The organism is Prodigiosinella aquatilis (genome assembly GCA_030388725.1).
Lineage (GTDB): Bacteria > Pseudomonadota > Gammaproteobacteria > Enterobacterales > Enterobacteriaceae > Prodigiosinella > Prodigiosinella aquatilis.
The window spans coordinates 4781650-4839320 of the sequence record CP128857.1 but is presented as its reverse complement, the minus strand read 5'-3'; the positions used below and the strand labels follow the sequence as shown (position 1 = coordinate 4839320).

The following is a 57671-nucleotide window of genomic DNA, read 5'->3' as shown; positions in this document are numbered from 1 at the left end:
AACTGTTCAATCACAGGACTAATATGAGCGAGAAACGTTGATGTCGAATTCTTATGACTCCTCAAGTATCAAGGTATTAAAAGGGCTGGATGCGGTACGTAAACGCCCGGGTATGTATATCGGTGATACAGATGATGGTACCGGTCTACATCACATGGTATTCGAGGTGGTGGACAACGCTATCGACGAAGCACTCGCTGGCTACTGTAAAGATATTGTTGTGACGATTCATACCGACAATTCGGTGTCGGTGCAGGATGATGGCCGCGGTATTCCTACCGGTATTCATAAAGAAGAAGGCGTGTCTGCTGTTGAAGTCATCATGACGGTGTTACATGCTGGCGGAAAATTTGATGATAACTCTTACAAAGTATCCGGCGGTCTGCACGGTGTAGGGGTTTCTGTCGTCAATGCCTTGTCGGAAAAGCTGGAACTGGTAATTTGCCGCGAAGGTAAAGTTCATGAGCAAACGTATCGTCATGGCGTGGCGCAAGCGCCGCTAAAAGTGGTGGGCGATACGGAGAAAACCGGTACGGCTCTGCGTTTCTGGCCAAGCTATGAAACGTTTACCAATCAGATTGAATTCCAGTTCGATATTCTTGCCAAGCGTCTGCGTGAGTTGTCATTCCTGAACTCCGGTGTTTCCATCCGTTTGTTTGATGAGCGTGAAGAAGGCAAGTCCGAGCATTTCCATTACGAAGGCGGTATCAAAGCGTTTGTGGATTACCTCAACCGTAACAAGACACCGATTCATCCAACCGTGTTCTACTTCTCTACGATGAAAGATGGAATCGGTGTTGAAGTCGCGTTGCAGTGGAACGATGGCTTCCAGGAGAATATTTACTGTTTTACCAATAATATTCCACAGCGTGACGGTGGTACGCATCTGGCCGGTTTCCGTGCCGCAATGACGCGTACTCTCAACACTTATATGGATAAAGAAGGTTATAGCAAAAAGGCCAAAATCAGCGCCACTGGCGATGATGCCCGCGAAGGTCTGATTGCTGTTGTCTCGGTCAAGGTTCCCGATCCTAAATTTTCTTCCCAGACCAAAGACAAGCTGGTTTCATCAGAAGTCAAAACCGCCGTTGAATCGTTGGTGAATGAGAAGCTGGTGGACTATCTGATGGAAAATCCGTCGGATGCCAAAATCGTGGTAGGCAAAATTATTGATGCCGCCCGTGCTCGTGAAGCCGCACGTAAAGCGCGTGATATGACCCGTCGTAAAGGGGCGCTGGATTTGGCTGGTTTGCCGGGTAAGTTGGCAGACTGTCAGGAACGCGACCCGGCGTTGTCTGAACTTTACCTGGTGGAAGGGGACTCGGCGGGAGGCTCAGCCAAGCAGGGCCGTAACCGTAAGAATCAGGCCATTTTGCCACTGAAAGGGAAAATCCTGAACGTCGAAAAGGCCCGCTTTGACAAGATGCTGTCTTCGCAAGAAGTTGCAACGCTGATTACCGCACTGGGCTGTGGTATCGGCCGTGATGAGTACAACCCGGACAAACTGCGTTATCACAGCATCATCATCATGACCGATGCGGATGTGGATGGTTCTCACATTCGTACACTGCTGTTGACGTTCTTCTATCGTCAGATGCCGGAAATTGTTGAACGTGGGCATGTGTTTATCGCACAGCCGCCGTTGTATAAAGTAAAAAAAGGCAAGCAGGAACAATACATCAAAGATGATGAGGCGATGGACCAGTACCAGATCGCTTTGGCGCTGGATGGTGCCACCCTGCACGCTAACGCCCATGCGCCAGCGTTGGCGGGTGAGCCGCTGGAAAAACTGGTGACCGAACATTATAGCGTACAGAAACTGATTGGTCGCATGGAGCGTCGTTATCCACGGGCACTACTGAATGCTTTGATTTATCAGCCGCAACTGAAAGAAGAGATGCTGGATGATCGTGAACAGGTGCAGCAGTGGATGGCCGCGCTGGTTAGCCATCTGAATGAAAACGAGCAGCACGGCAGTGCGTACAGTGTGGTGATTCGTGATTCTCAGGAACGGCATGAGCCGGTGCTGCGGGTGCGAACGCATGGCATGGATACTGATTATGCGCTGGATTTTGCGTTTATTCATGGTAATGAGTACCGTAAAATCAATCAGTTAGGTGAAAAATTACGCGGCCTGATTGAAGAAGATGCTTATATAGAACGCGGTGAACGCCGTCAGCCTGCCATCAGTTTTGAGCTGGCGCTGGAGTGGCTGGTGAAAGAGTCTCGCCGTGGTTTGGCTATTCAGCGTTATAAAGGGCTGGGCGAGATGAACCCGGATCAGTTGTGGGAAACCACCATGGACCCGACCAGTCGCCGCATGCTACGCGTTACGGTGAAAGACGCTATTGCCGCTGATGAACTGTTTACTACGCTGATGGGTGATGCTGTAGAACCGCGTCGGGCCTTTATCGAAGAGAATGCCCTGAAAGCGGCAAATATTGATATCTGATATTGCTTTCCATATTAATTCCCCGTCAGAGGGAATTAATATGCATACCATTACCCTATTTTACTCTGGGCACCGGCTTACGCAGGTGTCCTTTATTTTTGCTCATAACGCGGCCAGCGACCGCTGTTTAGCACTGTGCAGCTCCTGCATCAGCGTCATGATGGCGGTGATGATCATAAAAATTACCGCTGACCAGAAAATCGCATGCGGATGTCCCTGATCCAGCAACCAGCCAAAGACTACCGGGCCACCCGCCCCCCCGATATTAAATCCCGTAGTGACAATCCCGAAGACTCTGCCTTCCGCGCCAGCTGGTGCAGCCGCGCGTACCAGCATATCTCGCGAAGGGGCAATTATCCCGGACAAAAATCCGGCGACACCCAGTAGTGGAATCAATACGGTAGCTGGCAGCGAATAGGTTGCCACAATCGCCACCAGACAGGCGGTAATTGCCAGAGCGCCGGTTGCCACCAGACCGTGGTGTTGCGTTTTATCCGCTAGTGAGCCACCGGCCAGTACGCCAAAAGCGCTGGCAAACAGGAACGCGGTCAATGCTATATTCGCCTTGGATAATGGCAAACCATAGCCAGTGACAAGCGCCGTTACTGAGAAGTTCTGAATGGAGTTGGTGCTCAAATTAAGCAGCATGAACAGCAGCAGCAGTGTCATGATGGGTAAAGTAAACACCCTGATGCGGGATGACTTGGTTTCAACTCGTTTAGCGACAGTACGCACCGGTGTCTCATGCTCGGTTAGCAACAAGGGAATAGTCGCCAGACTCAGTAAACCGGCAGTAATAAATGCACTTTCGATACCGGTGAATGATGCCATCGCCAGGAGTACGCCGGGCGCTACCGCTGTCCCTAAAAATCCAGAGAAGGTATGAATGGAAAATGCTCTTCCCATCCGGGTTTCATCAATACCGCGGGACAATAAGGCATAGTCCGATGGGTGATAGACTGCATTGGCTACGCCAGCCAGCGCCATAGCCGTCAGCATCCAGGTATAACTGGTGAAAAAACCGAGAGATAAAAAACACAGGCTGCCCAGAGTCAATCCGGCAATCAATGTGCGGCGGGCACCGATACGATCTACCACAAATCCGGTGGGGGTTTGTACACAAGCCGAAACCACATTGAACACACCCAATGCAAAACCAATTTCCACAAAGCTGATACCGCGTTGTGTCGAAATCAATGGCATCAATGCCGGGAGCACCATCATATGAAAATGACTAACCCAATGCGCAGATGATATCTGTGCCAGTAACGGTATTTTCGGTAATTTCATCGTATTTTATGTATCCGCTGATAATCGGGTGAACCGGTGAGAGACAGCCGCTATCCCAAGGTCGATGAGCGATATAGCCTAGCATATCGTTCGAATAATGAGATCCCTGTCTTTCGATGAAATGATGCTTATAGATAGGGTGATTAGAGGATCTTCACGGTGATCCGAATCCCTTGCACCAGCAAGGGATTCGGAACGATCTGTCAGATTCAGGTGAGTTTGAATACCAGTACGGTTTGCGCCAGATGTTTGGCCTGATCCTCCAGCGAAGCTGCTGCTGCCGTCGCTTCCTGCACCAAAGCGGCGTTTTGCTGAGTGACACCATCCATTTCATGTACCGCCTGTGTGACCTGGCTGATACCGCGTGATTGTTCGTCGGAAGCGGAGACAATTTCTTCCATAATATCTTTTACCGACGTCACGGCGTGCAGCATTTCCTGCATGGTAGCGCCTGCATTTTGAACCAGTGAGACGCCACTCTCTACGCGAGTGGCCGATTCAGCGATCAGCGCCGTGATATCTTTCACCGCATCACCACTCCGCTGAGCCAGATTGCGTACTTCGTTGGCGACAACCGCAAACCCTCTGCCTTGTTCACCCGCCCTGGCAGCTTCTACCGCAGCGTTCAGCGCCAGAATGTTGGTCTGAAAGGCAATTCCGCTGATAATGCTGGTAATTTCGGCTATTTTCTTAGAGCTGTTGTCAATTTCACCCATAATATTAATGACCTGGCCGACGATAGTGTCGCCTTTTTGCGCGATTTGCGTGGCATTCTGGGTCAACTGTGTAGCGTTGTGTGCATTATCGGCATTCTGTTTCACGGTCGCCGAGATTTGTTCCATGCTGGCAGCTGTTTCTTCCAACGCGGCGGCTTGCTGTTCGGTGCGAGAAGCCAGATCGGTATTGCCAGCGGTGATTTCTGATGCTCCATGACTGACCGATTCACTGGTGGACATCAGTTGTTCCACAACCGACTTCAATTGTTGCTGCATGACCGATAATGCGTAGAAAATGCTGCTCTTATCTTTGGGTTTTAGCGGAATGTGGCGGGTAAGGTCGCCTTGCGCCACAGCCAGTGCGATGTCAGCGGCTTCTGTTGGTTCACCGCCTACTGGGCGCAGAACTTTGCGGGTGAAAATAAAGCCTACCACGGCGGAGACGATGACAATACTTATTAATGTTAGCAGGATGGCGATATTACGCTGTCGCTCCGACTTTGCCATTACGACATCAACCGGAACCGAGAGACCGAGCATCCATGGTGTGCCGGTATTACCGATAGTAATGGGAACATAAAAATTCATTACGTTGGTGTTCAGGAAGGGGCTGATTTTCTCCTCTTGATACTCTTTACCGCTCTGGATGCTGGCTAGTAAATTTGGGTCATCCTCTACTTTTTTCGTAATAAGTTTCTTATCTGGATGCGAGATATAAGCACCCGAAGAGGAGAGTAACTGAGCATAACCAGCCCCTTGATAGGGTTTGATGCTGTTAGTCAGTTTCTGCAATGTGTCGAGAGAAAAATCGGCGGTGACAGAGCCGTAGAACTTATTGTTGACGATAATCGGGACTGCAATTGATGTCAGCAGTACATCAACGCCGTTGTAAGGATAACTATAGGGTTCCAGAATGACTTCTTTTTGCAGCTTGCGCGGTAACAGATAGTAGTCGCCGCTCCCGGGGGTTTCGTAGTCAGTCAGGTTGTGCAGCGCAATATTGCCTGCGGTGTCACGGTCAACATAGCGGACAAAGCGACCTTTGGGATCCTGTTCAGGCTGCCCGGCATACTGACTATCTTTACCGTCGAAGGCATCCGGTTCCCAGGCCAGTGACATGGACAGGAAATCGGGGTGACTTTTTAGCGCGTTTTTCAGCAGGGTTTCTGCTGTTTTACGGTCTGGATTCCCCGCTTCCTGCAAGCTAATCATGCTTTGTACCAAATCGCGGGCAGCGAAGAGGGCGACATTTAATTTGTTCTGAATCAAATAGGTGTTGGCGTATGTTGTTTGTTCCAGATATTGCCGAGCGAGCTTCTTTTCCTGTTGACTGGATTGCCAGATCAGTAATCCGATGGTGATGATAAAACCTAGTGCAATGGTAGAGATAGCGGCGATGAGAACCAATGCCCGAGTACTGAGTTTTTTGTTATGGGAAGGCGTCTGAGGTAAAGAACGAGATGATGCAGAATAGGAAACCAATTCATTGGACATTTGATAATTCCCCCTGATAGACAGGTATTAAATATTTAATAAAATCAGTAAATTGGGTTTTCCTTGTGGTTTTTGATTTTTCCGTAAAGTGATATTAATCACAATAAAGACATCGGCGTTACGCGATGTTTCTTTAATGTATTTCTCATTTTATCTGACGGTTATTTCTCTGGCCTCACCGTATAAAGGCGCGTTAGCATACCAATAGTTAACTTGGTATCGGGAAGGCTATGGCTATTAAACTGATTGCGATTGATATGGATGGAACATTACTGACGCCACAAAATCTGATATCGCCGGTAGTGAAAGACGCGATAACAGCGGCGAGAAATAAAGGCGTCTATGTCGTTCTGGCGACGGGCAGACCTTTTATCGGTGTGAAACGTTATCTGATGGAGCTGGATTTGCAGCAGGAGGATCATTATTGCGTGACCAATAACGGGGCGTTGGTACAGCGCACGCTTAATGGTGACTGTATCGCGCAAACGACGCTCAGCTTCGCCGATTATCTCTATTTTGAGTCGATGTCCCGCGAACTGAAGGTACATTTCCATGCGTTGGATTTTAACTACGTATATACCACCAATAAAGATATCAGCGCTTACACCGTTTATGAATCTCATCTTACCGGTATGCCGCTGAAGTACCGGGCGGTAGAGGAGATGGATCGCAGTCTGCGATTCCCGAAAGTGATGATGATCGATGAACCGACGCTGTTGGACCGGGCAATCAAGCAGATTCCACCGCAAGCTCTGGAGCGTTACACCATCATGAAAAGTGCGGAATACTATCTGGAAATTCTGGATAAACGCGTCAATAAAGGTGAAGGGGTGAAAATGCTGGCTGAACACCTGAACCTGGACCGTACGGAGGTGATGGCGTTGGGTGATCAGGAAAACGATCTGGCGATGATTGAATATGCCGGGCTGGGCGTGGCGATGGGGAATGCTATCGGCAAAGTGAAAGAGGTCAGCCAGTTTGTGACCAGAAGCAACGCGGAAGATGGCGTCGCTCACGCCATTGAGAAATTCGTACTGAATAGGTAACCCGCCAGTAGCGGTGGATTACCTTGGGTAATCAGTCGTTGAAGAATACCTGTTTGATGGCGAGTTCGATGCCACGAACTTCCGCCAACCCTTTTAAACGCCCGATGGCGGAATAACCAGGATTCGTCTTTTTCTTCAGGTCATCCAGCATCTGGTGGCCGTGATCGGGACGAATCGGAATCGATCGGGTGTTGCCTGCCTGGCGGCGGCGGTGTTCTTCAGCCAGAATGGCTTTCACCACATTGACCATATCCACATCGCCGTTAAGGTGCGCGGCTTCGTGGAAACTTTTTGGGTTCTCTTCCCGGCAGGTGGATCGCAGATGGGTAAAATGGATGCGATCGGCAAAGGTTTCGATCATGGCGACCAGATCGTTATCGGCACGGACACCATAAGAACCGGTGCACATGGTAAAACCATTGTTGATGCTGTCCACGGTCTTTTTCAACCACTGCATGTCTTCAAGAGTGGAAACGATACGCGGCAGGCCGAGAATCGGACGCGGTGGATCGTCTGGGTGTACTGCCAGTACGACGCCGGCTTCTTCCGCTACCGGAACGATGGCCCGCAGGAATTCTGCCATGTGCTCACGCAATTTGATTTTATCGATGTGGTCATATCGTGCTAACTGAGCACGGAACTGATCCAGGGTATAGCCTTCTTCGGCTCCAGGCAGACCTGCAATGATATTGCGGGTTAACTTATCAATGTCGGCCTGGGTCATGGCAGCGAAGTAATCCGCGGCCTGCTGTTGTTCCTGTTCGGTATAAGTCTGTTGCGCGCCGTGCCGCTTGAGGATATGTAACTCAAATGCGGCAAACGCAGTGTAATCAAAACGCAATGCCCTGGAGCCATCTGGCATCGGATATTCCAGATCGGTACGCGTCCAATCCAGCACGGGCATGAAGTTGTAGCATACGGTATCAATGCCACAGATGCCGAGATTACGCAGTGACTGCTGGTAGTTGGCAATATACTGGCGGTAGTGACCGGTCTGGGTTTTGATGTCTTCGTGAACCGGCACGCTTTCCACGACTGACCAGGTCAATCCTTTCTCTGCCAGAATCGCCTGACGTTTTTTTATCTCTTCCACGCTCCAGACTTCCCCGTTGGGAATATGGTGAAGTGCGGTTACGATACCTGTGGCTCCAGCCTGACGGGCATCATCCAGCGATACGGGATCGCTGGGGCCGTACCAGCGCCATGTATGTTCCATACTGTTACTCCTTACTGAATTGAGGGATGTCATCACTGCGGTTACATCCCTCAGATGCGTTTTAAACCGGCAATGACGGTTGTCGCCATTCCGGTGATGATAAGAGGCATGTAAGGTCTGGTGGTCAGGCCACCAGACCTAATAACTATTTCACGACAGAGGGGTTGTTTTCTGTGATGCAGATCACGTTAATAAGGGGTTTACTCGCCGAGATCATCGATGTTGACAACAAAGGTAAGATGGGCTGGGCGCTAATGTGTTCTTAACATGATGATTTTATTTTCTTTCCGTTTTTCTGGCTGTGGTAAGCTGCGGCATATTGATCACGATAGTTGACTGTAGAAGGAATATCAGGGGGAGAGATGGCGTTACCGTTACCAACACTGAAAGTTGAACGACTTTACCGGCAAATATCTAATCTCCTGATTACCTGCATCAAAAACGGGCAGTTTGGCGCGGGCGAATTGTTGCCGTCGGAGCGTGAGTTAGCGCGCCAACTCGGCGTGAGCCGTTCTTCCATCCGTGAAGCGCTAATTGCGCTGGAGATTACCGGCTGGGTGGAAATCCGCACTGGAAACGGGGTGTATGTCAGTGATCCGCTGCCAGCGATAGCCACTTCACCAGTGGATGACGAATTCAGCTTGAAGTCGTTTATTCATGCGCGGCAAGTTTATGAAGCCATGATGGCTGAATTGGCTGCACACAATGCTACTGATGATCAACGTGCCGAATTGCTGGAGATCACCCATGACCTTACGCGCCGGCATGTGAATGATGAAAAATTCCTGCATGAAGATAAGCGCTTCCATTTGCTAATCAGTGAAATGTCTGGCAACGAAGTGTTGCGCGATATGATGGAATACCTATGGAATAAACGTAAGACTCTCCGTTTCGTGCGGTTGGAAAGCCATTACGCGGATACCAACTTTCCGTTGGCAATGAATCAGGACCATACGGATATCACTAATGCGATTGTCGCGCGTGATGCGCCGCAGGCACGGGCGTGTATGGAGCGCCATTTGCAGCATGTTTATGACCATCTTTTCGGCAGCGAAGAACAATAAGTCAAGTTCAGATATTCCACTGAAACTACCTGGTTTCGGTTAATTGGTTCGCCGAACGTGGCGGTCGCCTCACGTATCCCGGTTTTCTGGCTGGTAAATATTACGTTACGCACCAGGTTTTTTCCCATCAATTTGCACCGCCATTAGTCTATTTTTGATTTTTGTGTGTGGCTGATATGTCCTTTCCGTGACGCGTTTCACAATGTCTCCTGATACATTTTGCATTTCGTGAACCCATTATCACCTTTGATTTATTTCTATGGGAAACGGTTTCCGTATTGTTTCCAATCTGCAAGTAAACCACGGTATCACGAGGGATTCGGAATGAAAAAGATCATGCTTTGTTGCTCTGCCGGTATGTCGACCAGCCTGTTGGTCCGCAAGATGCTTGATGTTGCCAAAGAACGTAATGTGGAGGTGGAGATTGCCGCATATCCCACCAACGAGTTCGATGAGCAGGTCGGTGGTTACCAGGTGGTATTGTTGGGGCCACAGGTCAAATATATGTTGCCGTCGCTACAGAAAAAAGCGTCTGCGAAAGGTATTCCTATCGCGGCTATCGATATGATGGATTACGGCATGCAGCGTGGTGACAAGGTGCTGGATTTTGCATTTTCGTTGATCGAACAAGGACATGACGCATGAGTAGCCTCTATCAGTCGATGGTGGATATCATCGAACAGAAAATTACGCCACTGGCCGGTACGGTGGGGCAGCAACGGCATGTCATCGCTATTCGTGATGGATTTATCGCTGCCTTGCCTTTCATGATTATCGGTTCGTTTATGCTGGTGTTTATTTTCCCGCCATTCTCGCCAGAGACCACTATGGGATTTGCCCGCGGCTGGTTGAACTTTTCACTGGAATACCGTGATCAGTTGATGTTGCCGTATTACCTTAGCATGGGGGTGATGACCTTCTTTATTTCCGTTGGGATTGGTGCGAGCCTCGGCAGACACTACAAGCTAGATCCGGTCATGACGGGCTTGCTATCGCTGATGGCGTTTCTGTTGGTTGCCGCGCCTTATCACGATAAGCAAATTTCTACACAATATTTCTCTGGTGAAGGGATTTTTACCGCGATTATCACTTCGATCTATGCCAGTGAAGTATACGCCTGGCTTAAGCATCACAGGATAACCATCCGTTTGCCGAAAGAAGTGCCGACCGGCGTCGCGCGTTCTTTTGAGATCCTGATCCCGGTACTGGTGATCGTGGCGACGCTGCATCCATTTAATCTGTTTATTCAGTCCGTTACTGGCATGAACATTCCTGCCGCCATCATGCATCTGCTGGCACCATTGATTTCGGCATCCGACTCTCTGCCTGCTATTTTGATTTCCGTGTTTATCTGCCAGATTCTGTGGTTTGCCGGGATTCATGGCGCACTGATTGTGACTGGTATCATGAACCCGTTCTGGATGACAAATCTGGCGTTGAATCAGGCCGCGCTGTCTGCGGGTGAGCCATTGCCGCATATCTATCTACAAGGCTTCTGGGATCACTATCTGCTGATTGGTGGGGTGGGTTCAACATTACCACTGGCCTTTCTATTATTGCGCAGCCGCTCCGTCCATCTGCGAACCATTGGTCGGATGGGTGTGGTGCCGAGCTTTTTTAACATCAATGAACCTATCTTGTTCGGTGCTCCAATCATCATGAACCCGTTGATGTTCCTGCCGTTTATTTTTGTTCCGATGGTGAATGCCATCTTTGCCTATATCGCCACCAAACTTGGCTGGGTAGCGCAGGTGGTTTCACTGACGCCGTGGACAACCCCGGCGCCGATTGGTGCCTCGTGGGCGGCCAACTGGGCATTCAGCCCGGTGATTATGTGTCTGTTCTGTATGGTGACATCGGCGATGATGTATTACCCGTTTCTGAAAGTCTATGAACACACCTTGTTGAAACAAGAGCAGGAAAGAGACCAACAGATGACTGCCGAATCGACCGCTAACGTGTAGTTACCGGTTATTTATCGTGGCCAAATCGGTCATCGACACAGTGAGATAAACCATGATTTATCACTTTCCAACGGATTTTTGGTGGGGCAGTGCCAGTTCGGCACCGCAGACTGAAGGCGATAGCCTCCATGGTGGGAAAAGCGCCACTATCTGGGATGAATGGTTTGCCCTTCAGCCCGGTCGCTTTCACCAGCAAGTCGGGCCAGCGGAGACGTCAACATTTTATCAGCACTGGCGTGAAGATATCGCACTGCTGAAAACGTTGCATCACAATACCTTCCGAACGTCGATTTCGTGGGCGAGATTACTGCCTGACGGTGTAGGCGAGGTGAATCCACGGGCGGTGGCGTTTTACAACCAGGTAATAGATGAAATGCTGGCGCAGGGCATCACGCCGTTTATCAACCTGTTCCATTTTGATATGCCATTGGTGATGCAACGTCAGGGCGGCTGGGAAAACCGGGCGGTGGTGAAGGCTTATGGTGACTATGCCGCCACCTGTTTTCGCTTGTTTGGCGACCGGGTGAAGCATTGGTTTACGTTCAATGAACCGATCGTACCGGTGGAAGGCGGTTATCTGTATGATTTCCACTATCCGAATGTCGTGGATTTCAAGCGTGCGGCCAGCGTGGCCTACCACACTATGCTGGCACATGCGTTGGCGGTGAAGACTTATCGCGCTCAGGGTCAAGATGGTGAGATCGGTATTATTCTCAACCTGACACCGTCTTACCCACGCTCACAAAATCCAGCGGATGTTAACGCAGCGAACATCGCTGATTTGATGTTTAACCGTAGCTTTCTCGATCCCGCCTTGAAAGGGGTTTATCCGCAGGAATTGGTAGCGTTGCTGCAACAGTACGGGCAACTGCCCGCCTGCCAGCCAGAAGATAAGGCACTGCTGACGGAGGGTGTGGTTGATCTACTGGGGATTAATTATTATCAGCCGCGCCGCATCCAATGTCGCGACAGCCTGGTGAATCCGGACAGCCCATTTATGCCTGAATGGTTCTTTGCCAGTTATGACATGCCGGGTCGCAAGATGAACCCGTATCGTGGCTGGGAAATCTATGAACCCGGTATCTACGACATTTTGACCAATCTGCGTCTTAACTATGGCAATCCTCGCTGCTTTATTTCTGAAAATGGTATGGGCGTCGAGAATGAGCAGCGTTTCAGTGAACATGGTCAGATTCAGGATGACTACCGGATAACGTTTATCCGCGAACATCTGAAATGGGTACATAAAGGTATAACGGAAGGCGGCAACTGCCTCGGTTATCACATGTGGACATTCATTGATAACTGGTCGTGGTTGAACGCCTATAAAAATCGTTATGGTTTCGTACAACTGGATTTGACGACCCAAAAACGTACGCTGAAAAAGAGCGGTGAATGGTTCGCGGCGATGGCGGCGAGAAATGGTTTTGAAGCGGACTGAGGGGAAGATGCCATGAGAGATTTGGAAAGTACGGTTATGGAAATTATCGTCAATGCCGGACAAGCCCGCAGTTTGTGTTTTGAGGCATTACACGCTGCGCGAGAAGGTGATTTTGAACAAGCGCAGGCGTTGCTGAAGGAGTCTGACACCTTTTCCCGCATGGCACACCGGGTACAGACGGAATTGATTGAGGAAGATGCCGGGGAAGGTAAAATGCCCATGACGCTGATTATGGTTCATGCACAGGATCATCTGATGACGGCGATACTGGCTCGTGAATTGATTGAGGAAATGATCGCTCTCTATCAACGTCAGTCGTAAGAAAAGTGTTCGAGGAATGGCGATAGATTAACGCCTTATCTTGTTTGTTGGCTTTTCTCCATTTTATTGCGTTTATGACGGCGGCCGGTAAAGAACGCACTCTGTCGACGGTAAAGATGTTCCTACTGTAAAGAGGTTCTTGCTATAAAAAATACAACAAGTATCAATGATGTAGCACGATTGGCTCAGGTGTCTAAGGCCACGGTATCTCGGGTGATAAGTGGTAGCCGGGGTGTAAAAGAAGAAAGTCGACAAGCGGTGCTGCGTGCGGTTGAAATTCTTAACTATCAGCCTAATTTTATTGGTCAGTCGCTGGCGAGTCAGAGCACGGGTTGTATTGGTGTGATTTGTGCTACCGAACATATCCAGCAGGCGACCGGTTATTTGCAGGCGCTGGAAAAACAGCTCAGCCAGCATCAGAAGTATCTGCTGCTGCGTTTTGCCGATAATGCGCAGGCGGTTGATCAGGCAATTGCGGAGCTGAGTCGTGGGTTGTGTGATGCGGTGATGGTGGTGGGGGCGCGCTTTGATTTGCCGTCATTACCCGATGAGGTGGTGTTGATCGACTGTCTTGGTGCTGCATCAAAAAGCAAAATTGATTTTGATTATTTGTTTGCGACGGAAACCGCAGGTCACTATCTGATTAGTCATAATCGTAAAAAAATAGCGCTATTGAATTTTCACACCGGTGAGGCTGCCGATCAGGTGATGCAAGGCTATCGTAACGCGTTGGAAAGCTACCCGCTGCCTTATAACCGTCAGTTGGTTATCGACTACGACGTATCAGTCAATATTGCTTTGCAGGGTTTGATCACCGCTAATGTGCAGTTTGATGCACTGCTGGTGACGGATTATTACATTGGGTTGGAAGCGGTAAAGATTCTGCGTCAATTTCAGCGTTCAGTTCCTGAACAGGTGATCGTCTTCAGTCTTGATGGCTGTGCAGTACAAATGTCTGGTGAACCTCATCTCCCGGCGATTAACTATCCGTTGGATGTGCTGGCGCAACGTGCTCTGCAAATGGTTAGCTTGCCATTTTCCGAGGATCTGCAATTCCCGCCATTGCGCGGTAGTCTCATCACCCCTTACTAAAGTGTATTCACGCAGCTCTTTTCGACCCTCCAGACAATAAAAAACCCCGGTTTGAAGTGGACACAGGCAAACCGGGGATGAGGGTAATAATAATGAATGAATTAACTATAAATTATCGCCGTACCGCGGAGCGTGTCATTACCGACAGCGGAGGTGATGTAATACGCTTTGGCGCCTTGCTGATCGGCTTTGGCCGCCAGTTTGGCTTGCAGTGAGCTCAGATCCCTGGCGCTGGCAGTGACTACACCGACTTTATGGAACTGCTGCGCCTGTTGGGCATTCACATATTCAGCAGCAAAAGAACCGAAAGAAACGGTGGACAGTACTGCAGCGATAGCGATGGTTTTCAGGTTTTTCATGATGCCTTTCCTTACTTTGTTTATGACAATGAAAGGTGTTTCCCTTTCGATGCAAGAAAGGTTACGCCTCTGTTTCTTGGTTGGAAACCTAATGTTCTTGAGTTTATTGTTCTATTTATTTGAAAGAAAAAACAGTCAAGCATTGTAAATAATTCAATGATTTTTAAGGTTTTTATATAATTCCGCTTTTTTTATTATGATGTTCCAATTTATTACGATATATGTGGGCATATTCTATAGATTAAGAAAACTAATTAACATTTAGTGCTGTTTTTAAGCATGTAACCAACATTAATATCTAATAGTGAGATGAAGACTGGTTGGTTTACGATGCAATATCGTATAAATCTTTGTTCACAGGTTTGACAGTCATTAATACCCGGAGAACCGAGGTTATTACCAGTGCTGGACTGGGTGTGCATGTGGGGTGGCGACCGGTAGCTTGGCCCCGTCATTACGTTATGTTTTTATTCACGGTCCGGAAAACCCGGATGCAAACTGGCCCTATGATTTCCATCACTGTCACGGAGTGATAGTTCGAGATGACGCCCGTTATCAGGCCGTTACGCTGTGTGGTGGAAGTTTAGTTATCGCTTGCCGTTTTCTCCCTCCTGATGTCCTTTCCGGAAGACAAAATTGCCGGCATCAATATGTTAAAAAATGGTTTCTTTTTGCCTGATAAAACCGTTTGACTTTCAGATGGTTATTTTTTGTTCACCGATCGACTTCACACTTCAAGTTAAAAAGCATTGTCTCTTTCTCTCTCTTTAAATACATTGCTAACTCGAGTTAGCAATGAGGAAGAGTCATGAAAAATGATTGCTTTATGGGCGTGGATGTCGGTTCTGCCAGCGTGAGAGCCGGCGTATTTGACAGTAGCGGTCGGCGACTGGCCTTTGCGGTACGGCCCATCCAGCAATTCCATCCCCGTGCCAATTTGGTGGAGCAATCATCAGCGAATATCTGGCAGGCGGTATGCGACAGCATCCACGAGGCGCTGGCTGAGTCGCAAATTGAACCCGCGGGTATCCGTGCTATCGGTTTTGATGCCACCTGCTCGCTGGTGGCCGTCGGGACCGACGGTAAACCGGTTTCCGTGGCGGAACAGGGTGAAGCTGACCACGATATCGTGATGTGGATGGATCATCGTGCGGAGGCAGAAACTGCGGCGATTAATGCTACCGGTGATGCAGCCCTGCATTACGTCGGTGGTGAAGTCAGCATTGAGATGGAGCTCCCCAAAATTTTATGGTTGAAACACCATTTTCATGAACGTTATCAACAGGTGTGGCGGTTTTTTGATTTAGCGGACTATCTGGTCTGGCGGGCGAGCGGTGCCGATGTTGCCAGCGTGTGTACTCTGACGTGTAAATGGAATTATTTGGCCCATGAAAACCGTTTCAGTGACACCTTGCTTCAGGCGGTTGAACTGACGGATCTGCTGGAAAAGATACCGCCTCACATCCTTCAGCTTGGTGAAAAAGCAGGGACGCTGAGTGCGGAAGCGGCACAACAGTGTGGGTTATTACCAGGCGTGGTGATCGCCAGCGGCATTATTGATGCACATGCCGGCGGGCTGGCGCTGGTTGGCAGCCAGCCGGAAGGCAGCCTGGCGATTATCAGCGGCACATCTAATTGTCATATGTTAGTGAACCTTGAGCCGGTCAGCGTACCCGGTGTCTGGGGGCCATACTGGGGTGCAATGCTACCGCAGTGGTGGCTGAGTGAAGGGGGACAGAGTGCCGCTGGCGCACTGGTGGAGTGGACATTGCATCAGCATGCGGAGTGGACCGCGTTGCAGGCACAAGCTAACCAGCGGCAATGCAGTGTTTACGAGATTTTGAACGAGTGGGTGGCATTGCTGGAACAGCGTGAGCCATTGCCGACTCGTCACTTGCATGTATTGGCCGATCATCACGGCAACCGTTCACCGCGCGCTAATCCTCATGCCAGAGGGACGGTAATGGGACTGACCCTGGAACAGGGACCGGATGCGCTGGCTCGGTTGTATCTGGCGACACTACAGGCCATTGCCTATGGCACCCGCCATATTATCGACAGCATGAATCAGGCTGGCCATCAGATTACCCGGTTGGTGATGTGCGGCGGAGCAACCAAGAATCCATTGTGGCTGCGGGAATACGCCGCCATTACCGGCTGTGATATCCAACTGGTCAGCGAAGACGATGCCGTCACGCTGGGGGCCGCCTTATTGGGCGCTGTCGCCTGCGGCACTTATCCATCATTACCTCAGGCGGCAGCTGCGTTGGTTCGCCCCGGCACATTGATCCGGGCAGACCGGCAACATCAGGCATTTCATGACGCCAAATACCGAATTTATTTGCAGATGTATCAGGATCAACAGACTGCCGAACAGCAATTGTGTCAGCTAGCGGGCACTGACGGCGTGCGGTAATCCATTAGAATCATCCCGGCCAATGCCGGAACAGACATGCAGGAGCAAACGATGTTGAAACTCAATTTACCCGAATCCCCCGCCAGACTGAGTGCCGAGGCCGGAGAAGTGTTATTGGTCACCAATGCGGATTTGCGTGAACCCGCTAATGTGACGTGCTGGCCTACCCAACAGCAGTTTGAGAACAAATTACAGATGGTTCTGGAGCAACTGGGCTATCGCATGAAGCGGGCTCATCCCGTGAATGCTGACCGTGGACATGGCTTTATCAGCAGTCAGCAGGAAGGTAGTGCGGTTTTTGCCGCTATCGATCCGGATGCACCGGTCATCGTGTTGCTGACCGCCTGGCAATACTCTCATCATCTGGCGCCATCGTTAGTGCATCACCGCGGCCCGGTGCTATTGCTGGCCAATTTTGATGGCACCTGGCCGGGGTTGGTAGGCATGTTGTGTATGGCAGGCTGTCTTACTAGTCTGGAACGAGCCTATTCTCGGATGTGGTCTGAAACCTTTGAAGATGATGATTTCCGCCAGGATCTATCCACCTGGCTACGGGATGGTGCGGTTAGCCATAAAACCGGCTATCTCCACCCGGTTGCGCCTTCACACCCGGTATTGGCTACCGACGCGGGCCAGATCGGGCGTCAGGTCGGGGAGTACATTTTGCGCCACAAGGCGATTATCGGTCTGTTTGATACCTTCTGCATGGGCATGATTAACGGCATGTTCCCACAACAGGCGATGGTGAACACCGGTATGCCGATTGAATCTCTGTCACAGTCCGCCTTGCTGGTGGAAATGGCGAAAGTGCCGATGTCGCTGCGTGAGAGCTGCCTGCAATGGTATGAACAACAGGGTATGCAGTTTGAATTTGGCACAGACGGTAGTCGGCAGTTGACGCGTGAGCAGGTACTGGAACAGTGCGCGATGATGATTGCCATGGCGCGTTTTGTGAAGCGTTTTGGGTTGACCGCAGTGGGTGTGCAGTATCAGCAGGGTCTGAAAGACAGTTGTGCTGCCTCTGATTTTGCCGAAGGCGCGATTGGTAACGCGGAGCGTTTCCCGTTGCCGGATGAGCAAGGCGAGATTATCCGTCCAGATATGGCGATACCCTGCATCAACGAAGTGGATATGGGCAGTGCGATTCCACAGGTAATGCTATGGCGACTGTTGCATGGTCTGGGCTTACCGGCGGAAACCACGCTGCACGATATTCGCTGGGGCAGTGATTATCAGGGCACATTCTATTGGGATCTGGAAATCTCTGGTGCGGTGCCGTTCGCCCATCTGAAAGGGGGCATCGCCGGGGCGACCGGTTATCGTCAGCCGCCGATGTTCTTCCCATATGGCGGTTCCACCATCACCGGTCAGAGCAAGGCCGGGCGCTTTATCTGGGCGCGCGCCCACTATGAAGGAACGCAGGTCATCATGCATATTGGTACCGGTACCGCAGTGGAATTGCCGCCTGCCGAGTTCGAACGCCGTCGCCGTGCCACCAACTATGAATGGCCATTGTTGAATGCGGTGTTGGATGGTGTCAGCCGGGATGATCTGATGGCGGGCCACCAGAGTAACCATCTAACGGTGGCGTATGTCGACGAGGCACAACTGGGCGATGTCCTGAAAGCATTTGTGGCGCAGGCGCTGACACAGAATATCCGGGTCTTTATGGCGGGCGATGCCCATACGCTTTTGGCGGAGTGAATTATGCAGTACGACAGCGATCAACAACATAACGAGCAAAAATACACCGGCGTGTGGCCGGTAATGCTGACGCCATTCGATGAACGTGGCGAGATTGACTATGACTCGTTGGGTCGTCTGGTGGAGTGGTATCTGGCGGCCGGGGTACATGGTCTGTTTGCTGCCTGTCAGTCGAGCGAAATGTTCTTTCTGAGCGATAAGGAAACCCGTGAGCTGGTGCGTTTTATCGTTGAGCTGGTGGACGGACGTGTACCGGTGGTGGCATCCGGTCATACTGCCTGCGGCATTAGCCAACAAGTTGAGCAGCTTAATGGTATGGCGGAAACCGGCATAGACGGCCTGATCCTGATCAGTAACCGGTTGGCGTTGTCGGGAGAGTCTGATCAGGTCGCGCTCAATCAGTTGCAGTTATTGACAGCACAGTTGCCTACCTACGTGGATCTGGGGATTTACGAATGTCCTTATCCTTACAAACGCCTGCTGTCTGATGACACGGTGGCGTGGTGCGCGCACAGCGGGCGTTACACCTTTATCAAGGATACGTGTTGCGACCTGCCGACCATCAAACGGCGCTTACAACTGGCGCAAGGCACCCGGTTGCATTTGGCCAATGCTAACAGCCAGACGCTGTTGCCATCGTTGCAAGCCGGATGTCAGGCTTACAGCGGTGTGATGGCTAATTTCCATCCACAGTTGTACGTCTGGCTTTATGAGCACTGGCGTGAACAGCCGTTGCTGGCGCAACAACTGTCGGACTATCTTTCCACTGCCGCATTGGTGGAGTTTCTCGATTATCCGGCCTGTGCCAAGCACTACCAGCAGCAATGTGGTAACTTCTCGACCCACATTTGCCGGGTGCGTAGCAGCGCGGCGTATGGCGAGAGCTTTTTTCCGGACGCCATCAGCAGCATGCTGCGACTGGGCCAGCCGTTTACGACGCAACTCAATCCTTAATCAGGCGTGACATAAAGAACAACTAATAACCAAAGGGGCCGCCATGACACTGACGCAGGTAAAACAACAATTACTGTTGCCCGCTGAACACCACTATTTTGGCAGTTGCCATGCCTCGACGGTGGTTTCCCTGCCGGGCAACCGTCTGCGGGTGGCGTATTTTGCCGGAGAGAAGGAAGGCAGCGGCGATACCGCTATCTGGTTGTCATGTGGTGAGCAGGGAAACTGGCAGCAACCGCTGTCGATCGCAGCAGAACCGGGATTGGCGCACTGGAACCCGGTATTGCACCATCAGGATGGTCAGTTATGGCTGTTTTATAAAGTCGGTGCGGATGTCCACCACTGGCAGACACGGATGACGGTATCGGATGATGATGGCGTCAGTTGGTCATCTCCCCGGCCACTGGTGGCAGGGGACTGCACACCACGCGGTCCGGTCAAGAATAAAGTGCTGGTGATGTCCAACGGTGAGTGGCTGGCCCCCGGCTCGGTGGAGGACGATCGCTACTGGGACGCGTTTGTCGATATCAGCGGTGATGGTGGACAACAGTGGCAATCCGTCGCAATACCGCTGACGCATCAAACCCCGGCGGAGAACCATCAGGATGCGCTCTGGCAGGGGCTGAAACAGGATGCCTTGTGGGAAAACAATCTGACGCGGGTATTCCAGTGGGACGGGGTGATTCAGCCCTCAGCCTGGGAATCCGCGCTGGGACGAATCCATGTTCTGATGCGTAGTACCCGTGGTCGTCTGTATCGCAGTGATTCCGCTGATTATGGGCGTAACTGGTGCGACGCTTATGCTACCGCGCTGCCCAATAACAACAGCGGTATTGATATGGTCTCGCTCGGCCATAATCAGCTGGTGCTGGTGTATAACCCCGTCACTGGTAACTGGAGCCGGCGTTATCCGCTTACGGTCGCTTATTCCGCCGATAATGGCGACACCTGGGAGAACCTGATCGACCTGGAACAGGAACCTGGCGAGTTTTCCTACCCGGCTATCATCGCCGATGGTGACTCGCTGCATGTGACCTATACCTGGAATCGGAAAAATATCGTTTATCAGCAGATCGTGTTCGGTCTGTGAATCTGTACCCTGAACCGCCCTACACAATAAAGTCATAAAAGGAGAAAACGATGAAAAAATATTGGTGTGTGCTTCTGGCCGCAGCGATGCCACTGCTGGCCGCACAGGCTGTTGCCAAGCAAATGTTAACCTATCCGACGAGAAACATTGAAGTCATTATCCCCAAAAATCCTGGTGGCGGTACTGATACCTCCGCCCGGACACTGCTTGAGTATGCCAAAGATCGGCTGCCGAAAGGCATTATTTTTGTCCCGGTCAACAAGCCAGCTGGCAATGGAGTTACTGGGCTGATTGAAGTTGCGAAAGCCAAACCGGATGGTTACAAACTGGTCATGACCACAGTTGAGCTGGCGATGTTCCCTTATCAACACAAATCCCCCGTCACCTATAAAGATTTCACGCCATTGGTGACCACTATCGCCGACCCGGTGGCTATCGTGGTGAAAGCGGATTCCAGTTACAAAACAATGAAAGATTTTATCCAGGCGGCAAAACAGCATCCGGGAAAACTCATGGTGGGTAACTCGGGTATGGGGGCGATTTATGATCTGGCCACCGTGAATATTGAAAATAATACGCACACCAAATTCAACCATATTCCTTATAACGAAGGTACCGGCCCATCTATTGCCGCATTGGTCGGGGGTCATCTTGACGCGGTGCTGACCACGCCGGGGGCGGTTAAATCACAAGTTGATGCCGGTATTTTGCGCGTGCTGGCGGTAATGGACGACAAACGTTTCGCGTTGTTCCCCGATGTTCCCACCATCAAGGAGGCGCTGAATCTGAACTTTAACGTGAAGATGCGTGCCTGGGCAGTGTTGGCCACCACGGCGAAACTGCCGCCGAAAATCGAAAGCCAACTGGTGAAAACCTTTACTGAAGTGGTTAATGAACCGGCTTATAAGGAAGCGTTGAGAAAACAAGGAATTATGCCGGTGACCATCGTGGGTCAGGATGCAGCCGACATGATGAAAGAGGATGATGCCATGTATAAGCAACTGATCGCTGAAACAATGAAAAAATAATAAGTGACAACTACCGCCGGAAGCCCGGCGGTAGGGAGAATCATGATGCGTAAGTGGAACCTGTTAATTGGCTTGTGTTCGATAGGATTGGGCGGACTGATGCTGTTCTTGTCGCGCAACATGGCCATGTTTGATGCATCCGGTGTGCCGGGGGAACGGTTTTGGCCTTATGGCCTGGCGTGGTTGTTTATTGTGCTTGGCCTATTCCAGTGGATTGCGGTGATTAAGGATCGCCATCAGGTGGATATTGCCGTTGATCTGTCGTCAGTTTATGTCCGGCGTCCCTTGATTTTGGGGGCGATGGCAGTGGTGTTTGGTGTGTTATTAAATTACGCGGGATTTCTGGTTTCGGCGTTGCTGTTTATTCCCGGTGTCATGTTGTTTATGAATGAACGTCGTCCCTGGTTTATCGTGCTGTCGACACTGTGCATTGTGGTGGTGATCTATTGCGCCTTTACCTACCTGTTTAACTCCCCACTGCCGACCTCGGTTTTCAGTGAGTCCTGACATTATGGAGTGATGATGAACGAGCTTCTTTCAGCGTTTGCCACGGTATTGAGTTTTAACACCCTGATCATCATTTTCCTTGGCACATTGGCCGGTATTGTGATCGGTATTATTCCTGGTCTCACCGTGAATATGGGGATTGCCCTGTTATTGCCGCTCACCTACTCTTTTCAGGGTGTCAACGGGATATTGCTGCTATTGGGTGTGTATTGCGGCGCGGTATATGGTGGGTCGATCACCGCTATTTTAATCAGTACCCCCGGCACACCGGCATCGGCCGCCACGGTATTGGATGGTTATCCAATGGCGAAACGCGGTGAGGCGGGCAGAGCATTGGGGTTGTCGACCATGGGTTCGCTGTTTGGCGGGGTGTTCAGCACTATCGCCCTGATCCTGATTGCGCCGATGCTGGCGACGGTTGCCACTGGATTTTCAGCCCCCGAGTATTTCGCGTTGTCAGTGTTCGGGATCAGTATTATTACCAGTGTGTCCTCTCAGTCGATTGTTAAAGGGTTAATGGGTGGCGGGTTAGGGCTGGCCATTGCCACCATTGGTCTTGACCCGATGACCAGCGGCATGCGTTTTACCTTTGACTCGGTTTACCTGATGGGGGGGATCTCGTTTATCCCGGTATTAGTGGGGTTGTTTGCCTTCTCGCAGGGATTACTGGGTTTCGAAGAGGAACTGCGTTCCCGCCATGCAAACAATGTTCAAAAAGCAGTAGCGAAGATCACGCGTATTTTGCCGAGTTGGGTGGATTTCAAACGCTGTCTGCCAACCTGGATACGTTCATCCGTTATTGGCACTGGTATCGGCACTATTCCCGGTGTTGGGGGCGATATTGCTTCCTGGATCTCATACAACGAGGCCAAGCGGTGGTCAAAAACACCGGAAGAATTTGGTCATGGTTCACCGGAAGGCGTCTCTGCGCCGGAAGCCGGCGCCAACTCGGTGGCGGGTGGCAGTATGGTTCCGCTAATGACGCTGGGTATTCCCGGTGATGGCGCGACTGCTATCATTATGGGGGCTTTTCTGGTTCAGGGATTGGCGCTGGGACCACAGCTTTTTACTGATCATCCGATAGTAGTGGATACCATTTTTATCGGACTGATGGTGGCGAACCTTTGCATGGGGCTATTGGGTTTCCTCGGCATGAGGCTATTCGTGAAGGTAATGGACATTCCCCGTACCTGTATGGTGCCTTCGATTCTGCTGCTCTGTACCGTTGGTGCTTATACCGTCAATCACAGCATGGTGGATGTGTTTTTGATGATGGGGGCCGGGTTGGTAGCCTACGTCCTGATAAAACTCAATTTTTCGATGTCACCAATAGTGATAGGTATGATCCTGGGGCCGTTGGCGGAAACTAACTTGCGTCGTTCTTTAATGATGTCTCAGGGCAACCCGATGGTTTTCCTGACTCGTCCTGTGTGTGCGGTGTTTATCATCATCGCGCTGCTAACCCTACTGTTGCCGATTATTTCACCGATGATTAAGCGTTATCGCAGCAAAAAAAAACTGAGCTGTGAAAACGCAGGATAACGGAATCGCATTCCTTCGTCGGTTTGTATGTTGTCGCGTAAGCCTGATATCAAGGGGAGCGCGGAGATGAGGCTTTCTCAGAAACACCTCTCTTCGCGCGTCCTGAATATCTTGCTCTTTTAGTTAAACCGTTCATCGGGATTTCATTGTCAGTCTGTGGCTTATGGAAAGCTGCGTCGAGTTAGTTAATGCGCTACACTAAAATCTTTCATTTCCCTTATGGATAAGGTGTTCCATGGCAAAAACGGTTGAGCAGATTGCCAACGCGTTAAGCTTGTCAATTACCACGGTGCGTCTGGTATTGAACGGTAAAGCTGAGCAGTACCGTATCAGTGAAAAAACCCAACAGCGTATTACCGATTATGTGACTGAACACGGTTATACCGTGAATCATGTCGCCCGCAGCCTGAAGTTGAATAAGACTGATACGCTTGGGCTGATAGTCCCTCGCCTGTCTAACCTTTTCTTCTCGACATTGGCAGAAAAGCTGGAAATGCGCTGTCATGAAGTAGGCTATCAACTGATGATCAGCTGCTCTTACAGTGATCCTGACCATGAAAATGCGCTGGTGGATTCACTGTTGCAGCGTAATGTGGACGGGTTGTTTGTTGTCCCGTCGTCAGTGCAAGCGATGCAACATCATGTCCGGACGGTCAAACGGCCACTGGTGTTGCTGGATCGTGATTTTGGCGCAGAAAATATTCCGTTGGTGATCAGTGATAACTTGCAGGGCGGCATTGTCCTTACACAAGCCATGCTGGCGGATGATGCCTCCACACCGCTGTTTTTTATGGCGGGTGATATTCATCAGCCAGCGATCCACGACCGTCTGCGAGGCTACCAGCAGTCGATACGTGATTACGGCCTGACGCCGTGTGTGATAGAAGCCGGCCATAACCGCCGGGAAGACGGTATCCTGATGATGCAGCAATTTTTCCAGCAGCATGACGTCCCACCCCAGGCATTCATTGCCTCTTCGCTGCCAGTACTGGAAGGGATCCTCAGTGTTATCCGCGAACGTTATGGCTATATTCCGGCTGGGATTAATATTGGCACCTTCGATGAACATGCCATGCTGGGATTTTTATCCAATAAGATTTGGTCTATGCGCCAGAATGAGGATGCCTGGGTGGAACATGCCTTCAAGGCTATGCAACAGGCATTGAATCGGGAACCACAACCGGTCAGGGCGGTGATCCCCATGACGTTGATTCATCGTCAGCAGGCGGAACATCAGTGACGAGTCGCTGCCATCGTTGGTGTTGTTGAACTGACGAGCTGATTCTGCTGTTCGTGATCGGCGATCCGCTGGCGCAGTGATGATTTGGATTTATCGCCAACGTGATAATAGTCATATGGTAACAGTAACGTATCCAATGCTGCCGAGAAGGGGAGATCGATGGCGGCAAGTGGTTTCATCACCCAGTTGGTTTTCTTATCCTCCAGCATTGCCACACTGGCTTTGGTTCCGGAATAGTAACCTTGCTCCCCGCCAGTATGTGTCATCACACTAGAACAACCGCTGGAAACAATTAACGCGCTTCCTGACAACGTGAATGAAAATAAGGCACTTTTCAATATGGTCATAACGTTACCCAGAGAAGGAAATCTCCTCATTTTGTCGCTTGTACCCGCATAGTCAGATTAACCGAAAGTTACTTCTGCTTACGCAAATTTGTCATATTGTGCTTTTCTCTCAGTGTATGTGATAACTGCCGATTTCAGAGGAAATTTTGCATGAAAAACCGCGAATTTTTCTAATCCATTATTGAAAATTGACGCTGGGTCACCATATTTGTGATATGTCCACACAGAGGAATATGCCGATTGGATATTCTTTCCGGGCTAATGACCTGTCCTGATGGAAGGTTTTTATCACTCCCCTCGCTGAAGCTTAGGAGGCTGTAATGCGTAACCCTGATTTTTCTCCGCTGTATCGTTCCGCCATTGGTTTTGATCGCCTGTTCAATCTGCTGGAAGCCGGCCAGAGCCAGAGTAATGGTGGTTACCCTCCGTATAATGTCGAATTGGTTGATGAGAACCAATATCGCATCGCCATTGCGGTTGCCGGTTTTGCCGAGCATGAGCTGGAGATCACTGCCCACGACAACATGCTAATTGTCAAAGGGGCACACAGTGGTGAACCCACACCCCGCAACTATCTGTATCAAGGGATTGCCGAACGAAATTTTGAACGTAAATTCCAGTTGGCTGAACATATTCAGATCACTGCTGCCAATCTGGAAAATGGGCTGCTGTATATCGACCTGCAACGCGTCGTGCCGGAAGCCTTGAAACCACGTCGTATCGAAATTAAATAACCGACGGCCTGTGGCATGAGAAATCGTCGTACTAACCGAATATCGTCCGCCAAAGGTGGGGACGTCTCCGCAACGCCAGACGTTGTCGGGGCAGATTATCTCGCTTCATAGAAGGAGTAACGACCATGCGTAGTTATGATTTATCGCCGCTGCTGCGTCAGTTGATAGGTTTTGATCAGTTGGCCAGCTCAATGGGGGATGCCGTAGAGTTCCCACCTTATAACATTGAAAAGTACAGTGAAAACCACTATCGAATCACGTTGGCATTAGCCGGTTTCCAGCAACAAGAGCTGGATATCGAAGTGGAAGGGCAACATCTGATTGTCAAAGGTACACCGACACCACCAGAGAAAAAAGTGGAGTATCTGCATCAAGGGCTGGTATTTAAACCTTTTTCTCTGAGCTTTACGCTGGCGGAACATTTACATGTGTCCGAAGCCCAGTTTACTAACGGGTTGCTGCATATCGACCTGGTTCGAAACGTGCCGGAGGCATTGCAGCCGCAGCGGATTGCTATCGGCAGGTCGCACCCTGCGCTAACTGAGACGGTGACGAACACCGAAGAATAATGACCCGCGAACCATCTCCATGCCAGAGCTGATCCGTTTTTAATAGGCGCATTATTGGCATCAGGATCGTGCCGGGATGAGGCCATGATGTCTGCTTTCGAATAGGTTACGTGATCTTCCGCCCGTTAACTTTACCGGTAACGGGCGTTTTTGTGTTGTATTCCACGGTTCCCCTCATAATCTTCTGCCACAATTATTTGAAACCTAAGGGCTTGTTCTCATCACCTATAATGAGAGAGACAAATTCCGTGATGTAATAGAACGGATCGCGTTTACATTTCTGCTCAAGGATATCTGCTATGAGTGATATTGCGCTTACCGTGAGTATGCTGGCGTTGGTGGCAGTGCTGGGGTTATGGATTGGCAACTGGCGAATCTATGGAGTAGGTCTGGGGATCGGTGGTGTCTTGTTTGGCGGTATTATTGTCGGTCACTTTGCTCAAAGTTATCACTTCAGACTGAATGGGGACATGCTGCATGTTATTCAGGAATTTGGTCTCATCCTGTTTGTGTATACCATCGGCATTCAGGTAGGGCCGGGATTTTTCTCTTCACTGCGGGTATCGGGCCTGCGTTTGAATGGTTTTGCCATCCTGACCGTGTTACTGGGGGGTATGGTGGCTATTGCCATTTACACGTTATTTGGTGTGCCGCTGCCGATCATTCTGGGGATTTTTTCTGGAGCGGTAACGAATACCCCCTCGCTGGGTGCTGGGCAGCAGATCTTGACTGATCTGGGTTCCAGCAATGTGCTCATCAATCAGATGGGTATGGGATACGCCATGGCTTATCCGCTTGGTATCTGTGGGATTCTGCTGGTGATGTGGTTGCTGCGCTTGCTGTTTCGTGTCGTTGTGGATAGAGAAGCAAAGCAGTTTGAAAGCCACAGTGGGCAGAACCACGAGCAATTGCACACTATGAACATTGAGGTGATGAACCCTAATCTGCAAGGATTGGCGATTCAGGATGTCCCGATTCTGAACAGCAATGCGATTGTCTGTTCGCGTCTGAAACGGGAGAACGCATTGATGGTGCCTGCACCTTCCTCCATCCTGCAATTGGGGGATTATTTGCATTTGGTGGGCGCGCAAGTCGATCTGGATCAAGCCCGTTTAGTGATTGGCCACGAAGTGGATACCTCTTTATCAACCCGTGGTACGGATTTGAGTGTTGAACGGGTTGCTGTTACCAACGAGCGGGTTCTGGGGCAGAAAATCCGTGATCTGAATTTGAAAAAAAATTACGACGTAGTGATTTCCCGCCTGAATCGTGCCGGGGTGGAATTGGTGGCCGCCAACAATTCATCGTTGCATTTCGGCGATATTTTGACGTTGGTGGGGCGGAAAACGGCCATTGATGCGGTAGCGGATATTGTCGGTAATGCACAGCAAAAATTACAACAGGTGCAGATGTTGCCGGTATTTATCGGTATTGGCCTTGGCGTGTTGTTGGGGTCGGTGCCGCTGTTTATTCCCGGTTTCCCGGTTGCGTTACGGCTGGGGCTGGCGGGAGGACCGCTGGTGGTGGCGTTGATTCTGGGGCGAATTGGCAGTATCGGCAAGTTGTATTGGTTCATGCCGCCAAGCGCCAATCTGGCACTGCGGGAATTGGGTATTGTGCTGTTTCTTTCCGTGGTGGGACTGAAGGCAGGATCGAATTTTTTTGCAACGTTGGTGTATGGCGATGGATTACGGTGGGTTGCTTATGGTGCCGTGATTACCGTTATCCCGTTGTTGGTGGTGGGTATTCTGGCCCGTTTGTTGACGAAGATGAATTACCTGACGCTGTGTGGCATGTTGGCAGGGTCGATGACCGATCCGCCCGCACTGGCGTTTGCCAATGGGTTACATGAAACCAGTGGTGCGCCGGCGCTAGCCTATGCCACCGTTTATCCGATTGCCATGTTTTTGCGTATTATGTCACCGCAAATATTAGCGGTATTGTTTTGGTCGATGTAATAGCTGATACATCAGCCGATGGCTGATGTATCAGTGGTACTAATAACAGGCAGTTTGTTAATTTAACTGCCTGTTATTTTTTGACAGATTAAGTATTCATTTAATTATGATGAATAATCATTTAATAAAACATAGAGTGATATTTTCCATCAAAATGGTAATTAATTTATTATCTATATAAAATAATTCCATCGTGTTAATAATGTGTTTTTAATTTGTTATATCACTTTGATTTATAATCATTAATTTATTATTTATACTGATAATTTTATTCGATAAGTAAATTATTAAACCTGTTTAGTAATTAAAATAACATACCGTATTTTTTATTTTACAATATTATTGTACTTAGTTGTGACTATTTTTTTATTCGGTGGGGTGATAAAAATCTGATATTTTATTTTCCTCATTTTTTATAACACTACTGCTGTTATTGTACCCGTTGTATTTACAATAGCGTGATACGAAATAATACTTCCCCCGCCCTTCTGCACGATTACCTCCGGTGAGAACAATATATTCCGTTTTAACACCGAGTGGAAAGAACACCTGGCATATGACACGGCGTGTTATCCGGATACGCGAAACAGTTAGAAACAGGTTAAGATGGCGGGGTGAAGATACTTATTCCGGAGTGCGACATGAGTAAGAAAAAGACACCGCTGAAGCTGGGAACATCTGTGATTCTTATGGTGTCGGCCGTCATTGGTTCTGTGCTGTTGGTGGTGTATGCCTTGTTGTTCTTCCGGATCAGCGAGTTAACGGAGACCCACCTGAAAGACAAAGCGTTCTCCATTGCTCGCACCGTCGCGAATTCACCGGTGGTGATTAATGATTTGAAAGGTATCGGCGATCTTTATGCCGTCCAGCGTTTTTCTGAAAATGTTAAGCGTCGTAACCATTTACTGTTCGTTATCGTGACGGATATGCGCGGGATTCGTCATTCGCACCCCGAACCAGACCTGATTGGTCGCCATTTTATCGGTGACGATCTTTATCCAGCTTTGCTGGGGCTGGAAAATACGGCAGTGAACCGAGGGGTGCTTGATCCGGCGTTGCGGGTATTCACCCCGGTATTTGATGAAAACGGTAAGCAGATTGGTGTGGTGGTGGTGGGTATCTCACTGACCAGCGTGCAGTCGGTGATTAACGAAAATCGCTGGATTATCCCCTGGACCATCTTGTTTGGCGCGTTGGTAGGATTGTTGGGTACCTATTTTTTGGTAAAAGCCCTGAAACGCATCATGCTTGGTTTTGAACCATTTGAAATTTCCAATCTGTTTGAGCAACGCAATGCCATGCTCAAACAGATTAAAGAGGGCGTTATTGCGGTGGATACCGATTTGCGTATTACCATCATCAATGATGAAGCCAAGCGCTTGTTCAGTCAGCATGGTTCATCAGAGAGTCTGTCTATCGGCAGTACCATCAGCCAATGGCCCGCGATGATGAATCTGGAAACGGTGGTGGAGACGGGGTCGCCTCACCAGGATGAAGAGATCAACTTCAATGGCAACCTGTTGCTGACCAATACGGTGCCGGTGGTGGTGAAAGACGACATTATTGGAGCCATTGCCACTTTCCGTGATAAAACCGAGGTCAGCCAGTTATTACAGCGTCTGACCGGTATGTCTTATTACGCGGATGCTTTGCGGGCGCAATCTCATGAATTCATGAATAAGCTGCATGTTATTCTGGGCATGCTGCATTTGAAATACTACTCTCAGTTGGAAGATTATATTTTAAAAACAGCGAATAATTATCAGGCGGAAATCGGATCGATTATCCGTAAGGTGAAATCACCGGTGATTGCCGGGTTCCTGTTGGGTAAGATCAATCGGGCGCGCGACCTGGAGATTACACTGTCGATTAGCGAAGACAGTCTGTTACCGGAAACTGATAACACTGAAGCTACCAATGAGTTGATTACGGTGCTGGGTAATCTTATCGAGAATGCTATGGATGCCATATCCGGGCTGGAAAACAGGGAAATCAGTATCACATTTCATCATCAGTCCGGGTTTCTGCACTGTATTGTGGGTGATGATGGCCCAGGAATTCCGCTGGAGGTGCAAACCCGGATTTATCAGGAAGGGTTCTCTACCAAAGGTTGCGGACGCGGCATCGGCCTGTATCTGACTAAACAGAGTCTGGAGAAAATTGGCGGTACGATCGATTTTGAGTCGGAACCCGATGTGTATACCCAGTTTTTCGTCAATATTCCTTATCAAGCAAGGCAGTTTGACCATGATTAATGTACTGATTGTCGACGACGATGCCATGGTGGCGGAGTTGAATAAGTGTTATCTGAATCAGGTTTCCGGGTTTAGCTGTTATGCGACAGTCCCTACGCTACAGCAGGCCAGAAACTTGTTGATGCAGCCGGATTGTGAAATTGATTTGGTGCTGCTGGATATATACATGCAACAGGATAACGGGCTGGATCTGTTGCCGACTATCCGGGAATTCAGCGAGCATACCGACGTTATCATCATTTCTTCCGCCAGCGATGTCTATACCATCAAGAAAGCGTTGCATTATGGTGTAGTGGATTACCTGATCAAACCGTTCCAGTTTGCTCGTTTTGAGCAGGCATTGGTGGCATATCGTGAAGAATCCAGTTTGCTCAAACACCGGGATTTTGTCGCGCAGTCGGATATCGACAATCTGATCCGTCGTGCCAGTGGCAGTCCGGTTGTAGACCGAAAGAAACTGCCGAAGGGGTTGACCAGCCTGACATTGCGTACTGTCTGTGAATGGATTGAAGGGAACCAGGGGGCAGAGTTTTCCACAGAAATGCTGGCCAACGCGATAGGTATTTCTCGCGTGTCATGCCGCAAGTATCTGATATACCTTGCGGATACCGGAATTCTTGATACCAATATTCAGTACGGTTCTACCGGCCGGCCGGTTTATCTTTATCGCCTGCTACCTGAGAAACAGGACACTATGCACCAGTATTGCGAATAACGTTCGGTATCTGTCACTGGGCAATGTCTGACAGACAGATACCGGTTGGGATATTTTATCCGCCAGTGTGTTGTCAGAGCGTCATGGTGCCAAAGGCGGAGAGCCAGTCCTGATTAAATTTTTCTATTGCTGCCTGTACGGCGGGTGTCGTGATGAACTGCTCAGCGACGTCGATGGGCAGGGTGATGGCCTGACAGCCTGCCAGCATGCAATTCAACGCTTGTCGGGGGGTTTTGAAACTGGCTGCCAGCACTATGGACTGCGGCGCATGCAGCGTCAGCAGTTGCTGTAATTCCTGCACCATTTGAATCCCATCCCCTCCTTGTGCATCTAGCCGATTAACGTAAGGCGCCACAAATTGCGCGCCAGCCAGCGCAGAAAGTAGACCTTGTCCCGCACCATAAACCGCTGTTCCCAACGTTGGAATGCCTTCACTGTGCAGTAGTTTGATGGCCGCTAGTCCTTCCGTCGTAACGGGAACCTTGATAACCAGATCGCTGATGCATTGCCGAAGTACGCGGGCCTCTTTGACCATATCTTCCGCGGTACTGGCTATGACCTGAGCAAACAGTTGTCCTTTATTATCCAGGGCGTCATGCAACGCGGGCAGCAGAGTACGAATAGGCTTGCCAGCGGCTGCAACAATACTGGGATTGGTGGTGATCCCCGCCAACGGGAGCACGCGGGCCAGCCGGACGATGGCTGGGATGTCGGCGGTATCAAGATAAATTTTCATTTTAATTATCCTCAACATGTTGTTCTTAATGTAAATCTATCATTTTTATTTTATTTTGAAATAAATAACTTTCAAAGTGTGATCAATTTAAAATAAAAGGAAAGATTTTATCTATATCTTCATAATCACTTTAAGAAATAAGTTGCTTTATTTAGCCGCTTTTTTAAACACCAGTGGAAACAGGAGAACATAATGATAGAAATTATCACCCATGGGGCTGAGTGGTTCATCGGCCTGTTTCAGAAAGGTGGTGACGTCTTTGTCGGTATGGTTACTGGCATATTGCCTTTACTGATCAGTCTGTTAGTCATCATGAACGCCCTTATTACTTTCGTCGGTCAGTCGCGAATTGAGCGATTGGCTCAGCGTTGTGCCGGGAACCCGCTTTCCCGCTACCTGCTGCTGCCGGTCATCGGCACATTTGTATTTTGTAATCCGATGACGTTGAGCCTGGGCCGCTTCATGCCAGAGAAATACAAGCCCAGTTACTATGCGGCGGCCTCTTACAGCTGTCACTCGATGAATGGTTTGTTTCCCCATATCAACCCCGGTGAACTGTTCGTCTATCTGGGTATCGCCAACGGTCTGACCACTTTGGGGCTGCCATTAGGCCCGCTGGCGGTGAGTTATCTGCTGGTCGGGATGTTCACCAACTTTTTCCGTGGATGGGTCACTGACCTGACCACCTCTGTTTTCGAACGCAAAATGCACATCCAGCTTGACCGTCAGGTTCAGCTCTAAGCGGAGGAACTTTCAATGAGCAGCATTATTCGGATTGAAAAAGGCGAAAGTGGCTGGGGCGGACCTTTACTGATTGAAGCCGTACCGGGGAAGAAAATTGTCTATATCACGGCAGGAACGCGTCCGGCCATCGTCAATCGCCTGAGCGAGTTAACCGGATGGCCGGCGGTGGACGGTTTTAAAGACGGTGAACCGCCCGCCGAAGAGATAGGCGTCGCGGTCATTGACTGTGGTGGCACGCTGCGCTGCGGTATTTACCCCAAACGTCGTATTCCAACCGTAAATATTCATTCTACCGGTCAGTCCGGTCCACTGGCGAAATTTATACTGGAAGACATTTATGTCTCGGGGGTGCGTGAAAAGAATATCCAGTTAGTGGAAGCGGAAACAGAAAAGACCGCCAGCGCAACTGTGACTATACCCGCGGAGAACGATGCCGTGAACAGCGGTCGCGATTATGACAGTAGCAAGAAGATCACTGAACAAAGCGATGGGCTGTTGGCGAAAATCGGTATGGGAATGGGGTCAGTCGTGGCGGTGTTCTTTCAGGCGGGTCGCGACACCATTGATACAGTACTGAAAACCATTCTGCCCTTCATGGCATTTGTTTCCGCACTGATTGGCATCATCATCGCCTCTGGGCTGGGGGACCTTATTGCACATGGTCTGACGCCGTTGGCGAACAGCCCGATTGGGCTGGTGACGCTGGCTCTGATCTGCTCGTTTCCACTGCTCTCGCCTTTTCTTGGCCCTGGCGCGGTTATCGCACAGGTTATCGGCGTACTGGTCGGGGTGCAGATTGGTCTGGGGAATATTCCACCTCACCTGGCGCTGCCGGCACTGTTTGCCATCAATTCCCAGGCGGCCTGCGACTTTATCCCGGTGGGGCTGTCGCTGGCTGAAGCCAAGCAGGACACGGTTCGTGTTGGCGTTCCATCTGTGCTGGTTGGTCGTTTTCTTACCGGTGCGCCGACAGTGCTGCTGGCCTGGGCAGTTTCCAGTTTGATTTACCAGTGATTTCATTCGGTTAAGGGGTACGCATGAAAACTATTTACCAAACGATATTTACACGTGTGGGTGACAACGCCCGGGAATCTCTGGTTGAAAACATGATGATTACCTTTCGCGAAGGGGCTCCGGAAGATATCGAGGCGTTCTGTTTCCTGCATCGGCATGGTGACACGCAGGGGGAGTTGCACGCTGGCGGCCAGCTTGTGCTGGCTGACACCGTGTATCCCATTACGGCGGTGGGTGATGTCGCGGCACAGAATCTCCGTGAGCTGGGCCATATCACGATCCGTTTTGATGGCGCTACGCAGGCGGAATTTCCCGGCTCTATACACGTTGCCGGCACGATACCAACGGATATCACGGTTGGTAGTAATTTAATAATTTTGGGCTGAATTTTTAGATAAGGGAGAAGCATATGAAACAGGTTGCGGTGGTCATCGGTGGTGGGCAAACTCTCGGTGCGTTCCTGTGTGAAGGTCTGGCTGAAGCCGGTTATCGCGTGGCGGTTGCCGATTTGAATGCGCAGCATGCCGAGCAGATTGCACAAGGGATTAACGCCCGTTATGGCGAAGGGAGCGCCTATGGTTTTGGTACCGATGCAACAGAGGAAACACAGGTTGAAAAACTGGCGCAAGAGGTTGATACCCGGTTTGGCCAGGTCAATCTGCTGGTGTACAGCGCAGGGACAGCCAAAGCAGCCCCTATTACACAGTTTCAGCTTGATGATTTCGATTTGTCTTTGCAGGTCAATCTGGTGGGGTATTTTCTGTGTGCCCGTGAGTTTTCCAAACTGATGATTCGTGATGGTATTGCCGGGCGTATTATTCAGATTAACTCTAAATCCGGTAAGGTGGGCAGCAAGCATAATTCCGGTTACAGTGCGGCCAAATTTGGTGGCGTCGGGTTGACGCAATCACTGGCACTGGATCTGGCCGAATTTGGTATTACCGTGCATTCGCTGATGCTGGGAAACCTGCTGAAATCGCCCATGTTTCAGTCACTATTGCCGCAATACGCCAAAAAGCTGGGCATTCGGCCGGATGAGGTCGAAAAGTATTATACCGACAAGGTTCCACTGAAACGTGGCTGTGATTACCAGGATGTTCTTAACACTTTGCTTTATTATGCCAGTGACAAAGCCTCTTACTGTACCGGGCAGTCGATTAACATCACTGGAGGACAGGTGATGTTCTGATGTGTGTTTCCCCCTCGGCCTCGTGCCGAGGGTTATGTCCCGGGAGGATTCTATGAGTTCGGCATCTTTATTGATTATGTGCGCCATCTGTGCCTGGCTTTTGCAGATTATTCTGGGCTGGTGGCAACTACACCGTTTCAATCAGGCGTTTGAAACCCTGTGCCGTCAGTGTGTTACGGTTGGTGTCGGGCGTTCAGCCGGACGCTTTAAAGCCAGAGTGGTCATGGCGCTGGCGTTTGATGAACATGACCGGGTCTGTGATGGTTTTATCATGCGTGGATTGACAGTATTTGCTCGTCCGCGCCACATGACGGCATTAATTGGCCTACCAAGAAGTCAATTGGTGCCAAATGTGATCTTTCCAAAGGAACCAGCATGTCAGACTGCGCTTTCATTAGCGATTAAACCGAAAACATGATATTTTCATTTTAAAAGAAACTTTCTTTCATTTGGCGACGTTTTAATTGTCTTATCTTGTAAAGGAAGTGATGGAAATAGCATGTTGGGATAAAATCGTTATGAAACCTAAGCAGCGTCAGGCAGAGATCCTGGAATATCTGCAAGCAAACGGTAAAGCCTCGGTGGAAGACTTATCCAGTCAGTTTGCCACGACCGGTACGACTATCCGCAAGGATTTGGCTATTCTGGAAGACGAAGGCGCCGTAATCCGCACTTATGGCGGTGTGGTACTCAGCCGTGAAGAAGGCGATCAGCCGATTGATCGTAAAACCCACATCAATACCGCCAAGAAAAAACAGATTGCTTATGCCGCCGTGCAACTGATTAATGACGGCGACTCGCTGATTTTTGATGCGGGCAGTACGGTGTTGCAAATGGTGCCCTGGCTGACGCAATTCAATAATATCACCGTGATGACTAACAGCCTGAGCATCGTGAATGAATTGGTTGAGTTGGATAATGATCAAACCATTCTGATGCCGGGAGGAACGTACCGTAAAACGTCTGCCTCTTTTCACGGCAGTCTGGCGGAAGCCGCCTTTTCCCATTTCAACTTTGACAAACTGTTTATCGGTGCGGATGGCGTCGATATCAATGCCGGTGTAACGACATTCAATGAGCTTCATGCAGTCAGTCAGGCGATGTGCCGCGCCGCCCAGCAACGGATCCTTCTGGTGGACTCGTCCAAATTCGGTCGTAAAAGTCCGAATGTCGTTTGTGAGCTGAGTGCAGTGGATATCTTGATTACCGACAGCGGCATTAGCCCGGAATACCTCGACACATTGAGGGCGAAGGGAATCAATGTGATTCTGGTGGGAGAGTGATGATGAGTGACCGTTTACTGGCGTTTGCCCGGGAAACGCTGGAAATAGAAATTGCTGAAGCTCAGCGTATGTTGGCGCGATTGGATGAGCGCACGATCCATGCCTGTAACCTGTTGCTGGAATGTCAGGGAAAGGTAGTGGTATCGGGGATGGGAAAATCGGGACATGTCGGTAAAAAGATTGCAGCATACCTGGCCAGTACCGGCACTCCGGCGTTCTTCGTTCACCCGGCTGAAGCATTGCATGGTGATCTGGGCATGATTGGCCCGCAGGATGTGGTGATTTTTATCTCTTATTCCGGCCGGGCGCAGGAATTGAATATCCTGCTTCCCCTGCTGGCGGAAAGTCAGATCCCGGTCATCGCGCTGACCGGTAACGCAGAATCACCATTAGGGTTGGCAGCGACCTGTGTGCTTGATGTCAGCGTCGCTCGCGAAGCCTGCCCGATGGGATTGGCACCGACATCCAGTGCGGTAAACACGCTGATGATGGGTGATGCACTGGCTATGGCCTTGATGCGTTATCGTGGCTTCAGTGCGGAACAGTTTGCCCGTTCACATCCGGGGGGAAGTCTGGGGGCTCGGTTATTGAACCGGGTACATCACGTGATGAGATGTGGTGACCGGTTGCCCAGAATTGAATTACAGGGTTCGGTGATGGATGCGATGCTGGAACTCAGCCGTACCGGCCTGGGATTGATCGCAGTTTGCGATGCGGAAAACCGTGTAGCCGGCGTGTTCACCGACGGTGATTTACGTCGCTGGCTGATAAAAGGTAAAACACTTGATGCCTCTATCCTGCAGGCGATGACCCAACCCGGTTATCAACTCCCCGAGGAGTGGCGGGCGAGTGCCGCGCTGGATGCGCTGCATCATGAACATATTTCCGCCGCGCCGGTAGTCGATAGCGAAGGTCGACTGGTGGGGGCAATTAATCTGCATGATTTGCATCAGGCTGGTATTAGCTGAACGGTTATTCATTCTAATGATAATAACGGCCCTGGTATGACATGATGCCCGGTCTGTTGATAACCTCATATACGGCATCAGAACGGCGGTAATGGGGGAGAAGAGTAAAGCATCCGCGCCAGGGATGACGCGGCTTAAGCTTACGGGGATGTATTTACAGCGTCTTTACGATCTCCCCGTTATCGCCGCTATGCGCACGTTGTTATCAACCTTGACGTGACACGATGCGGCCTTTTAGTTAACTGCGATAGAGACGCAATGGTTTATATTATTGCGCCTAACAGCAGTGTTGCACCAATCACCGTGGAAGCACCACCGATTCGGGTGGCAATCTGGGCGAATGGCATCAGTGACATACGGTTGGACGCCGACAGAATGGCCACGTCGCCCGTGCCACCCAGACCGCTGTGGCAACTGGTGACGATCGCGGCATCCACCGGATACATATTCAGGTAAGGCGCGATGAAGAAACTGACCAGCGCCATGGAAATCACCACTGAACCACACACGATGACGTAACCCACCGAGAAGACAGCCACGACGCTTTCCAGTGGCACATAGAGCATGCCCAGACCGATCATCAACGGCCATACCAGTGAGCTGGAAACGAACTTGTAAAAACTGTTGGCCCCGGTTTCCATGCTGTCAGGGATAAGGTGGGCGTATTTACACAATACGGCAATCAGAATCATCAACACTGGGCCGGGGATGTGGAAGACTTTTTCAAACAGTCCACCGAGGATAAAGAAGGTGCAAATCAACAGTAATCCACCCCCCCATCAGATGAAAGTCAACGGGTTTTGCGGCTTCGCTGACTGCAAAAATCGCGTTATCCTCATTATTTCTAACCAGTTTCCCTTCACCACTCAATGTCTTACGTTTGGTGCCGAGACGAGATAACACGCCAGCACAAACAATCGCAAAAATGTTGCCCACCACTGCGGCAGGTGCCAACTGCGCCACATACACGTCTGGTGTATGTCCCAGAATGGCTGAGTACGCCAGTGACAGCGGCAGAATGCCTTCACCAATACCGCCACCGATAATAGGGACGATAATGAAAAAGAAGGTGTGGTAAAAGCTGTAGCCGAACAGTTTCCCTACCAACAGGCCGGTGACGACGGCGGTAACAGTGCCGATAACCAGTGGTACAAACATACGGACCATTCCCTGGATCAGAACGACCCGGTTCATGCCCAAAATACTGCCGACCACCAGACTGGCGATGACAAAATAAAGGAAATTGGCCTCTTTCATCAGTAACTTGACGGTATCTAATGTATTAGGTTTAAAAATATGAAAATAAACTAATATGGAAGGAACCATCAGGCAGAGAATGGCTGGACCGCCAATATCTTTCAATATTGGAATAAGGCGTCCGATATGAGCCAGTAAAAAACCCAACGTCATGATAACGGCGAAACCGCCAATCATGTTCTTGGGTAAATAGCTGGCATAAGCGGCAATAAAAACAATGGCTGAAATAGCCAGAAAAAGAATAACGGGAACAGAACCAATCTGCGTTTTATTTAAACTGCCCATAAAACCTGTTGGCGATAGTGGAGTAAAAACATTCTCACTCATGACATCAGTTTCTGTTTTTCTCATTATATTAACCCTGTTATATGGTACAGAGCGTTTCTATACTCGTCATACTTCAAGTGGCATGTGCGTTGGCTGCGTTTAAATACTTGACCCATCCCTGGACCTCGCCCTTTTAGGGCCGCTGCAAGCAACGCTCAACTCTGCTTCCAGCAGATTTGTCACCAGAATCACTTAATTGAGTAAGGTCATCGGGATTCCTTCACTTGCCGCCTTCCTGAAAATCGAATTATCTAGAGTATATTTTTTTCAAAACGCGTAGGAGAATCTACTTATTTTTTACACATAATCATGGAGTAAATAACGGTGTGAGTTTTTAACATGATTATTCTGTTGAAGGTAATCTAGCATGGTTAAATGTTAAAAATAATATGTATTAAAGATTCGCGTGAAGGAATTGTGAAGTTGATGGCAGAATGTTTTTAAATAACTTAAGTCTTGATTTTGTAATTAAACTTATTTAGCAGGAAAGTGATGAGATAAATAACTAATGTTAGCGACTGTCATTAATAGAACACTAACAATACTATCTAATAATAATAAGTGAATATTAAACTTTAATAACTAATATAAATAATATTCCCTGAGCATATGCCCGGTAAAGCTCATGATACAGGAAGGCGAGAGGCGAGTGAATCTTCAGGCGCTTATATAAATCAAGGATTGGGGTGACAAATCTGTCGGAAGCAGAGTTGAGCGTTGTTTGCAGCGGCCCTAAAGGGGCGAAACCCAGGGATGAGCCGGGTAATTGAGTGCAGTCAACGTTACCTGCAATTTGAAAGATGACAGAGGGAATTGGTTCGATTTTTTTTGACTATACTTACCTATCTGTATGGCATGACGGATGGTTGAAATGAGCGTCTGCCGCCTGTTTTTTTCCCGTCTCAATGTGACGCTGTCCATGAGCGTTCATGCCGAACGAGAGTCAGTTTGATTCATTAGCCATAAAGTTTTTTTATGTCGCGTAGATAGTTTTTGACTGTGTCTCTGGATGATAGAAAAATATCACCCTGTTGTGCGTTTTGTTATTATCTTAACTTCACTTTAACCTTTTTAACAAAAATAAATGCTCAGTTATTCAGCATTTGAAAGGGTTATCTTATGTTTTTTTTATGGTGACAATTATTGCTTTTGGCGCAACAAGTAGTGTTTATTGCCATTTTTTTAATTTTTTGTGGATTTTATGACTATTAATTGCGCTTAATATGCTCATTTATTTCTGATGACTTATATAAGTATTTTTTGTAAATCATTACAGGTTATATTGACGTTATTATGATCTATTGACAAATTGGTGACGTTACAAGGAGGAAGAGCAGCGGATTGCCTGAATGAATGACGGTTATTCAGTTGGGTTAGCGGAGTTTTTCCTGCTTATTCTGCGCATTATTCCCCCGGTTATCGAACCATGCCTACGGGCAACAAAGTACAGACTATCGAGATAAAGAAAAATAGGTCTGACTGCTAACACACAACATCCACAATGGAGCACAAGTAATGGCTAAATCCCTTTTTAAATCAAGGGTACTGAAATTCGGCCTTGGTTTATTGGCGCTGTCCGTAGCGGCTGGCGTACAAGCAAAAACACTGGTGTATTGCTCAGAAGGTTCTCCGGAAGGTTTTAATCCACAGTTGTTTACTTCCGGCACGACATTTGACGCCAGTTCCGTTCCAATCTACAACCGTCTGATTGCATTCAAACCGGGTACTACCGAGATTGAACCAGGCCTGGCGGAAAAATGGGACATCAGTGCTGATGGCAAAGTCTATACTTTCCACCTGCGTAAAGGCGTGAAGTGGCAAAGCAGCAAAATTTTCAAGCCTACCCGTACGTTCGATGCTGACGATGTATTGTTCTCTTTCGAACGTCAGTTGGACGTCAACAACCCTTACCACAAAGTATCTGGCGGTAACTATGAATACTTTGACGGCATGGGGATGCCACAACTGATCAAGAAAATAGTGAAGGTGGATGATTACACTGTCCGTTTTGAGCTGGCCCATGCCGAAGCGCCGTTCCTGGCGGATTTGGCGATGGACTTCGCGTCCATTATGTCTGCCGAATATGCCAATAATATGATGAAAGCCGGTACGCCGGAAAAAATTGACCTGGATCCCATCGGTACTGGTCCGTTCCAGTTAGTGCAGTATCAGAAAGACTCTCGCATTTTGTATAAAAAGTTTGCCGGTTTCTGGGGTACCAAACCGGGTATTGATCGCCTGGTCTTCTCCATCACGCCGGATGCGTCTGTGCGTTACGCCAAGTTGCAGAAAGATGAATGCCAGATCATGCCGTATCCGAATCCGGCCGACCTGGCCAGTATGAGGAAGGACAAAGACATCACGTTGCTGGAAAAACCGGGCCTGAATGTGGGTTACCTGGCTTTCAACGTAGAGAAAAAGCCGTTGGATAACGTGAAGGTCCGCCAGGCGTTGACTTATGCGGTGAATAAGAAGGCTATCATTGAAGCGGTTTATCAAGGTGCGGGCCAGGCGGCCAAAAACCTGATTCCACCGACCATGTGGGGCTATAACGATGCGGTGAAAGATTATTCTTACGATCCGGCAAAAGCGAAAGAGCTGTTGAAAGAAGCTGGTCTGCCAAATGGTTTCTCTATCGATCTGTGGGCGATGCCGGTACAGCGTCCCTATAACCCGAATGCTCGTCGTATGGCGGAAATGATCCAGGCTGACTGGGCGAAAATCGGTGTGAAAGCCAAGATCGTAACCTATGAATGGGGTGAGTATCTAAAACGCGCCAAAGATGGTGAGCACCAGACTGTACTGATGGGCTGGACCGGCGATAATGGGGATCCGGATAACTTCTTCGCCACGCTGTTCAGCTGTGATGCGGCGAAAAAGGGCTCTAACTATTCCAGATGGTGTTACAAGCCGTTTGAAGACTTGATCCAGCCAGCGCGTACCACGTCTGATCAGGCCAAACGTATTGAGTTGTACAAGCAGGCTCAGGTTGTGATGCACGATCAGGCTCCGGCATTGATTGTGGCCCACTCCACCGTGTATGAACCGATCCGTAAAAACGTGAAAGGTTATGTTATTGAGCCGCGTGGCATACATAGCTTCAATCACGTTTCATTAGATTAATCATTCAATAAGTCAATCCATTATGGGCGATGGCAACGCTGTCGCCCCTGTTATTTCTGTAGAGAAACGACAGGGGCAGGTTTCAACGTCCAATAAGTCTGTGTCTCGCCATAATGCGTGGACGCTGTTGGCGGTGCGCAGTCTGCACAGTGTGAGCAATGCTAAGCCTGATGGTATCAGGAAAGCTATATATAGAGAGTTCGGGATATGTTGCAGTTCATACTCCGGCGTTTGGGGCTGGTTATCCCAACGTTTATTGGTATTACCCTACTGACTTTCGCTTTCGTGCATATGATCCCCGGTGACCCGGTGATGATCATGGCAGGAGAGCACGGTATTTCCCCCGCGCGTCATGCACAGCTAATGGCTGAAATGGGACTGAATAAGCCGTTATGGCAGCAGTACCTTCACTATATCAACGGCGTGTTGCATGGTGATTTGGGTGTGTCGCTCAAGAGTCGCATTCCGGTGTGGACCGAGTTTGTGCCGCGCTTTAAGGCCACGCTGGAACTGGGCGTCTGCGCGATGATTTTCGCGGTGATTGTTGGTATCCCGGTGGGTGTGCTGGCGGCGGTGAAACGCGGCTCCATTTTCGATCATACTGCCGTGAGTATTGCCCTGGCCGGTTACTCCATGCCGATTTTCTGGTGGGGTATTATGCTGATCATGCTGGTCTCGGTGCATTTTAATCTGACGCCGGTGGCCGGGCGTGTCGGGGATACGTTGTTTTTGGACAACTCTCATCCGCTGACCGGTTTCATGTTGATCGATACCTTTATCTGGGGCGATCCGGGTGATTTTAAAGACGCAGTAATGCATATGATTCTGCCGGCGGTTGTGCTCGGCACCATTCCTCTGGCGGTGATTGTGCGTATGACGCGTTCGTCGATGCTGGAAGTGTTGGGAGAAGATTATATCCGTACCGCCCGCGCCAAAGGGCTAAGTCGTCTACGGGTGATTGTGGTGCATGCGCTGCGTAACGCCATGCTGCCAGTCGTGACGGTGATCGGGCTTCAGGTAGGTACGCTGTTGGCCGGCGCGATTCTGACGGAAACCATTTTCTCCTGGCCGGGGTTGGGGCGCTGGTTGATTGATGCGCTACAACGTCGTGACTATCCGGTGGTACAAGGCGGAGTGCTGATGGTCGCGACCATGATTATTCTGGTCAACCTGCTGGTGGACTTGCTATATGGCGTGGTTAACCCGCGTATCCGGCATAAGAAATAAGGGAAGGCTGAGATGACACAAGTCACTGAATCTGTAGTTAATAGTGCACCCAAGCCGATGACCCCGTTGCAAGAATTCTGGCACTATTTCAAACGTAATAAAGGGGCCGTTGTGGGCCTGGTTTATATCCTGGTGATGTTCACCATTGCCTTGGGCGCTAACGTATTGGCTCCTCATTTGCCAGCGGAACAGTTCCGTAATTCGTTGCTCAATCCACCAGCGTGGCAGGAGGGTGGTAGCTGGCATTTTATTCTGGGTACTGACGATGTGGGCCGCGATATTCTCTCTCGTCTGATGTATGGCGCCAGGCTGTCATTGCTGGTGGGCTGTATGGTGGTGGTGATGTCGTTGGTTCTTGGCATCATCTTTGGCTTGATGGCTGGCTACTTTGGCGGCGTGGTGGATTCTATCATCATGCGTGTAGTCGATATCATGCTGGCGCTGCCAAGTCTGTTGTTGGCGCTGGTACTGGTGGCGATCTTCGGCCCTTCTATCGTCAATGCCTCCATAGCGCTGACGTTTGTGGCGTTGCCGCATTATGTACGCCTGACGCGTGCTGCGGCATTGGTGGAAGTGAACCGCGACTACGTCACCGCTTCACGCGTGGCGGGTGCCGGACACTTGCGTCAGATGTTCATCAATATTTTCCCTAACTGTCTGGCACCGCTGATTGTGCAGGCATCAATGGGTTTTTCTAACGCCATTCTCGATATGGCTGCGTTGGGTTTCCTCGGTATGGGGGCACAGCCACCTACGCCAGAGTGGGGTACCATGCTGTCAGATGTGTTGCAGTTTGCGCAGAGCGCCTGGTGGGTGGTGACATTCCCCGGTATGGCAATTTTGCTGACGGTATTGGCATTTAACCTGATGGGGGACGGCTTGCGTGATGCTCTCGACCCCAAACTCAAGCAGTAACAGAGGTAGAGAGATGGCATTACTCAATGTAGATAAACTGTCCGTACACTTTGGTGATGAGGGGCTGCCGTTTCGTGCGGTAGACCGTATCAGCTATCAGGTGGAACAAGGGCAAGTGATGGGGATCGTCGGGGAATCCGGCTCCGGTAAATCGGTCAGTTCATTGGCAATCATGGGGCTGATTGACTATCCCGGCAAAGTGATGGCCGACAAGCTGGAGTTCAACCAGCGCGATTTAACGCGGATTTCAGAAAAAGAACGGCGTCAGTTGGTGGGATCGGAAGTGGCGATGATTTTCCAGGATCCGATGACCAGCCTTAACCCGTGTTACACCGTAGGCTTTCAGATCATGGAAGCTATCAAGGTGCATCAGGGTGGCAATCGCAAGACCCGTCGCCAGCGGGCCATTGACCTGCTCATACAGGTGGGGATTCCCGATCCGGCGTCGCGGTTGGATGTGTACCCGCACCAGCTGTCGGGCGGAATGAGCCAGCGTGTGATGATCGCCATGGCGATAGCCTGTCGTCCTAAACTGTTGATTGCTGATGAGCCAACCACGGCGCTGGACGTCACTATTCAGGCGCAGATTATCGAACTGCTGCTGGAACTGCAGCAGGAAGAAAATATGGCGCTGATCTTGATTACTCACGATCTGGCGCTGGTATCGGAAGCGGCACACCACATTATTGTGATGTACGCCGGTCAGGTAGTGGAATCCGGTAAGGCGGAAGATCTTTTCCGTGCGCCGCGTCATCCCTATACCCAGGCGTTGTTACGTGCGTTGCCGGAGTTCTCGACGGATAAATCCCGGCTGGCGTCACTGCCGGGTGTGGTGCCAGGGAAATATGACCGCCCGCAGGGCTGTTTGTTGAATCCACGCTGCCCTTACGCCACCGATCTTTGTCGCCGGGAAGAGCCTGAACTGCGGGATATCCCGGGACGCCAGGTGAAATGTCACACACCGTTGGATGATGCGGGGAGGCCGACTGTATGAGCCTGACCATGAATGAAACCGGACAGCCATGGCTGTTGCAGGCGATTGATTTGAAAAAACACTACCCGGTAAAAAGCGGCCTGTTCGCACCGGAACGTCTGGTGAAAGCGCTGGATGGTGTCTCGTTTACATTGGAACGAGGTAAAACGCTGGCGGTGGTGGGAGAGTCTGGTTGTGGCAAGTCTACGCTGGGGCGTCTGCTGACCATGATCGAAATTCCTTCTCAGGGTGAATTGTATTACCAGGGACAGGATCTGCTGAAACCAGATCAAACGGCTCAGCAACTGCGGCGACAGAAGATCCAGATCGTATTCCAGAATCCTTATGGATCACTCAACCCGCGTAAAAAAGTTGGTCAGATCCTGGAAGAGCCACTGGTTATCAATACCGATATGAGTAAGGCCGAACGCCGTGAAAAAGCGTTGGCCATGATGGCGAAAGTCGGGCTGAAAACCGAACATTACGACCGTTATCCACATATGTTCTCTGGTGGTCAGCGCCAGCGTATCGCTATCGCCCGTGGTTTAATGCTGGACCCGGACGTGGTGATTGCCGATGAACCGGTTTCTGCGCTGGATGTCTCGGTGCGTGCGCAAGTACTGAATCTGATGATGGACTTGCAGCAGGATATGGGACTGTCTTATGTGTTTATTTCCCATGACCTGTCGGTGGTGGAACATATCGCTGATGAAGTGATGGTGATGTACCTGGGACGCTGTGTAGAGAAAGGCAGCAAAGACGCCATCTTCAGTAATCCACGTCATCCTTACACGCAGGCGCTATTGTCTGCGACGCCGCGTCTAAACCCAGATATGCGTCGTGAGCGCATCAAACTGATTGGTGAACTCCCCAGCCCGTTGAATCCACCACCGGGCTGTGCGTTTAACGCTCGTTGCCAGCGCTGTTTCAGCACCTGTACTCAGTTGCAGCCGCACCTGAAAAACTATGATGGACAGCTGGTGGCCTGTTTCGCTGTTGATCAGGAAGAAGGTCAAGGAGCATAACCACTGATAGTAAAGGACTGGTGGCTAACGACCAGTCTGACATCAGCCCTGCTTAACTGAATCGCGTTGAATATCCGAACCATGCCATTCCTTGTACACGTGCGGGGGATGGCATTGTCGTTATATACCCGTCATACTTCAAGTTGCAGGTGTGTTGGCTGCGTTCGTTCACCCGAATCACTTACCTGAGTAAGCTCCTCGGGATTCACTCTCTTACCGCCTTCCTGCAACTCGAATTATTTGGGGTATAAAACATTATAAATATTGTTATAAACGCGCACGTTGTCTGCTTTGAATCATGCCGTTCTGTATATGTTTATCAGCCGTATTTGAGTGTAATTTTATTGGACGCTAGTGCATCCTGGTGGGTGGGTGTGCTCAGGTAAAGTGCCGGCCTGATTCATAGAAAGGAACCTTTGATGTCGATAAAAGATATGCTGTTAGCGCTTTGTGTCGTAGTGATATGGGGTCTCAATTTTGTAGTGATAAAAATTGGTCTGCACGATATACCTCCGTTTTTACTGGCTGGACTGCGTTTTTTATTGGTGGCGCTGCCAGCCATTTTTTTTGTACCGGTTCCCCGTTTGCCTTTTCGCTGGTTGGCAGCCTACGGCATAACGATTAGTTTTGGTCAGTTCGCTTTTTTATTCGGCGCCATCAAACTGGGAATGCCGGCGGGTATTGCGTCGCTGGTGTTACAGGCCCAGGCGTTTTTCACGTTGCTGATTGGTGCGTTACTGTTGGGAGAACGGCTGAAGTGGAATCAGGTAGCCGGTATTCTGGTCGCGGCAGCGGGTATCGTTCTGCTGGCCGAAAGTGGAACGGCTAGCTCTGCCACTGTCGGTGTGACACAGAGTACCCTGCTGCTTTCGTTGGGTGCGGCGCTGTGTTGGGCGTGCGGTAATATCTGTAATAAATTGATCATGAGCCGGTACCGTATTCAGATTATGTCTCTGGTAGTGTGGGGGGCGTTGATTTCAGTTGGGCCGTTCTTGCTTTGCTCGTGGCTATTTGAAGGTCGGGAAGTGATCGTTTCCAGCCTGGTAAATATCCGACTGTCGACTGTAATGGCCCTAATATATCTGGCGTTTATTGCCACCATTATTGGTTATAGCATTTGGGGGAATCTGCTGGCACGTTATGAAACCTGGCGAGTGGCACCATTGTCGCTTCTGGTCCCCATCGTCGGGTTGCTGAGTGCGGGGTTGCTGCTCGGCGAGACATTATCTTTGTTACAGATAATGGGAACATTACTGATTATGCTGGGATTGTTGGTGAATGTATTCGGTGCCCGTTTGCTGTCATTAACGTTGGCTCGGTAGGTCTTGGTATCATCGGCCGGGGAGGCACATTCCCGGCAAAGCATTCTGGAATGCCCTATTTGCCGCTGACGAATACCGGTGTATTATTTTAATTGATTAAAATTATTCATTAGCCACATTAAACTAATCTCTATATTTCAGTAGCCCATATTATATATCGTCAGGTTTCCGAAAACTTATGATAACTATTTCAGAGTATTTCTGACTTTCTGCTTTTATTTATTAGAATATCTAAACATTATTTTTATTGTCATATTGTAATTTTAAGTCTGATGTTTTGTTTTATTTATCCCCTTTTTTGCGCTAAGAAATATTTTGTTACCAACAGAATATTCAATTATTTTAGTTAAAGAATTTACCTTTATCATAAATCTCGGTATAAGAATGTTCTTAGGCAACTATTTTTTGCTCTGCAACGTAGTGCTAATCAACTACCCTTCCAGGGGAATATAGATCAGATGAAAAGCTATGATGATATGCAGCGCTTTAAGGATAAAGCTCAGATAAAAGATATTAATTTCAAGGAAATTACCAGGCCGTTATTTCAGTCAGAAGCTTCAGGTTGGCCTATTATAAAACACTTCTTGGGTAGCCAGAAAAATGAAGATGCATCATTGCCTGATCAACTGATAAATATCACCCAGCCCATGTTTATCGGGGCAGATATACTTTCTGTATCAACGAAAGTCTTCAGCCCAGTCAAGAGGGTGGAGCCCCCAATATCTGATGAACATCGTTCCCTTATCCATTCCATCGCGGCGATGTTACCGCAAACTAAACCATCACCTGCTACCGGCATGGCAAACAAACGCGTTGTAGATATTGTACCTGCCGATTCTGTTGTGAAAACCTCTCCCGGCAGTGTCGATGCACCCGTTCAGGCGACGCCTGACGCTGATCGCTTCCGGCATTTGTTCACTGTTCGTGCCCAGAATGACCATCAATCTCAGCCTTCATCAAAGGCCATGTTGCTTAAACCTTTGCTGGAGAAAATCGCATCATGCCATTAGTTTGTGTTTGTTCGCCAAAGGGGGGCGTGGGTAAAACAACCATGGCTGCCAATCTGGCATACTCGCTGGCCCGAAGTGGAAGTAAAGTTCTGGCGATCGATTTCGACGTACAAAATGCATTGCGTCTGCACTTTGGTGTGCCTGTTTCTGATGAGCGTGGTTATGTGGCAAAGTCTGGTGAGGTCGCAGACTGGGGACACTCAATACTGAACACCAAGGATAATATCTTTGTGTTGCCATACGGTAGTGTCACAGAATCTCAGCGTCTCGCTTTCGAACACAATCTGGAAACGGATCCCCAGTTTTTACAGCGCGGTCTGAACTCATTATTGAATTATCCCGGCATGGTCATTATCGCTGATTTTCCACCTGGCGCCAGCGCTGCACTGAAAGCTATGACAAACCTGGCGGACCTGCATCTGGTGGTGATGATGGCAGATACTGCGTCGCTTTCACTGATACCATGTATTGACGATAACAAAATGATTGGTCAGTCCTTGAATTACAAGAAAGGTTATTACCTGTTGCTTAATCAGGTGGACAACCGCCGTTCAATCAGTAGTCAGGTAAGTGCTGTTGTGGAACAGCGTATGGCCGATAAATTGCTTGGTAATATACATCGCGATGAAAACGTAGTTGAAGCAAATGCGTCCCAGTGCTCTATTTTTGATGCCAGCCCCGTTTCGGCTGCGGCTTTCGATATTGAATTGATTGGAAAACGTGTGGCTGGCCTATTAAATATAAGAATTGGTAATGGCGAAGTCCATACCGATATACAAATACCTTAATTAAATAAGAAATTAATATGCCCCCTGCCAATTATGGCAAAAGGGGGCTTTGTATGGCCTTTTTTCATCGCACAGCACGGGATAATCAATGAAAAAGATTCTATTTTATCTGCTGCTACTGATCTTTCTGCCAGTTGCGGTAATGATTATCATTACCCCGATGGACAGCCAAAAACAATATATATTTGGCTTGATAAGCATTGCCATGATGTTTTTGCTGGGATGTAATAAACAACGTCATGTTACGGTCATATTAGTTATTCTGTCGGCGTTAATGTCAATACGATATATGTATTGGCGAGCCACGGGAACACTGTATTTTAATTCTGATCTTGAAGCCATTCTGGGTATCGGATTATTTGCTTCAGAACTTTATGTCTTGGTTGTTTTGTTGCTGGGTTTTTTACAGACCCTTTGGCCGTTGGAGCGCACCATCGAGCCACTACCCGATGATATGCGTCTGTGGCCCACGGTAGATATTTATATCCCCACCTATAACGAAAGCCTGGATGTGGTGCAGGATACAGTGCTGGCGGCACAATGTATTGATTATCCACGCGATAAAATGAAGATTTATCTGCTGGATGACGGAAAACGCAGTGAGTTTGCCGTATTTGCGGCACACGCGGGTGTTGGCTATATCACCCGTGACAATAATATCCATGCCAAGGCCGGGAATCTTAACCATGCGATGACGCTTACCCAAGGGGAGCTGATCTGCGTGTTTGATTGTGACCATGTCGCTAAGCGTATTTTTTTACAGGCAACCGTTGGGCCGTTCCTGTCTGATCCAAAACTGGCGTTGCTGCAAACGCCACACTACTTTTATTCACCGGATCCATTTGAACGCAACCTGAAGGCTGCCCAGCGGATACCGAGTGAAGGTGAATTGTTCTATGGTCCGGTACAGAAAGGGAATGACACCTGGAATGCGACTTTTTTCTGCGGTTCCTGTGCGGTTATGCGCCGTTCGGCGCTAGAGGAAGTCGGCGGGTTTGCGGTGGAAACCGTGACGGAAGACGCGCATACCGCCATGAAAATGCAGCGCCGGGGATGGAAATCTGCCTTTCTGAGTATGCCTCTGGCTGCCGGATTGGCTACTGAGCGGTTGGTATTGCATGTGATTCAGCGTACCCGCTGGGCACGCGGCATGACGCAGATTTTCCGCCTTGATAACCCATTATTTGGACGCGGGCTGACGTGGCAGCAGCGATTGTGCTATCTCAATGCCATGCTGCATTTTCAGTTTGGCCTGCCACGGGTAGTATTCCTGACTGCACCGCTGGCTTATTTATTGTTTAATCTCAATATTATTCACTCTTCGGCATCGATGATCTTCGCTTATGCCCTACCGCACTTAGTGATGTCCCTGTATATAAATTCACGGATGAATGGGCGTTTCCGCTATAGCTTTTGGGGCGAAATCTATGAAACGGTGATGGCGTTTCATTTGGTGATCCCTACGTTTGTGACCTTGTTTGCACCAAAACGCGGCAAATTTAATGTCACCGACAAGGGAGGGCTGTTGAATGACGGCTTTTTTGATTTTCGCATTGTACGTCCACATATTGTCGCCACGATCCTGCTGGCTATTGGTGTGAGCATAAATCTGGTGCGTATTTTTGCCCATAATTACTTCAATATTGACCCTTATGTGGCGCTGTTGAATGTTGCGTGGGGGATGTTCAGTCTGTTGACATTGCTGGCGGCTATTGCTGTGGCCCGTGAGACAAGGCAGGTTCGCAAAACCATTCGTATCGATATCGATATGCCGGTCATGATTTACTACGCCAGCGGAGTGGTTTCCCGTAGTAGCACCATCAATCTCTCAATGGGCGGAGCCCAGATCAAGGCACCGGATCAGCGCCATGAACATGACGAAATAGAAGCCATTGGATTGTTGGTTGAGCCCAAGGAAATTTGTCTGGCGGTGCAGTTTGTTGCGGCTGACGATGACACCATTCGTTTGTATTTTGATGATATCCCGCTGGCCCAGCGCCGAGCGCTGGTACGAGTGGTACTGGCACGAGCTGATGCGTGGATTAACCCTCCCTGGCCGCAAGACCGACCACTGCATTCCCTGTGGATGGTAGTGAGCACTGTAATTAGCTTCTTCTGGCTGACCCTAAAAAGCGTGGGTAGTAAAGCTGCTCGACCAAGCTCATCACCGGATGAATCGCTGGACAAAGGGGAGGATATGTCGGTATGACGCCACGTTTTCTTAAGGTTATTCTCCTGATTTGTATGAGCGGTACTCTGGTACTGGCGGGTAACGAGGAAGCGGCTGCCGCAGACACGCAGGATGCTGCTGTGCCGGCGACACTCAGCCCTGGAGGTGACCGTTCGCATCCGACCACATTGAGCACCGCCCCATCTGCTGCCGTGCCAGACCAGTTGTTATCGCAACAACCAACGCCTGACGCATCGTCAAAACACTCATCCGGCGTGGCAGTTCCCTGGTTGCCCTCTATCGTCAACGCCGTAGGTAGTACGGCTGACACCGTCAGTCCAGGTTACCAGCCGTTATCCAGTAGCATCACTGTGGCACAAATGGGGCAGCCTCAGGGAATTACCCTGGAGGGTGGTCAGACCCAGGCCGGGATTATTTTTACATTACCGGGTGATCACATTGTGACCAATGCACGTCTCGACCTTGCCCTACGGGTGTCACCCGAATTGGCCAAGCTCAATACATCGATACAATTGATGCTTAATGGCCAGCCATTAGGATCTGTGCCGCTGGACGTCGCTGCTGGTGAAATGGCCAACTATCAGCTGGATATTCCGCCAGAGATGATAGTGTCTAACAATAACCTCAGCTTTCGGATTGATGGTGCGGATCGCCTGCAATGTGAACGTGATAGTGTGACACGCTACAATCTGACTATTTTGTCATCTACCCGGCTACAGTTGGAAGGCCAACAACTGGACCTCGGTACGCATATATCGCATTTCCCACAACCTTTTATTGATCCATTACAAATGACGCCTGCCACCGTATCGATGGTATTTCCAGCAGCGGTGACGCCAGCACAGGTGAGTGCGGCGGCATTGGTGGCATCTTGGCTGGGTATGAAGATGGATGGTCGTAAGGTGACATTTCCGGTGTTGCGGGACTCACTGCCGCAGAAAAACGGTATTGTCTTTGGTCTGCCAGGTGAACGCATAGGAACGTTGGCCCTGCCGCAGGTAACCAGTCCTACACTATAGTTGATCAATAATCCGGTTAACCCGGTTTACAAGCTGATGCTGGTGATCGGCAAGGACGAAGCGCAACTGCGGCAAGCGGCTTATCGTCTGGTGAGCCAACCGCTGACCGGTGATGGATCATCGTTGACGGTGACACCGCAAATAATTCCGTTACGCAAAGCATACGATGCGCCACGTTGGATCACTACCGATCACCCCGTGCGGTTGCGAGATCTGCTGCGTAAAGATCAGAGTATGACCGTCAGTGGTATGTGGCATGACGCGCTGCACATTAATTTCCGGGCGGCACCCGATCTGTTCTTGTGGGATGGGCAAACTATCCCGGTACAACTGAATTACCGTTTTCCTGCGGAAAGCTGGATTGATGAAGATCATTCGTTCCTGAATGTGATGCTCAATGGCACGTTTCTGCGTAATCTGACGGTGGATAAAACCGGCCTGTTGCAGCATCTCTGGCAGAAACTGGGTGGGGATATCCGTCAGGAGAGCTATACGCTGAAGATCGATCCTTATCTGATTTACGGCTACAACCAGTTCCAGCTTTATTTCAATATTCACGCTAAAGCGGATGCACCCTGTGGTGTGCTGTTGAGCAACAACATCAAAAGCCAGATTATTGACAGTTCTTTCATCGATCTGACCAAGACTCGTCATTTCACGATGTTGCCGAATCTGTCTTATTTCATTGGTGCCGCTTATCCGTTCTCCCGCCTGGCCGACTATGCCCAGACGGTGATGATGTTGCCGAAGGCACCTTCCAATGTGGAAATCAGCCTGTTGCTGGATCTGGCTGGTCGCGCTGGTGATTCCACCGGTGTCAGTCTTAACCATAATCATGTGATGTTTGGTATGCCGGCTTCTGCAGTCGAGCGCCAAAAGCTCGACAACAGTGATGTGCTGGCCGTGAGTTCACTTCAGCAGACCGGGTTTAATCAGCAGATGCTGGCCGACTCCCCCTACAACGCCAATGGACATACGCTGGGTGTCAGTACGCCGAATGTCTGGGAACATCTGCGTAACTTGTTGAGCGGCGATTGGGGACGTACATCAATGGAGGCGGATCGCTATTTTTCGTCTAACGGCGACTGGCGAGGTTTTATCAGTTATCGCTCACCGTGGAACCCTAAACGTGTAGTGGTGATGGCTACCGGCAGCAGTGACGAACAATTACTGAAGCTCTATGGCGATCTGAATACTTCCCATATTAATGCGGCGATCCGTGGTGATACCACCATTATCACAGATGAAAATGGTGCGCGCAGTTTCCGGGTCGGTCCACAGTTTCCTCGTGGTGAAATGCCCTGGTATCTGATGCTTGTCTGGTACGCCAGCCAGCATTCTGCCTTGTTAGCCGTGCTGGGGCTGTTACTGGCCACAATACTGGGAGTGGGACTGACCGGCGTATTGAAACGACAGGCGGAAAAAAGGATGTCTTCCCGGCATGATTCGGACACAAAATAAGAATAAGCGAGCCACCATGATGAAGATGACTACATTAACAGCCAGAATTCGCCAGGCGTTATGTTTGACCAGTGTCATCGTCACCAGCGCATTTTCGTTGTCTGCGCTGGCGACAGAAGCCAACCCGGTGCTGAAAGCGCTGTTTGATCAGGCGGATTATTGGCATCAGCGTTCCCATGATGATCTCGCCCGTGATGCGCTGCAAAAAATCTTGTTGGTTGATGCCAACAACCCACAGGCGCTCTACCTGATGGCGTTATACGCCCAGAATAGCGGCGACAACGCGGAAGCGGCAAAATGGCGTGCACGCCTGACTACGGTGTCGCCTAATAATCCGCTCCTGCAGGCGCTGGATAATGCCCGGCAGTCGGCGGCTATTCCGCCGGCACAGCTGGCGCTGGCTCGCCAACAGGCTCGCAGCGGCAATATTAGTGCATCGCTGCAAACCTGGCGCAATCTGTTTGTCGGGAATCAACCGCCGGCAAGTGTAGCGGCAGAATATTATCTGACCATGGCGGGAGATCCAACGCTTCGCCCACAGGCCATTGATTTATTAAGAGAGTTTGCAAAGTCCCATCCGCAGGATAGCAAGGCGGAAGTGGCGTTGGCCAAGGCGTTGACCTATCAGGATTCGACCCGCCGCGAGGGATTGGCACGCCTCCGTGAACTGGCTTCCGGCAGCGAAGAGGCCGATCAGGCGATGCGTCAGGCGTTGCTGTGGCTGGAGCCGCGAGTGGATGATGCGCCGCTCTACCAGGCCTATCAGCAACGGCATCCCCAGGACAATGCGGTGATGGATTATTACCGTAAGAATGTGGGTGGTGATGAGAAAGGCAAAGGTTTCCAGGCGTTGAACAGCAGTGATTTACCTGGTGCGCAGAAGGCGTTTGAGTCGGCACTCAAAGCTAACCCACAAGATCCAGATGCGCTGGCGGGGATGGGTTATACCGCCCAGCGGCGCGGCGATTTCGCTGCGGCGGCGTCTTATCTGGAGCGTGCATCCCAGTTAGGAGGCAATGACAGCACCCAACGTCATCAACAGGCGGAAGATGCCCGGTTTTATGCCCAGTTGGCCAAAGCTCAGCAGGCGATGAAGACCGGTGACACAGCGCAGGCGCTGACCCTCAGTGAGCCGCTGGTTCAGATGAGCGGCGACAAAGGCGTGGCGGCGAAACTGTTCCGCGCTGATGTGTTGCGTCGCACCAATAAGATGGATCAGGCAGAACAACTTTATCGCAGCGTGCTGCAAACGAATGCGGATAACCGTAACGCCAAAGAAGGGCTTTATTATGTGTTACGGGAGCAAAATCGCGTAGCGGAAGCGAATGCCCTGGTTGCGTCCCTGCCGGCGAGCGTGCGTAAAAGTATCGAGCCTCACCCGGTGGACAATGGCGATCCGGTGCGCAATGAAGCCAAACAAGCGCTGGCGGCGGGCAATACCTCGAAGGCGATACAGTTATTGCAACAGGGCATCCAGCGTTTTCCGCACAATAGCTGGTTACGGCTCGACCTGGCGCGTATTTACCATCAGCAAGGCGATATGAATGCAGCCACAGCCCTGATGCAGCCGCTATTTCGGTCCGATGCCAGTGCTGATGAGCTGTATGCCGCCGCACTGTTTGCCAGTGATAATCATGCCTGGCAACAGGTGCGCCTCCTTTTGTCGCGGATCCCGGCTCGTCGTCAGAATACCGCCACTCGCGAGCTGGCGCAGCGGGCCAACTTTAATTTGCAGATGGCGACCGCACAGGTTTACTTGTCGGATGGTGAAAACGCTGCCGCTGCCAATACGTTGCGGGCGCTGACGGTGACGCCACCAGAGAATCCGGTCGATGCCGGTAATCTGGCACGGTCGCTGGCCGCTGCGGGCGATATCGGTACCGCAGTCACGGTGGTGCGTAATAATATGCAGCGAGGCGTTCAGGGGAATGCCGGGGATTATGCCGCTCAGATCAGCGTGTTGAATCAGGCGGGATTATCTGATGAAGCGCGAGCCTGGCTTAGCCGACCAGAACTGGCGGCACGCAGTACCGCGTCGCAACTGGATGCGTTGAATACTGGCTTTGTGATTCAGGATGCGGACCGCCTGCGGGAGAATAAGCAGTATGCTGCGGCCTATGACAAACTGGCTCGTGCTCTGCAACAGCAGCCAAAGAATATCGACTTGATGTTTGCCATGGCGCGGCTCTATCAAGCTGGCAAGATGAACAAAGAGGCGGCGGAAGTCTATGCTTTCCTGATGACCCATGATACCCCGCAGCAGGATGCGCGAGTCGGAGCCATCAATATTGCGCTGGCGCAGAATAATGTAGCGGAGGCACGGTCGCTGGCGAATGGTCTGCAAGGTGAACAGACGCCAGCCCGTCTGTTGCTGATGGCCCGAATATCGGATGCCGAGGGCAATAAAGAACAGGCTCTCGCTTATCTGCGCGCCGCCCGTGCGAAAGCGGTGGGACTGGAAGGCGTAGCCCCCGGCAAGGCACCGGCGATCGGCGGACTGAGTGTGACGGATAATCCATTTATCAATCGTACCGAGTTGGTTTCTAGCCGTACTACCGCTCAGCCCGTTTATCGTAACGTGATGCCATGGCAGCAGATCGCCGGGAGTGATCCCAATGCACTGATTACCACCGCTGGTGATAAGCAAGTGACCTCACAGCAGGTCGAAACTTTTAATCAGATTAACCGCATGATGGATGATCTGGAGCATGACACCGGCAGTTGGTTGCAAGCCGGGGTGCAGATGCGGAGTCGGGATGGCGAGTCGGGCCTGGGCAAGCTGACAGAGTTCAAAGCCCCACTGACCTGGTCCAGCGGATCGTTTGGCGATACGCGCATTAATTTTACCGCGACGCCGGTGACACTCAGTGCCGGAACGGTGGATGCCACCAACAGTTGGCGTTTTGGTTCCGGGGCAACGTCGCAGGTATCGCCTAGTAGCCAGCATGCCTCCGGTACAGAGCTGAATTTGTCCATGACCGGCAAAAAATACAAGTTGGATCTGGGCAGTACTCCATTGGGGCAAGATCTGAGTACCGTATTGGGTGGCGTGCAGTGGTCACCGAAGCTGACGGACTACCTCACGCTGGTGTTGACCGGGGAACGACGTGCGGTGACCGACAGCCTGCTGTCTTATGTGGGGGCTCGTGATTCATTCAACGGCAAGCATTGGGGGCAGGTTACCAAGAACGGCGGCAGTGTACTGCTTAGCTACGATAATGGAGATGTGGGCTTTTACGGCGGTGCCGGTGCTTACGACTACATGGGGGAGAACGTAAAAAGTAATACCGGTGTGATGGCCAATGCCGGTGTCTATGTCCGTCCGTATCATGACCGCAATCATGAGCTGAAAACCGGTATCAGCATGAGCTGGATGAATTTTGCCAATAACCTCAGTTATTACAGTTATGGGCAGGGAGGCTATTTTAGTCCACAGGACTACGTATCGCTGTCGTTTCCGGTGGAATGGCGTCAGCGATATGATGATTTAAGCCTTAAAGCGGGCGTTTCTATCGGTTATCAATCCTTCTCTCAGGATCGCAGCGCCTATTATCCGAATAATCCGGGCTTGCAGAGTGCGCTGGA

At 50.1% G+C, this 57671-nt stretch carries 46 protein-coding genes and 2 pseudogenes (2 of these 48 only partly in view); 41 read left to right on the top strand and 7 right to left on the bottom strand.

Annotation, left to right across the window (positions count from 1 at the left end):
- Nucleotides 1-22, top strand: the final stretch of a protein-coding gene (gene recF / locus PCO85_22510; protein WJV53858.1) for a DNA replication/repair protein RecF. Its footprint begins 1064 nt before the window's first position; only the last 22 of its 1086 coding nucleotides appear in the window; its start codon lies off the left edge, out of view; its stop codon occupies nucleotides 20-22.
- An 18-nt stretch (nucleotides 23-40) separates the two neighbouring features.
- A complete protein-coding gene (gene gyrB / locus PCO85_22505; protein WJV53857.1) occupies nucleotides 41-2452 on the top strand; it encodes a DNA topoisomerase (ATP-hydrolyzing) subunit B in 2412 nt (803 codons plus the stop codon).
- Between the two features lie 102 nt (nucleotides 2453-2554).
- Here gyrB and PCO85_22500 read toward each other — a convergent pair whose 3' ends face one another.
- Nucleotides 2555-3742, bottom strand: coding sequence for an MFS transporter (locus PCO85_22500; protein ID WJV53856.1), 1188 nt, complete (start codon nucleotides 3740-3742; stop codon nucleotides 2555-2557).
- A gap of 209 nt (nucleotides 3743-3951) precedes the next feature.
- Nucleotides 3952-5952, bottom strand: a complete 2001-nt coding sequence (locus tag PCO85_22495; protein WJV53855.1) for a methyl-accepting chemotaxis protein — start codon at nucleotides 5950-5952, stop codon at nucleotides 3952-3954.
- A 230-nt stretch (nucleotides 5953-6182) separates the two neighbouring features.
- On the opposite strand from PCO85_22495, the gene yidA reads away from it, so the two are divergent.
- The gene (gene yidA / locus PCO85_22490; GenBank protein WJV53854.1) at nucleotides 6183-6998 is read left to right on the top strand and encodes a sugar-phosphatase; all 816 of its coding nucleotides are present in this window, start codon (nucleotides 6183-6185) and stop codon (nucleotides 6996-6998) included.
- A 31-nt stretch (nucleotides 6999-7029) separates the two neighbouring features.
- On the opposite strand, the gene uxuA is transcribed toward yidA, so the two are convergent.
- The gene (gene uxuA, locus PCO85_22485; protein WJV53853.1) at nucleotides 7030-8214 is read right to left on the bottom strand and encodes a mannonate dehydratase; all 1185 of its coding nucleotides are present in this window, start codon (nucleotides 8212-8214) and stop codon (nucleotides 7030-7032) included.
- 362 nt (nucleotides 8215-8576) lie between these two features.
- Between uxuA and PCO85_22480 the strand changes: the two genes are divergently transcribed.
- The 6 genes from PCO85_22480 (at nucleotide 8577) to PCO85_22455 (ending at nucleotide 14096) form a co-directional block, all read left to right on the top strand.
- Nucleotides 8577-9278: a FadR/GntR family transcriptional regulator gene (locus PCO85_22480; GenBank protein WJV53852.1), complete on the top strand. Its 702-nt coding sequence runs from the start codon at nucleotides 8577-8579 to the stop codon at nucleotides 9276-9278.
- Between the two features lie 324 nt (nucleotides 9279-9602).
- On the top strand, nucleotides 9603-9923 hold the full coding sequence (locus PCO85_22475; GenBank protein WJV53851.1) for a PTS sugar transporter subunit IIB: 321 nt from the start codon (nucleotides 9603-9605) through the stop codon (nucleotides 9921-9923).
- The gene (locus PCO85_22470) at nucleotides 9920-11242 is read left to right on the top strand and encodes a PTS sugar transporter subunit IIC (protein WJV53850.1); all 1323 of its coding nucleotides are present in this window, start codon (nucleotides 9920-9922) and stop codon (nucleotides 11240-11242) included. The genes PCO85_22475 and PCO85_22470 overlap by 4 nt, the downstream gene beginning before the upstream one ends.
- A 52-nt stretch (nucleotides 11243-11294) precedes the next feature.
- The gene (locus PCO85_22465; GenBank protein ID WJV53849.1) at nucleotides 11295-12683 is read left to right on the top strand and encodes a glycoside hydrolase family 1 protein; all 1389 of its coding nucleotides are present in this window, start codon (nucleotides 11295-11297) and stop codon (nucleotides 12681-12683) included.
- 12 nt (nucleotides 12684-12695) lie between these two features.
- Complete coding sequence (locus PCO85_22460) at nucleotides 12696-13004, top strand: PTS lactose/cellobiose transporter subunit IIA (GenBank protein WJV53848.1); 309 nt, start codon at nucleotides 12696-12698, stop codon at nucleotides 13002-13004.
- Nucleotides 13005-13148: 144 nt separating this feature from the next.
- A complete protein-coding gene (locus PCO85_22455) occupies nucleotides 13149-14096 on the top strand; it encodes a LacI family DNA-binding transcriptional regulator (GenBank protein ID WJV56180.1) in 948 nt (315 codons plus the stop codon).
- 101 nt (nucleotides 14097-14197) lie between these two features.
- On the opposite strand, the gene PCO85_22450 is transcribed toward PCO85_22455, so the two are convergent.
- Nucleotides 14198-14455, bottom strand: a complete 258-nt coding sequence (locus tag PCO85_22450) for a DUF1471 domain-containing protein (protein ID WJV53847.1) — start codon at nucleotides 14453-14455, stop codon at nucleotides 14198-14200.
- Nucleotides 14456-14882: 427 nt separating this feature from the next.
- Here PCO85_22450 and PCO85_22445 point away from each other — a divergent pair, with 427 nt between their 5' ends.
- From PCO85_22445 to PCO85_22405, 9 genes are all read left to right on the top strand, one after another.
- Nucleotides 14883-15134, top strand: a complete 252-nt coding sequence (locus PCO85_22445) for a DUF3748 domain-containing protein (GenBank protein WJV53846.1) — start codon at nucleotides 14883-14885, stop codon at nucleotides 15132-15134.
- A 129-nt stretch (nucleotides 15135-15263) separates the two neighbouring features.
- A complete protein-coding gene (locus tag PCO85_22440; GenBank protein WJV53845.1) occupies nucleotides 15264-16871 on the top strand; it encodes an FGGY-family carbohydrate kinase in 1608 nt (535 codons plus the stop codon).
- 51 nt (nucleotides 16872-16922) lie between these two features.
- Nucleotides 16923-18575, top strand: coding sequence for a signal transduction protein (locus PCO85_22435; protein ID WJV53844.1), 1653 nt, complete (start codon nucleotides 16923-16925; stop codon nucleotides 18573-18575).
- Between the two features lie 3 nt (nucleotides 18576-18578).
- Nucleotides 18579-19529 (top strand): dihydrodipicolinate synthase family protein, encoded by a 951-nt coding sequence (locus tag PCO85_22430; GenBank protein WJV53843.1) that lies wholly within the window; start codon nucleotides 18579-18581, stop codon nucleotides 19527-19529.
- Between the two features lie 43 nt (nucleotides 19530-19572).
- Entirely contained in the window at nucleotides 19573-20619 is a 1047-nt protein-coding gene (locus PCO85_22425) for an exo-alpha-sialidase (GenBank protein WJV53842.1), read from the top strand.
- 50 nt (nucleotides 20620-20669) lie between these two features.
- Complete coding sequence (locus PCO85_22420; protein WJV53841.1) at nucleotides 20670-21647, top strand: tripartite tricarboxylate transporter substrate binding protein; 978 nt, start codon at nucleotides 20670-20672, stop codon at nucleotides 21645-21647.
- 42 nt (nucleotides 21648-21689) lie between these two features.
- Nucleotides 21690-22154, top strand: coding sequence for a tripartite tricarboxylate transporter TctB family protein (locus PCO85_22415; protein WJV53840.1), 465 nt, complete (start codon nucleotides 21690-21692; stop codon nucleotides 22152-22154).
- A gap of 12 nt (nucleotides 22155-22166) precedes the next feature.
- Entirely contained in the window at nucleotides 22167-23696 is a 1530-nt protein-coding gene (locus tag PCO85_22410) for a tripartite tricarboxylate transporter permease (protein WJV53839.1), read from the top strand.
- 235 nt (nucleotides 23697-23931) lie between these two features.
- On the top strand, nucleotides 23932-24936 hold the full coding sequence (locus PCO85_22405) for a LacI family DNA-binding transcriptional regulator (protein ID WJV53838.1): 1005 nt from the start codon (nucleotides 23932-23934) through the stop codon (nucleotides 24934-24936).
- Here the strand turns inward: PCO85_22405 and PCO85_22400 are convergent.
- Complete coding sequence (locus tag PCO85_22400; GenBank protein WJV53837.1) at nucleotides 24930-25283, bottom strand: YceK/YidQ family lipoprotein; 354 nt, start codon at nucleotides 25281-25283, stop codon at nucleotides 24930-24932. The genes PCO85_22405 and PCO85_22400 overlap by 7 nt on opposite strands.
- 320 nt (nucleotides 25284-25603) lie before the next feature.
- Here PCO85_22400 and ibpA point away from each other — a divergent pair, with 320 nt between their 5' ends.
- The 5 genes from ibpA (at nucleotide 25604) to dcuR (ending at nucleotide 31514) form a co-directional block, all read left to right on the top strand.
- Nucleotides 25604-26017, top strand: a complete 414-nt coding sequence (ibpA, locus tag PCO85_22395; protein WJV53836.1) for a small heat shock chaperone IbpA — start codon at nucleotides 25604-25606, stop codon at nucleotides 26015-26017.
- A gap of 125 nt (nucleotides 26018-26142) precedes the next feature.
- Complete coding sequence (ibpB, locus tag PCO85_22390) at nucleotides 26143-26586, top strand: small heat shock chaperone IbpB (GenBank protein WJV53835.1); 444 nt, start codon at nucleotides 26143-26145, stop codon at nucleotides 26584-26586.
- A 299-nt stretch (nucleotides 26587-26885) separates the two neighbouring features.
- Complete coding sequence (locus tag PCO85_22385) at nucleotides 26886-28544, top strand: putative transporter (protein WJV53834.1); 1659 nt, start codon at nucleotides 26886-26888, stop codon at nucleotides 28542-28544.
- Between the two features lie 641 nt (nucleotides 28545-29185).
- A complete protein-coding gene (locus PCO85_22380; protein WJV53833.1) occupies nucleotides 29186-30799 on the top strand; it encodes a sensor histidine kinase in 1614 nt (537 codons plus the stop codon).
- Nucleotides 30792-31514 carry a two-component system response regulator DcuR gene (gene dcuR, locus PCO85_22375; GenBank protein ID WJV53832.1) on the top strand — a complete coding sequence of 241 codons (723 nt, stop codon included), beginning with the start codon at nucleotides 30792-30794 and terminating at the stop codon, nucleotides 31512-31514. Before PCO85_22380 ends, dcuR begins: the two co-directional genes overlap by 8 nt.
- Before the next feature lie 73 nt (nucleotides 31515-31587).
- Here dcuR and fsa read toward each other — a convergent pair whose 3' ends face one another.
- Complete coding sequence (fsa, locus tag PCO85_22370; protein ID WJV53831.1) at nucleotides 31588-32250, bottom strand: fructose-6-phosphate aldolase; 663 nt, start codon at nucleotides 32248-32250, stop codon at nucleotides 31588-31590.
- A 192-nt stretch (nucleotides 32251-32442) separates the two neighbouring features.
- Between fsa and PCO85_22365 the strand changes: the two genes are divergently transcribed.
- The 7 genes from PCO85_22365 (at nucleotide 32443) to gutQ (ending at nucleotide 37448) form a co-directional block, all read left to right on the top strand.
- A complete protein-coding gene (locus PCO85_22365) occupies nucleotides 32443-32991 on the top strand; it encodes a PTS glucitol/sorbitol transporter subunit IIC (GenBank protein ID WJV53830.1) in 549 nt (182 codons plus the stop codon).
- Between the two features lie 15 nt (nucleotides 32992-33006).
- A complete protein-coding gene (locus PCO85_22360; protein WJV53829.1) occupies nucleotides 33007-34008 on the top strand; it encodes a PTS glucitol/sorbitol transporter subunit IIB in 1002 nt (333 codons plus the stop codon).
- Nucleotides 34009-34031: 23 nt separating this feature from the next.
- The gene (gene srlB, locus PCO85_22355; GenBank protein WJV53828.1) at nucleotides 34032-34394 is read left to right on the top strand and encodes a PTS glucitol/sorbitol transporter subunit IIA; all 363 of its coding nucleotides are present in this window, start codon (nucleotides 34032-34034) and stop codon (nucleotides 34392-34394) included.
- Between the two features lie 23 nt (nucleotides 34395-34417).
- Entirely contained in the window at nucleotides 34418-35197 is a 780-nt protein-coding gene (gene srlD, locus PCO85_22350; protein ID WJV53827.1) for a sorbitol-6-phosphate dehydrogenase, read from the top strand.
- 52 nt (nucleotides 35198-35249) lie between these two features.
- A complete protein-coding gene (gutM, locus tag PCO85_22345; protein ID WJV53826.1) occupies nucleotides 35250-35615 on the top strand; it encodes a transcriptional regulator GutM in 366 nt (121 codons plus the stop codon).
- A gap of 100 nt (nucleotides 35616-35715) precedes the next feature.
- Complete coding sequence (locus PCO85_22340) at nucleotides 35716-36480, top strand: DNA-binding transcriptional repressor (GenBank protein WJV53825.1); 765 nt, start codon at nucleotides 35716-35718, stop codon at nucleotides 36478-36480.
- Nucleotides 36481-36482: 2 nt separating this feature from the next.
- A complete protein-coding gene (gene gutQ / locus PCO85_22335) occupies nucleotides 36483-37448 on the top strand; it encodes an arabinose-5-phosphate isomerase GutQ (GenBank protein ID WJV56179.1) in 966 nt (321 codons plus the stop codon).
- A gap of 263 nt (nucleotides 37449-37711) precedes the next feature.
- On the opposite strand, the pseudogene PCO85_22330 reads toward gutQ, so the two are convergent.
- Nucleotides 37712-39032, bottom strand: a pseudogene (locus PCO85_22330) (2-hydroxycarboxylate transporter family protein).
- 1515 nt (nucleotides 39033-40547) lie between these two features.
- Here PCO85_22330 and PCO85_22325 point away from each other — a divergent pair.
- The 11 genes and pseudogenes from PCO85_22325 to PCO85_22275 form a co-directional block, all read left to right on the top strand.
- On the top strand, nucleotides 40548-42155 hold the full coding sequence (locus PCO85_22325) for an ABC transporter substrate-binding protein (GenBank protein WJV53824.1): 1608 nt from the start codon (nucleotides 40548-40550) through the stop codon (nucleotides 42153-42155).
- Nucleotides 42156-42362: 207 nt separating this feature from the next.
- Nucleotides 42363-43382, top strand: coding sequence for a dipeptide ABC transporter permease DppB (gene dppB / locus PCO85_22320; protein ID WJV53823.1), 1020 nt, complete (start codon nucleotides 42363-42365; stop codon nucleotides 43380-43382).
- A gap of 12 nt (nucleotides 43383-43394) precedes the next feature.
- Entirely contained in the window at nucleotides 43395-44297 is a 903-nt protein-coding gene (gene dppC / locus PCO85_22315; protein ID WJV53822.1) for a dipeptide ABC transporter permease DppC, read from the top strand.
- Nucleotides 44298-44310: 13 nt separating this feature from the next.
- Nucleotides 44311-45291 carry a dipeptide ABC transporter ATP-binding protein gene (gene dppD, locus PCO85_22310; GenBank protein WJV53821.1) on the top strand — a complete coding sequence of 327 codons (981 nt, stop codon included), beginning with the start codon at nucleotides 44311-44313 and terminating at the stop codon, nucleotides 45289-45291.
- The gene (locus PCO85_22305) at nucleotides 45288-46295 is read left to right on the top strand and encodes a peptide ABC transporter ATP-binding protein (protein WJV53820.1); all 1008 of its coding nucleotides are present in this window, start codon (nucleotides 45288-45290) and stop codon (nucleotides 46293-46295) included. Before dppD ends, PCO85_22305 begins: the two co-directional genes overlap by 4 nt.
- Nucleotides 46296-46714: 419 nt before the next feature.
- Nucleotides 46715-47617 (top strand): EamA family transporter, encoded by a 903-nt coding sequence (locus tag PCO85_22300; GenBank protein ID WJV53819.1) that lies wholly within the window; start codon nucleotides 46715-46717, stop codon nucleotides 47615-47617.
- A gap of 458 nt (nucleotides 47618-48075) precedes the next feature.
- Nucleotides 48076-48627, top strand: a complete 552-nt coding sequence (bcsO, locus tag PCO85_22295; GenBank protein ID WJV53818.1) for a cellulose biosynthesis protein BcsO — start codon at nucleotides 48076-48078, stop codon at nucleotides 48625-48627.
- Entirely contained in the window at nucleotides 48618-49415 is a 798-nt protein-coding gene (gene bcsQ / locus PCO85_22290; protein WJV53817.1) for a cellulose biosynthesis protein BcsQ, read from the top strand. Before bcsO ends, bcsQ begins: the two co-directional genes overlap by 10 nt.
- 88 nt (nucleotides 49416-49503) lie before the next feature.
- Nucleotides 49504-51624 (top strand): UDP-forming cellulose synthase catalytic subunit, encoded by a 2121-nt coding sequence (gene bcsA, locus PCO85_22285; protein WJV53816.1) that lies wholly within the window; start codon nucleotides 49504-49506, stop codon nucleotides 51622-51624.
- Nucleotides 51621-54086, top strand: a pseudogene (bcsB, locus tag PCO85_22280) (cellulose biosynthesis cyclic di-GMP-binding regulatory protein BcsB). Before bcsA ends, bcsB begins: the two are co-directional and overlap by 4 nt.
- A 19-nt stretch (nucleotides 54087-54105) precedes the next feature.
- A protein-coding gene (locus PCO85_22275; protein ID WJV56178.1) for a cellulose synthase subunit BcsC-related outer membrane protein crosses the window boundary here: on the top strand, nucleotides 54106-57671 show its 5' portion. Its footprint extends 193 nt past the window's final position; only the first 3566 of its 3759 coding nucleotides appear in the window; it begins with the start codon at nucleotides 54106-54108; the stop codon falls past the right edge of the window.

Excerpts from the sequence above, each read along its gene's own strand:
- gyrB (WJV53857.1), top strand. The coding sequence starts at position 41 with ATGTCGAATTCTTATGACTCCTCAAGTATCAAGGTATTAAAAGGGCTG.
- PCO85_22500 (WJV53856.1), bottom strand. The coding sequence starts at position 3,742 with ATGAAATTACCGAAAATACCGTTACTGGCACAGATATCATCTGCGCAT.
- PCO85_22495 (WJV53855.1), bottom strand. The coding sequence starts at position 5,952 with ATGTCCAATGAATTGGTTTCCTATTCTGCATCATCTCGTTCTTTACCT.
- yidA (WJV53854.1), top strand. The coding sequence starts at position 6,183 with ATGGCTATTAAACTGATTGCGATTGATATGGATGGAACATTACTGACG.
- uxuA (WJV53853.1), bottom strand. The coding sequence starts at position 8,214 with ATGGAACATACATGGCGCTGGTACGGCCCCAGCGATCCCGTATCGCTG.
- PCO85_22480 (WJV53852.1), top strand. The coding sequence starts at position 8,577 with ATGGCGTTACCGTTACCAACACTGAAAGTTGAACGACTTTACCGGCAA.
- PCO85_22475 (WJV53851.1), top strand. The coding sequence starts at position 9,603 with ATGAAAAAGATCATGCTTTGTTGCTCTGCCGGTATGTCGACCAGCCTG.
- PCO85_22470 (WJV53850.1), top strand. The coding sequence starts at position 9,920 with ATGAGTAGCCTCTATCAGTCGATGGTGGATATCATCGAACAGAAAATT.
- PCO85_22465 (WJV53849.1), top strand. The coding sequence starts at position 11,295 with ATGATTTATCACTTTCCAACGGATTTTTGGTGGGGCAGTGCCAGTTCG.
- PCO85_22460 (WJV53848.1), top strand. The coding sequence starts at position 12,696 with ATGAGAGATTTGGAAAGTACGGTTATGGAAATTATCGTCAATGCCGGA.
- PCO85_22450 (WJV53847.1), bottom strand. The coding sequence starts at position 14,455 with ATGAAAAACCTGAAAACCATCGCTATCGCTGCAGTACTGTCCACCGTT.
- PCO85_22440 (WJV53845.1), top strand. The coding sequence starts at position 15,264 with ATGAAAAATGATTGCTTTATGGGCGTGGATGTCGGTTCTGCCAGCGTG.
- PCO85_22435 (WJV53844.1), top strand. The coding sequence starts at position 16,923 with ATGTTGAAACTCAATTTACCCGAATCCCCCGCCAGACTGAGTGCCGAG.
- PCO85_22430 (WJV53843.1), top strand. The coding sequence starts at position 18,579 with ATGCAGTACGACAGCGATCAACAACATAACGAGCAAAAATACACCGGC.
- PCO85_22425 (WJV53842.1), top strand. The coding sequence starts at position 19,573 with ATGACACTGACGCAGGTAAAACAACAATTACTGTTGCCCGCTGAACAC.
- PCO85_22420 (WJV53841.1), top strand. The coding sequence starts at position 20,670 with ATGAAAAAATATTGGTGTGTGCTTCTGGCCGCAGCGATGCCACTGCTG.
- PCO85_22415 (WJV53840.1), top strand. The coding sequence starts at position 21,690 with ATGATGCGTAAGTGGAACCTGTTAATTGGCTTGTGTTCGATAGGATTG.
- PCO85_22410 (WJV53839.1), top strand. The coding sequence starts at position 22,167 with ATGATGAACGAGCTTCTTTCAGCGTTTGCCACGGTATTGAGTTTTAAC.
- PCO85_22405 (WJV53838.1), top strand. The coding sequence starts at position 23,932 with ATGGCAAAAACGGTTGAGCAGATTGCCAACGCGTTAAGCTTGTCAATT.
- PCO85_22400 (WJV53837.1), bottom strand. The coding sequence starts at position 25,283 with ATGACCATATTGAAAAGTGCCTTATTTTCATTCACGTTGTCAGGAAGC.
- ibpA (WJV53836.1), top strand. The coding sequence starts at position 25,604 with ATGCGTAACCCTGATTTTTCTCCGCTGTATCGTTCCGCCATTGGTTTT.
- ibpB (WJV53835.1), top strand. The coding sequence starts at position 26,143 with ATGCGTAGTTATGATTTATCGCCGCTGCTGCGTCAGTTGATAGGTTTT.
- PCO85_22385 (WJV53834.1), top strand. The coding sequence starts at position 26,886 with ATGAGTGATATTGCGCTTACCGTGAGTATGCTGGCGTTGGTGGCAGTG.
- PCO85_22380 (WJV53833.1), top strand. The coding sequence starts at position 29,186 with ATGAGTAAGAAAAAGACACCGCTGAAGCTGGGAACATCTGTGATTCTT.
- dcuR (WJV53832.1), top strand. The coding sequence starts at position 30,792 with ATGATTAATGTACTGATTGTCGACGACGATGCCATGGTGGCGGAGTTG.
- fsa (WJV53831.1), bottom strand. The coding sequence starts at position 32,250 with ATGAAAATTTATCTTGATACCGCCGACATCCCAGCCATCGTCCGGCTG.
- PCO85_22365 (WJV53830.1), top strand. The coding sequence starts at position 32,443 with ATGATAGAAATTATCACCCATGGGGCTGAGTGGTTCATCGGCCTGTTT.
- PCO85_22360 (WJV53829.1), top strand. The coding sequence starts at position 33,007 with ATGAGCAGCATTATTCGGATTGAAAAAGGCGAAAGTGGCTGGGGCGGA.
- srlB (WJV53828.1), top strand. The coding sequence starts at position 34,032 with ATGAAAACTATTTACCAAACGATATTTACACGTGTGGGTGACAACGCC.
- srlD (WJV53827.1), top strand. The coding sequence starts at position 34,418 with ATGAAACAGGTTGCGGTGGTCATCGGTGGTGGGCAAACTCTCGGTGCG.
- gutM (WJV53826.1), top strand. The coding sequence starts at position 35,250 with ATGAGTTCGGCATCTTTATTGATTATGTGCGCCATCTGTGCCTGGCTT.
- PCO85_22340 (WJV53825.1), top strand. The coding sequence starts at position 35,716 with ATGAAACCTAAGCAGCGTCAGGCAGAGATCCTGGAATATCTGCAAGCA.
- gutQ (WJV56179.1), top strand. The coding sequence starts at position 36,483 with ATGAGTGACCGTTTACTGGCGTTTGCCCGGGAAACGCTGGAAATAGAA.
- PCO85_22325 (WJV53824.1), top strand. The coding sequence starts at position 40,548 with ATGGCTAAATCCCTTTTTAAATCAAGGGTACTGAAATTCGGCCTTGGT.
- dppB (WJV53823.1), top strand. The coding sequence starts at position 42,363 with ATGTTGCAGTTCATACTCCGGCGTTTGGGGCTGGTTATCCCAACGTTT.
- dppC (WJV53822.1), top strand. The coding sequence starts at position 43,395 with ATGACACAAGTCACTGAATCTGTAGTTAATAGTGCACCCAAGCCGATG.
- dppD (WJV53821.1), top strand. The coding sequence starts at position 44,311 with ATGGCATTACTCAATGTAGATAAACTGTCCGTACACTTTGGTGATGAG.
- PCO85_22305 (WJV53820.1), top strand. The coding sequence starts at position 45,288 with ATGAGCCTGACCATGAATGAAACCGGACAGCCATGGCTGTTGCAGGCG.
- PCO85_22300 (WJV53819.1), top strand. The coding sequence starts at position 46,715 with ATGTCGATAAAAGATATGCTGTTAGCGCTTTGTGTCGTAGTGATATGG.
- bcsO (WJV53818.1), top strand. The coding sequence starts at position 48,076 with ATGAAAAGCTATGATGATATGCAGCGCTTTAAGGATAAAGCTCAGATA.
- bcsQ (WJV53817.1), top strand. The coding sequence starts at position 48,618 with ATGCCATTAGTTTGTGTTTGTTCGCCAAAGGGGGGCGTGGGTAAAACA.
- bcsA (WJV53816.1), top strand. The coding sequence starts at position 49,504 with ATGAAAAAGATTCTATTTTATCTGCTGCTACTGATCTTTCTGCCAGTT.